Source organism: Cytobacillus sp. FSL R7-0696, assembly GCF_038006865.1.
GTDB lineage: Bacteria > Bacillota > Bacilli > Bacillales > Cytobacillaceae > Cytobacillus > Cytobacillus kochii.
Genome location: NZ_JBBOWA010000001.1, coordinates 461,372 through 519,042 on the forward strand (window position 1 = coordinate 461,372; position 57,671 = coordinate 519,042).

56 protein-coding genes and 1 riboswitch (1 of these 57 cut by a window edge) are annotated in these 57,671 nt (G+C 35.9%); of the genes, 7 read left to right on the plus strand and 49 right to left on the minus strand.

The annotated features are described in order from the left end of the window. Nucleotides 1-537 carry the 5' portion of a type I methionyl aminopeptidase gene (map, locus tag MKX29_RS02410; protein ID WP_224935339.1) on the minus strand. Its footprint begins 207 nt before the window's first position, so only the first 537 of its 744 coding nucleotides appear in the window; the start codon lies at nucleotides 535-537; its stop codon lies off the left edge, out of view. A 164-nt stretch (nucleotides 538-701) separates the two neighbouring features. Then, nucleotides 702-902 (minus strand): cold-shock protein, encoded by a 201-nt coding sequence (locus tag MKX29_RS02415; protein WP_224935336.1) that lies wholly within the window; start codon nucleotides 900-902, stop codon nucleotides 702-704. 240 nt (nucleotides 903-1,142) lie between these two features. Between MKX29_RS02415 and MKX29_RS02420 the strand changes: the two genes are divergently transcribed. The 3 genes from MKX29_RS02420 to MKX29_RS02430 all read left to right on the plus strand — a co-directional run bounded on the left by MKX29_RS02420 (nucleotide 1,143) and on the right by MKX29_RS02430 (nucleotide 5,232). Continuing rightward, a complete protein-coding gene (locus MKX29_RS02420) occupies nucleotides 1,143-2,891 on the plus strand; it encodes a sensor histidine kinase (protein WP_224935333.1) in 1,749 nt (582 codons plus the stop codon). After that, nucleotides 2,875-3,606, plus strand: coding sequence for a LytR/AlgR family response regulator transcription factor (locus tag MKX29_RS02425; protein ID WP_289433173.1), 732 nt, complete (start codon nucleotides 2,875-2,877; stop codon nucleotides 3,604-3,606). Before MKX29_RS02420 ends, MKX29_RS02425 begins: the two co-directional genes overlap by 17 nt. A gap of 171 nt (nucleotides 3,607-3,777) precedes the next feature. Beyond that, on the plus strand, nucleotides 3,778-5,232 hold the full coding sequence (locus tag MKX29_RS02430; protein WP_224935328.1) for a carbon starvation CstA family protein: 1,455 nt from the start codon (nucleotides 3,778-3,780) through the stop codon (nucleotides 5,230-5,232). 179 nt (nucleotides 5,233-5,411) lie between these two features. Here MKX29_RS02430 and MKX29_RS02435 read toward each other — a convergent pair whose 3' ends face one another. Next, on the minus strand, nucleotides 5,412-6,017 hold the full coding sequence (locus MKX29_RS02435) for an exonuclease domain-containing protein (protein WP_224935326.1): 606 nt from the start codon (nucleotides 6,015-6,017) through the stop codon (nucleotides 5,412-5,414). 226 nt (nucleotides 6,018-6,243) lie between these two features. Between MKX29_RS02435 and MKX29_RS02440 the strand changes: the two genes are divergently transcribed. After that, the gene (locus MKX29_RS02440) at nucleotides 6,244-7,497 is read left to right on the plus strand and encodes a sensor histidine kinase (RefSeq protein ID WP_251163128.1); all 1,254 of its coding nucleotides are present in this window, start codon (nucleotides 6,244-6,246) and stop codon (nucleotides 7,495-7,497) included. Between the two features lie 85 nt (nucleotides 7,498-7,582). Here the strand turns inward: MKX29_RS02440 and MKX29_RS02445 are convergent, their stop codons facing one another. The 14 genes from MKX29_RS02445 to MKX29_RS02510 form a co-directional block, all read right to left on the minus strand. Further along, nucleotides 7,583-8,152 (minus strand): TetR/AcrR family transcriptional regulator, encoded by a 570-nt coding sequence (locus MKX29_RS02445; protein WP_341103742.1) that lies wholly within the window; start codon nucleotides 8,150-8,152, stop codon nucleotides 7,583-7,585. Between the two features lie 71 nt (nucleotides 8,153-8,223). Further along, nucleotides 8,224-8,946: a DUF3888 domain-containing protein gene (locus MKX29_RS02450; protein ID WP_341103744.1), complete on the minus strand. Its 723-nt coding sequence runs from the start codon at nucleotides 8,944-8,946 to the stop codon at nucleotides 8,224-8,226. Between the two features lie 252 nt (nucleotides 8,947-9,198). Then, a complete protein-coding gene (lhgO, locus tag MKX29_RS02455; protein WP_289433169.1) occupies nucleotides 9,199-10,380 on the minus strand; it encodes an L-2-hydroxyglutarate oxidase in 1,182 nt (393 codons plus the stop codon). Between the two features lie 15 nt (nucleotides 10,381-10,395). Continuing rightward, a complete protein-coding gene (locus MKX29_RS02460) occupies nucleotides 10,396-11,658 on the minus strand; it encodes a (Fe-S)-binding protein (protein WP_341103747.1) in 1,263 nt (420 codons plus the stop codon). Beyond that, nucleotides 11,651-13,066 (minus strand): FAD-binding oxidoreductase, encoded by a 1,416-nt coding sequence (locus tag MKX29_RS02465; protein WP_224935308.1) that lies wholly within the window; start codon nucleotides 13,064-13,066, stop codon nucleotides 11,651-11,653. The genes MKX29_RS02460 and MKX29_RS02465 overlap by 8 nt, the downstream gene beginning before the upstream one ends. A 17-nt stretch (nucleotides 13,067-13,083) precedes the next feature. Next, entirely contained in the window at nucleotides 13,084-13,779 is a 696-nt protein-coding gene (locus MKX29_RS02470; RefSeq protein ID WP_251163133.1) for a FadR/GntR family transcriptional regulator, read from the minus strand. A gap of 13 nt (nucleotides 13,780-13,792) precedes the next feature. Further along, complete coding sequence (locus tag MKX29_RS02475; protein ID WP_251163134.1) at nucleotides 13,793-15,766, minus strand: TRAP transporter permease; 1,974 nt, start codon at nucleotides 15,764-15,766, stop codon at nucleotides 13,793-13,795. Nucleotides 15,767-15,778: 12 nt separating this feature from the next. Continuing rightward, a complete protein-coding gene (locus MKX29_RS02480) occupies nucleotides 15,779-16,795 on the minus strand; it encodes a TAXI family TRAP transporter solute-binding subunit (RefSeq protein WP_224935301.1) in 1,017 nt (338 codons plus the stop codon). Between the two features lie 175 nt (nucleotides 16,796-16,970). After that, entirely contained in the window at nucleotides 16,971-18,149 is a 1,179-nt protein-coding gene (locus MKX29_RS02485) for a class I SAM-dependent rRNA methyltransferase (protein WP_251163135.1), read from the minus strand. Between the two features lie 99 nt (nucleotides 18,150-18,248). Next, the gene (gene dctP, locus MKX29_RS02490) at nucleotides 18,249-19,535 is read right to left on the minus strand and encodes a C4-dicarboxylate transporter DctP (RefSeq protein ID WP_224935296.1); all 1,287 of its coding nucleotides are present in this window, start codon (nucleotides 19,533-19,535) and stop codon (nucleotides 18,249-18,251) included. A 305-nt stretch (nucleotides 19,536-19,840) separates the two neighbouring features. After that, the gene (locus MKX29_RS02495) at nucleotides 19,841-20,356 is read right to left on the minus strand and encodes a PadR family transcriptional regulator (protein WP_224935293.1); all 516 of its coding nucleotides are present in this window, start codon (nucleotides 20,354-20,356) and stop codon (nucleotides 19,841-19,843) included. A 237-nt stretch (nucleotides 20,357-20,593) separates the two neighbouring features. Further along, on the minus strand, nucleotides 20,594-21,820 hold the full coding sequence (locus tag MKX29_RS02500; RefSeq protein ID WP_341103756.1) for a cytochrome P450: 1,227 nt from the start codon (nucleotides 21,818-21,820) through the stop codon (nucleotides 20,594-20,596). Between the two features lie 214 nt (nucleotides 21,821-22,034). Further along, nucleotides 22,035-22,715, minus strand: a complete 681-nt coding sequence (locus MKX29_RS02505) for a response regulator (protein ID WP_341103758.1) — start codon at nucleotides 22,713-22,715, stop codon at nucleotides 22,035-22,037. Nucleotides 22,716-22,718: 3 nt separating this feature from the next. Then, nucleotides 22,719-24,305 (minus strand): sensor histidine kinase, encoded by a 1,587-nt coding sequence (locus tag MKX29_RS02510; RefSeq protein ID WP_341108175.1) that lies wholly within the window; start codon nucleotides 24,303-24,305, stop codon nucleotides 22,719-22,721. Nucleotides 24,306-24,378: 73 nt separating this feature from the next. Here MKX29_RS02510 and MKX29_RS02515 point away from each other — a divergent pair, with 73 nt between their 5' ends. Then, nucleotides 24,379-25,455, plus strand: a complete 1,077-nt coding sequence (locus tag MKX29_RS02515; RefSeq protein ID WP_341103760.1) for a DctP family TRAP transporter solute-binding subunit — start codon at nucleotides 24,379-24,381, stop codon at nucleotides 25,453-25,455. A gap of 182 nt (nucleotides 25,456-25,637) precedes the next feature. On the opposite strand, the gene MKX29_RS02520 is transcribed toward MKX29_RS02515, so the two are convergent. From MKX29_RS02520 to MKX29_RS02605, 18 genes are all read right to left on the minus strand, one after another. Further along, a complete protein-coding gene (locus tag MKX29_RS02520; protein ID WP_341103762.1) occupies nucleotides 25,638-25,892 on the minus strand; it encodes a hypothetical protein in 255 nt (84 codons plus the stop codon). A gap of 515 nt (nucleotides 25,893-26,407) precedes the next feature. After that, nucleotides 26,408-27,919: a succinate CoA transferase gene (locus tag MKX29_RS02525; protein ID WP_341103764.1), complete on the minus strand. Its 1,512-nt coding sequence runs from the start codon at nucleotides 27,917-27,919 to the stop codon at nucleotides 26,408-26,410. A gap of 191 nt (nucleotides 27,920-28,110) precedes the next feature. Next, nucleotides 28,111-28,755: a LytTR family DNA-binding domain-containing protein gene (locus MKX29_RS02530; protein WP_095370143.1), complete on the minus strand. Its 645-nt coding sequence runs from the start codon at nucleotides 28,753-28,755 to the stop codon at nucleotides 28,111-28,113. A gap of 110 nt (nucleotides 28,756-28,865) precedes the next feature. Then, nucleotides 28,866-30,176: a uracil/xanthine transporter gene (locus MKX29_RS02535; protein ID WP_224935279.1), complete on the minus strand. Its 1,311-nt coding sequence runs from the start codon at nucleotides 30,174-30,176 to the stop codon at nucleotides 28,866-28,868. A 207-nt stretch (nucleotides 30,177-30,383) separates the two neighbouring features. Next, complete coding sequence (locus MKX29_RS02540) at nucleotides 30,384-31,601, minus strand: acyl-CoA dehydrogenase family protein (protein ID WP_341103765.1); 1,218 nt, start codon at nucleotides 31,599-31,601, stop codon at nucleotides 30,384-30,386. 111 nt (nucleotides 31,602-31,712) lie between these two features. Continuing rightward, nucleotides 31,713-32,378 (minus strand): methionine ABC transporter permease, encoded by a 666-nt coding sequence (locus MKX29_RS02545; RefSeq protein ID WP_095370145.1) that lies wholly within the window; start codon nucleotides 32,376-32,378, stop codon nucleotides 31,713-31,715. Continuing rightward, nucleotides 32,368-33,381 (minus strand): methionine ABC transporter ATP-binding protein, encoded by a 1,014-nt coding sequence (locus tag MKX29_RS02550; protein ID WP_224935272.1) that lies wholly within the window; start codon nucleotides 33,379-33,381, stop codon nucleotides 32,368-32,370. Before MKX29_RS02550 ends, MKX29_RS02545 begins: the two co-directional genes overlap by 11 nt. Before the next feature lie 83 nt (nucleotides 33,382-33,464). After that, nucleotides 33,465-33,571, minus strand: a riboswitch (SAM riboswitch). A 92-nt stretch (nucleotides 33,572-33,663) separates the two neighbouring features. Then, nucleotides 33,664-35,403 (minus strand): CotH kinase family protein, encoded by a 1,740-nt coding sequence (locus MKX29_RS02555; protein WP_341103770.1) that lies wholly within the window; start codon nucleotides 35,401-35,403, stop codon nucleotides 33,664-33,666. 19 nt (nucleotides 35,404-35,422) lie between these two features. Next, complete coding sequence (locus MKX29_RS02560; RefSeq protein ID WP_289433158.1) at nucleotides 35,423-36,106, minus strand: DUF4956 domain-containing protein; 684 nt, start codon at nucleotides 36,104-36,106, stop codon at nucleotides 35,423-35,425. A 21-nt stretch (nucleotides 36,107-36,127) separates the two neighbouring features. After that, on the minus strand, nucleotides 36,128-36,808 hold the full coding sequence (locus MKX29_RS02565) for a polyphosphate polymerase domain-containing protein (protein WP_306470083.1): 681 nt from the start codon (nucleotides 36,806-36,808) through the stop codon (nucleotides 36,128-36,130). Between the two features lie 15 nt (nucleotides 36,809-36,823). Next, nucleotides 36,824-37,690 (minus strand): peptidylprolyl isomerase, encoded by an 867-nt coding sequence (locus tag MKX29_RS02570; RefSeq protein ID WP_341103777.1) that lies wholly within the window; start codon nucleotides 37,688-37,690, stop codon nucleotides 36,824-36,826. Next, nucleotides 37,677-38,915, minus strand: coding sequence for a S1C family serine protease (locus MKX29_RS02575; protein ID WP_289433156.1), 1,239 nt, complete (start codon nucleotides 38,913-38,915; stop codon nucleotides 37,677-37,679). Before MKX29_RS02575 ends, MKX29_RS02570 begins: the two co-directional genes overlap by 14 nt. A 119-nt stretch (nucleotides 38,916-39,034) precedes the next feature. After that, nucleotides 39,035-39,328, minus strand: coding sequence for a spore coat protein (locus MKX29_RS02580; RefSeq protein WP_251162928.1), 294 nt, complete (start codon nucleotides 39,326-39,328; stop codon nucleotides 39,035-39,037). 20 nt (nucleotides 39,329-39,348) lie between these two features. Next, the gene (locus MKX29_RS02585) at nucleotides 39,349-39,552 is read right to left on the minus strand and encodes a hypothetical protein (RefSeq protein ID WP_224935257.1); all 204 of its coding nucleotides are present in this window, start codon (nucleotides 39,550-39,552) and stop codon (nucleotides 39,349-39,351) included. A 75-nt stretch (nucleotides 39,553-39,627) separates the two neighbouring features. Further along, entirely contained in the window at nucleotides 39,628-39,867 is a 240-nt protein-coding gene (locus MKX29_RS02590; protein ID WP_341103779.1) for a hypothetical protein, read from the minus strand. Nucleotides 39,868-40,119: 252 nt separating this feature from the next. Continuing rightward, nucleotides 40,120-40,965: a class I SAM-dependent methyltransferase gene (locus MKX29_RS02595; RefSeq protein WP_341103781.1), complete on the minus strand. Its 846-nt coding sequence runs from the start codon at nucleotides 40,963-40,965 to the stop codon at nucleotides 40,120-40,122. Nucleotides 40,966-40,981: 16 nt separating this feature from the next. Further along, the gene (locus MKX29_RS02600; protein WP_341103782.1) at nucleotides 40,982-42,412 is read right to left on the minus strand and encodes a HAMP domain-containing sensor histidine kinase; all 1,431 of its coding nucleotides are present in this window, start codon (nucleotides 42,410-42,412) and stop codon (nucleotides 40,982-40,984) included. After that, nucleotides 42,405-43,076 carry a response regulator transcription factor gene (locus MKX29_RS02605; RefSeq protein WP_224935727.1) on the minus strand — a complete coding sequence of 224 codons (672 nt, stop codon included), beginning with the start codon at nucleotides 43,074-43,076 and terminating at the stop codon, nucleotides 42,405-42,407. The genes MKX29_RS02600 and MKX29_RS02605 overlap by 8 nt, the downstream gene beginning before the upstream one ends. Before the next feature lie 161 nt (nucleotides 43,077-43,237). On the opposite strand from MKX29_RS02605, the gene MKX29_RS02610 reads away from it, so the two are divergent. Then, complete coding sequence (locus MKX29_RS02610; RefSeq protein WP_224935246.1) at nucleotides 43,238-44,170, plus strand: aldo/keto reductase; 933 nt, start codon at nucleotides 43,238-43,240, stop codon at nucleotides 44,168-44,170. Between the two features lie 120 nt (nucleotides 44,171-44,290). Here MKX29_RS02610 and MKX29_RS02615 read toward each other — a convergent pair whose 3' ends face one another. The 4 genes from MKX29_RS02615 to MKX29_RS02630 form a co-directional block, all read right to left on the minus strand. Further along, nucleotides 44,291-44,677 carry a hypothetical protein gene (locus tag MKX29_RS02615; RefSeq protein WP_233435292.1) on the minus strand — a complete coding sequence of 129 codons (387 nt, stop codon included), beginning with the start codon at nucleotides 44,675-44,677 and terminating at the stop codon, nucleotides 44,291-44,293. A 126-nt stretch (nucleotides 44,678-44,803) separates the two neighbouring features. Continuing rightward, nucleotides 44,804-44,989 (minus strand): hypothetical protein, encoded by a 186-nt coding sequence (locus MKX29_RS02620; RefSeq protein ID WP_095370157.1) that lies wholly within the window; start codon nucleotides 44,987-44,989, stop codon nucleotides 44,804-44,806. A 44-nt stretch (nucleotides 44,990-45,033) separates the two neighbouring features. After that, entirely contained in the window at nucleotides 45,034-46,200 is a 1,167-nt protein-coding gene (locus MKX29_RS02625) for a TraB/GumN family protein (protein WP_341103785.1), read from the minus strand. A gap of 346 nt (nucleotides 46,201-46,546) precedes the next feature. Then, complete coding sequence (locus MKX29_RS02630) at nucleotides 46,547-47,524, minus strand: ring-cleaving dioxygenase (protein ID WP_289433151.1); 978 nt, start codon at nucleotides 47,522-47,524, stop codon at nucleotides 46,547-46,549. A 292-nt stretch (nucleotides 47,525-47,816) separates the two neighbouring features. Between MKX29_RS02630 and MKX29_RS02635 the strand changes: the two genes are divergently transcribed. After that, a complete protein-coding gene (locus MKX29_RS02635; RefSeq protein ID WP_095370159.1) occupies nucleotides 47,817-48,107 on the plus strand; it encodes an AbrB/MazE/SpoVT family DNA-binding domain-containing protein in 291 nt (96 codons plus the stop codon). A 46-nt stretch (nucleotides 48,108-48,153) separates the two neighbouring features. On the opposite strand, the gene MKX29_RS02640 is transcribed toward MKX29_RS02635, so the two are convergent. From MKX29_RS02640 to MKX29_RS02685, 10 genes are all read right to left on the minus strand, one after another. Then, complete coding sequence (locus tag MKX29_RS02640) at nucleotides 48,154-48,609, minus strand: NUDIX hydrolase (RefSeq protein WP_224935237.1); 456 nt, start codon at nucleotides 48,607-48,609, stop codon at nucleotides 48,154-48,156. A gap of 26 nt (nucleotides 48,610-48,635) precedes the next feature. Beyond that, on the minus strand, nucleotides 48,636-49,772 hold the full coding sequence (locus MKX29_RS02645; protein WP_341103789.1) for a Ger(x)C family spore germination protein: 1,137 nt from the start codon (nucleotides 49,770-49,772) through the stop codon (nucleotides 48,636-48,638). Next, the gene (locus tag MKX29_RS02650) at nucleotides 49,769-51,259 is read right to left on the minus strand and encodes a spore germination protein (RefSeq protein ID WP_251162920.1); all 1,491 of its coding nucleotides are present in this window, start codon (nucleotides 51,257-51,259) and stop codon (nucleotides 49,769-49,771) included. The genes MKX29_RS02645 and MKX29_RS02650 overlap by 4 nt, the downstream gene beginning before the upstream one ends. After that, a complete protein-coding gene (locus MKX29_RS02655; protein ID WP_289433147.1) occupies nucleotides 51,237-52,337 on the minus strand; it encodes an endospore germination permease in 1,101 nt (366 codons plus the stop codon). The genes MKX29_RS02650 and MKX29_RS02655 overlap by 23 nt, the downstream gene beginning before the upstream one ends. Nucleotides 52,338-52,468: 131 nt before the next feature. Further along, entirely contained in the window at nucleotides 52,469-53,245 is a 777-nt protein-coding gene (locus tag MKX29_RS02660; RefSeq protein WP_341103792.1) for an alpha/beta hydrolase, read from the minus strand. A gap of 17 nt (nucleotides 53,246-53,262) precedes the next feature. Then, entirely contained in the window at nucleotides 53,263-54,270 is a 1,008-nt protein-coding gene (locus MKX29_RS02665; RefSeq protein ID WP_289433146.1) for a FecCD family ABC transporter permease, read from the minus strand. After that, nucleotides 54,263-55,243 (minus strand): FecCD family ABC transporter permease, encoded by a 981-nt coding sequence (locus tag MKX29_RS02670; protein WP_224935726.1) that lies wholly within the window; start codon nucleotides 55,241-55,243, stop codon nucleotides 54,263-54,265. Before MKX29_RS02670 ends, MKX29_RS02665 begins: the two co-directional genes overlap by 8 nt. 380 nt (nucleotides 55,244-55,623) lie before the next feature. After that, complete coding sequence (locus MKX29_RS02675; RefSeq protein WP_341103795.1) at nucleotides 55,624-56,265, minus strand: FusB/FusC family EF-G-binding protein; 642 nt, start codon at nucleotides 56,263-56,265, stop codon at nucleotides 55,624-55,626. A 101-nt stretch (nucleotides 56,266-56,366) separates the two neighbouring features. After that, nucleotides 56,367-56,630, minus strand: a complete 264-nt coding sequence (locus MKX29_RS02680) for a CD3324 family protein (protein ID WP_341103797.1) — start codon at nucleotides 56,628-56,630, stop codon at nucleotides 56,367-56,369. A gap of 222 nt (nucleotides 56,631-56,852) precedes the next feature. Next, nucleotides 56,853-57,572 carry a YebC/PmpR family DNA-binding transcriptional regulator gene (locus tag MKX29_RS02685; protein ID WP_095370167.1) on the minus strand — a complete coding sequence of 240 codons (720 nt, stop codon included), beginning with the start codon at nucleotides 57,570-57,572 and terminating at the stop codon, nucleotides 56,853-56,855. Between the last annotated feature and the right edge of the window lie 99 nt (nucleotides 57,573-57,671).

A 57,671-nucleotide genomic window follows, 5' to 3' on the forward strand; every position in this document is an offset into this window, starting at 1 on the left:
ATGATCTGGCTTTTCATGTAAAGAACGACCAATTCCATGGCCAGTTAAATTCATAATAACATTAAAACCATTATTTTTTGCTGTTTGGTAGACAGATTTTCCGATACGATTAAGTTTCGCACCTGGTTTTATTTTTTTAAGGCCCTCATCGAAAGCTTTTTGCGCTGTTTCACATAAAGACTCTAGTTTCTCATCCGCATCACCTACAACGATTGATAAACCTGTATCAGCGAAATAACCATTTTTTGATCCAGATACGTCAATATTAACTAAATCTCCATCTTTAATGACTCTATTTCCAGGAATACCGTGTGCTACTTCCTCGTTTACACTAATACAAGTATACCCTGGAAAGTCATACTCACCCTTTGGACCAGATAATGCCCCATGCTCTTCAAACATCTTTCCAGCTATCTCATCCAATTCTTTAGTTGTGACGCCAGGCTTTGTTTGAGCAATCATTTCATCCCTAATTGAAGCAACAATTTTCCCAATTTCCTTTAAACCCGCTAAATCTTCTTCAGTTTTTACGATCATAACGATTCCTACCTTTATTTAGTCTCTATCTATATTATAGTCTATTTATCATTAAGAAAAAAAGGATTCCAGTAAGTTTGTAATTGTACTATTTTTTAGAAAACAACAGCTTGTTTTCACCAAAAAAAATACAAGCCCTTTATTAGGCTTGTATTTCAAGCATATTATAGTTTAACTACATTAGAAGCTTGTGGGCCACGTTGACCTTCTTCTACTTCAAATGTTACGCTTTGTCCTTCATCAAGCGTTTTGAAACCATCAGTTTGGATAGCTGAATAATGTACGAACACATCTTGTCCTTCTTGTGTTTCAATGAAACCAAAACCTTTTTCTGCATTAAACCATTTCACTTTTCCTTCTGCCATGAATAAATCCTCCTTATGTATAACACATAAATTATGACTATTCTTGTGGAACATACATGAAGCAAACGTATACAAACGCATCCTACTTACATTCCGAACAAAAATAATTTCTTTCATAATAGCAGAAAGTGGAAAAGAATGCAAAGGTAAAAGCGAGAATTTTTCGAAAATTTTTATGATACTTAGATATTTTACCCTTTTAATGTATGATAGATGTATATGTTACGAAGGAGTTTTCTTATGTTTGAATTGTTCATTACTATGTTAGAGAGGCTGGGTATTATTGTTACCATAGCCTTTATTTTAACACGGTTCCAATTTTTTCGAGATATGATTTATAAGGAAAATGTAAAAAAAGATCTACAATTAAAAGCGATCTTATTTTTTGGTTTTTTCGGAATAATCGGGACATACACAGGTTTATCTTTAAATGCTGAGACATTTAATATAAACAGATGGGCATCTAATTTAACAAGTGAAGAAGCAATTGCTAACTCACGGGTAATAGGTGTTGTTTTAGCTGGGCTTTTCGGTGGTTATAAAGTTGGTTTAGGAGCTGGGCTCATTGCCGGAATCCATCGTTTTACACTAGGTGGTTTTACTGCCTTCTCATGTGGATTAGCAACCATTATATCTGGACTAATAGCAGGCTATTTTCATAAGAAAAAAGACCATGTAAAGCTATCTTCTGCCTTTTTTATAGGAGCTACCGCAGAAGCCGTTCAAATGCTTCTTATTCTCCTTCTTTCGAGGCCGTTTGAAAAGGCCGTCTCTTTAGTTGAAGTAATTGGTGTTCCAATGATTATTGCAAACGGTGTAGGATCAGCCTTATTCCTCCTAATCATTAAAAATGTAGTGAATGAAGAAGAAAAGGCAGGAGCACTACAAGCGCAAAAGTCATTACGAATCGCTGATCAAACTTTATCACATCTTAGGAAGGGAATGACACAAGTCTCCACTAAGGCGGTGTGTACCATATTATTAAGGGAGATACATGCGAAGGCAGTAGCAATCACAAATAAACATGTGATTCTTGCCCATGTTGGATCAGGTGATGATCATCACCGAGTAGACCACCCCATCCAAACAGAAATCACAAAAGAAGTAATTAATAATGGTAAACTAATAGTAGTAGGTAATGAAGAAATACAATGTCAAAATGAGCATTGTCCACTTGGAGCCGCTGTCATTGCTCCCCTTAAGCAACGCGGGCAAATCATCGGTACTTTAAAGGTATATTTCACCTCTGAGAAAGAAGTGACTAATTTAGAAATTGAGTTGATCTCAGGGTTAAGTGTGTTACTAAGTAATCAGCTAGAAATAGCCGAAGCAGATAAAGCATTTCAATTGGCTAAAGAAGCAGAAATTAAAGCTTTGCAAGCGCAAATTAGTCCCCATTTCCTTTTTAACACATTAAATACCATTGTCTCTCTCGTCCGTATTGATGCCGATAAAGCAAGAAAACTGCTTATTACTTTGTCTCAATTTCTAAGGCAAAACTTAAATGCAACAACCGCAAACCGTATCACATTGGAACAAGATATTCTCCATATGAAAGCCTATTTAATGATAGAACAAACAAGATTTGAAAACAGAATACAAGTCGATTATTATATTGAAAATGAAGTTCTTAATAGTAAGATTCCACCGCTCACCTTACAGCCAATTGTAGAAAATGCAATTAAACATGCATTTAAGCAAATGAATAAAAATTGTATGATTAAAGTACAAATTAAACAAATGAACAATGAAGTTGCTATATCTATTAAAGATAATGGCCGTGGTATTGATCATGATCGATTAAAGCAAATTGGGAAAGAACCAATCGCATCAAAAATAGGCACAGGTCTTGGATTATACAATGTAAATAGAAGGTTAATCATGACATTTGGGGAGAACGCCCGATTACACATAAATAGTGAAGAAAACAATGGAACGGAAATAACTTTTAATATACCAGTGGGGGAAAAAAATGAAGACAAAGATTAAAGTGCTCGTTGTAGATGACGAACCGTACAGCCGGGAAGAATTAAAGCACTTGTTATCAATATTTGACTCTATTCATATTGTTGGCGAAGCTGATTCTGGAGAAGATGCCATCATACAAACGATTCAATTACAGCCAGATATCGTTTTTCTTGATATCGAAATGCCCAAAATGGATGGCATGCAAACAGCTAAAAGTTTAATGGAATTCAAAAATCCACCTAAAATCATATTCGCAACAGCTTACCCTCAGTTTGCTGTAGAAGCTTTTCGCTATGAAGCGATTGATTACTTACTAAAACCATATGATGAAGAGCAAATTTCTGAAACGGTCAGCCGGATCATCAAATATTTAAAGCCAATAAATCTGCCTAAGCAAAGTAAATTAGCTGGAAAGCTAGCAATCGAAGACAATGGAGAAATTATTTACATCGAACCTAAAGATATTATTTATGTTTATAAGGAAGATAAATTCTCACGAATCATAACTGTTGATAATGCTTACGAGACAAAAGCATCATTAAAAGAGCTAGAAAATCGACTATCTACGTATTCTTTCTGTAGAATACATAAAAGCTATTTTGTTAATTTAAGATATATTAATAAACTTTCTCCTTGGTTCAATGGGGCATTTCAGTTAGAGCTAAAAGGATCAAATGAAAAACTTTCTGTCAGCAGAAATTATGTAAAAGATTTAAGAACAAAACTAGAAATATAGGTCATGAAGCTCAATTAATTATCAGACTATTTACACTAAAAAATGCATCTTAATTTAATATAAGGACCTCTTACTCACGGATTTATACATGTTATGCTCAAAATACTCAACCTTGAATCATAGTCATTTATAATAAATGAAAACGTATACATGAACAAAGGGGGCAATGCTATGATTACATTTTTTTCTTGTATTATCTTATTAGTTATTGGGTATTTCACCTATGGTAAGTATGTTGAGAAAGTTTTTGGGGTGAAAGGAGCTAGAGCAACACCTGCATTCACACACAAAGATAATGTCGACTATTTACCTATGAGTACACCTAAAAACTCACTTATTCAATTACTTAATATTGCTGGTACAGGTCCAATTTTCGGTCCAATTTTAGGTGCATTATATGGACCAGTCGCGTTTGTTTGGATCGTTATCGGTTGTATCTTCGCAGGTGCTGTACATGACTACTTAACAGGTATGATTTCTATAAGAAATCGCGGAGCTCACTTACCTGAGTTAGCTAGCAAATTTTTAGGCAAAGTTATGAAGCATGTCGTAAATGCTTTTGCAATACTATTGTTATTATTAGTAGGTACAGTCTTTGTTTCTACTCCTGCTAGTTTATTACACCTTTTAATGGACGGAAAAGTCGCACTAGGTATTATTATCGGATTTATTTTTCTTTACTATATTTTAGCAACACTTTTGCCTGTTGATAAAATCATTGGTCGTCTGTATCCTTATTTTGGTGCGTTACTTATCATTAGTGCACTGGGAGTAGGAATTGGTCTTTTAGTGACAGGAGCACCTATTCCTGAGCTTTCGTTTCAGAATTTCCACCCTGATAATGCACCACTACTACCTTTACTATTCTTTACCATTTCTTGTGGGGCACTATCTGGATTTCACGCTACCCAAACACCCATCATCTCTAGAACGACTCAAAATGAGACGCAAGGCAGAAAGATTTTCTATGGAATGATGATTTCTGAAGGTATTATTGCCATGATTTGGGCCGCAGCTGCAATGAGCTTATTTAATGGTTATGGTGGCTTAAATGAAATGCTTGCTGCCGGTGGTCCTGGCGCAGTAGTTAGTGAAGTATCTACCACTTTACTTGGAGCAATCGGTGGTACATTAGCTGTTTTAGGGGTAGTCGTACTTCCTATCACTTCAGGCGATACAGCATTTAGAAGTGCTAGAATGATTATTGCCGACTATATTAAGTTTCCTCAAGTTAAGTTCTCTAGTCGATTATGGATTGCTGTACCGTTATTCGCAATTTCCATGGTACTTACCCAAGTCGATTTTAATGTGTTATGGAGGTACTTCAACTGGGCAAACCAATCAACAGCTGTAATCGCATTGTTTGTCGGTGCCATGTACTTGTATATTGCTAAAAAGAATTACTTTATCGCCTTAATACCAGGTAGTTTTATGTTAGTGATGGTAATCACGTATATCTTAAATGCACAAATCGGCTTTGGTCTCTCTATGACTACTTCTTGGATAGGTGGAGCTATAGGCGCTATCGTTTTAATTACAATATTCTTTATTGCTGCACGGAAAGCAAGAGCTAATAAAATACCATTGGAAGAAGACGTATCTAATTGGAATAATAGTGTAGCTTAATGTTCCATATCTTTATATGAGTCTCTGATTAGCAATCAGAGACTTTATCGTTAGTCATGTCAGTTATATACTATTACAATTTAAATGGACATAGGCTCATAGTAAAAAGGTGCTTTCACAACGATCATTTACAGTGAAAACACCTTTTTATACGATAGATTTGATACTATTAATGGAAATCAAATATACTTTTTGACTTTAGGTTGATACTTACGCATTGGACCTTTCCTTAATACATCCTTTAAATATGATTCTCCATTTGGATTTTTGTTTTTCAGTAATGCTAGTAAATATGTAATATCATCCATTGCTCTATGATTTTGATAGTTTGTGATTTGGTGTCCTTTTAAAAGGGTCAATAATTTACTGTTATAAAAACCATATTCTTTCCACGGAACCCCTCTCATCGTACAATACCATTTCAGTTCATTTACATCATTAGGGTACATTTGATAGAGAAAGCTTCTATCAAATGATGCATTATGAGCAAGTACGATATCCGCATAGGCGAACATCTTCTTTATTTCACGATCATCAAAGCTTTTCCCCACAACTTCTTCAAAAGGGATTCCGTGAACTTTATAAGCTTGATTATAATTTCTTAATGCACTGGTGGTTTCCGGCTCTCTTAAATAGCTTCGTTCGTCTTTTATGGTAAGAATATCACCTGTCTGTTGATCAAATGAAAATAACTTTAAGGCGATTTCAATTACTTCATCATTAATTGGCGACAAGCCCGTTGTCTCTACGTCAAGAACAAGCCCTAACCCCTCATGTATTTGCACACTAACCCTCCATTCTCTTTTTTTGTTTAGCATATAATAGAAAAATAAAAATTGCTAGGAGAAAAAGAAAGGAAATCTTTTATTCTTTATCTGATTCATATTCATTATGGTTTTGAGAAAATAGTAGGCATCACCTATTATATTTTTCTTAATTTTCCGCATTTTTATTGTCAGATGCAAGGAAAACATATAAAATTTTCCTATACACTAAAAGGGATGTGAAAAAATGGTCATTACCACTCATTTTTTCCTTAATCTATCACTGTTAATTGTCATCCTATTTTTTCTGCTTGTATGGACTGAAAAAAATCTTGGTTTTCATTTTTCAAAAACATCGGCAACTATTAGTCTGGCATTGATGATTGGTATTTGTTATATTTTTTCATTTGAACCAGAGCCTGGTTTAATGATGGACCTAAGGATTATACCTGTAATTTTAGGTGGATTGTATGTTGGTGTCGGCCCTTTACTCATAATTATCGTTATTGCTGTAAGATGGTTTTACGGAATTAATTTAGGATTCTATGTAACTATGTTTGAATATCTTTTGCTAGGATGTTTGTTTTTATATTTATACCCAAGATTTAAACAGATTTCTGCTAATAAAAGAATTATACTAGCTGTTCTTATTACTTTTATCTCTAGTATCGTTTCACTAATTTTATATGAATTATATGTACCACAATTAAACTCACTTGATTTATGGTTTGCCCTTCTTACCATTCCAGCTCTTGGTGTAGGAATGGCAGTATATATTATTGAATTTGTCTTCAAAACAATCGATATGCAGAAAAAGCTTATCATTGCAGAAAAATTAGAAGCCGTTGAGCAAATGGGAGCAGCGATTTCACATGAAATTAGGAATCCACTCACAGCTGCTGCAGGATTTGTTCAATTATTAAAAGAACAAACACTTTCCCCTTCAAAAAGAAATGAATACTTAGAAATCGTCCAACATGAACTGGCATCAGCAGAACGTGTCATTCAGAACTATCTTACATTTTCTAAACCTGGACTAGACAAAATTGAAACAATGAACGTAAAGAAAGAACTAGGTCATGTCATTAGTATACTACGTCCGATAGCTAATCAAAATTCGGTAGAAATAACAACTAATTTTTCTATCATAGGTGACATCGAAGGCGATCGACAAAAGTTTCAGCAATGCTTCTTAAATGTTATTAAAAACGCCATAGAATCGATGCCAAGAGGTGGCCAACTATACATAAGCTCTAATTATTCCTCTACGCACATTAGAATCGAAGTTCAAGATACAGGGCTTGGTATGACAGATGATCAAATTCGTCGTCTAGGAGAGCCTTATTATTCCACAAAAGGAGCAAAAGGGACTGGATTAGGAATGATGGTTGTTTTTAGCATCGCCAGAGCAATGAAAGGAACAATAAAAGTACAAAGTAAAATTAATGAAGGAACCGTATTCATCTTTACTTTTCCATCCGTCCATCCTCATTCTTCCTAACTTCAGTCTAATAATAAGAGCAGGGAATCCTAGCATAGCTAGTAAATCCCCTGCTCTTAGTGCTTCAATATTTGTTGACTTTTATTTATGATAAACCCTTTAGAACGAACCAAGCATGTGACTCTGCATAAGATCGAACTTCTTCAAAGTCTTTAACATAGCCTTTATGGTGTTGAATAAAACCATGTAGGGCAATGAAGGCAGAATAAATAAGTGATTCTTCAGTTTGTTGATCTTTTAATTGTAAAACAGCATATTCAAACCGGTAATAAGTTTTTTGGGCCATTTCTGTAATCGAATGCTTATCGTTGCTTGTATAAAAAGCAAATAACCCATCGTAACGGTGATGAAGGTTTATACCAAATTCCATGAAAGTAATTAAGATTTGTTTAAGCTTATCTATTTTATTATCATCACCATATTGAATAGTGACTAACATCTGCGTGAGATCATTAAAGTCTTCCTCAATTATTCGATATAATAAAACATCAATATGATTAAAATGAACCGTCAGCGCCTTCACTTGGCATCTCATTTTCACAGCAATATCTTCTAAAGTAATATTCTGAAATGCATTATCAGTGACAAGCTCTTTAGCAACAGCCACTATTTTATCCGCAGATATGTTTTGATCATGGAAATGATTTGATGGCATATGTACACCCCCAACCCTATCAAATAGTAATTAAATTTTAGCATCAGGGTTGGTAAGAAACAATCATTAATCTACATATAAGATAATATTTGCTCAGTCATTTTCTTTCCTTGTTTCTGTTCTCTTTCATCTACTACCCACCCATCGCCTAAATGTTTTAAAGTAATCATCTCATTCATTCCTATTTTATTTTTATAGAGAATTAAGATTTCCTCTTGATTAAAATAGATGAGTGGTTGAATGGTATTTTTATACTTTGATGTTGCTTCTTCATTAATATCCTTAACTAATTGCGTTACTGGTCCAAGACGATCATGCCAACCATTGTTGCTAGCTAGAAATTGAAACTGGTTAAATCGTGTTTGACGATAACTGCGCCATCTTTTTTTGAAGCTATGTTCAATGTCCTTTGCAGCTTTCCGATAGAAGTGATTAACCTTTTTCTCCTCCGCGTCTCCTTTATGTTTATAGGTAATGACCTCTGCTCCTAAAGGTGTTAAGTCCAGTACAAGAGAATCTTGCCCATAAGGAGGTAAATACTCTTTTTCATAGGTAGTTACTTCAAGTTTGACAATAATATGATACCCTTTTCGATTACGTTTGAGTTTCTTTATCTCCGTGTCATACAAATTGTATTGTTTTTCATACCCATAAAATTGATAAATTTCTTCGGTAAGCACAGGAGCGAGAGATGTTAAAAGTGCTTCGGATACGATGGAAGAATCTTCATTAGCTAATATGCTATTAGGAAAAAGAATGAAAATAAGTAATAAAATCATGACTGTTTTCTTCATGTGCAAACACACTCCTTTATCTTTTATCCTCTCCCGCATTTGTATAAGTAACGGCTGTAATTTCTTCCTATTTACTGTTTGACATTAATCTCCTTCGGCTACTTATTTTCCGGGAAATTTTTAAAAATAAAATAGAAAAAAGGCGATTAATGTCAATCCCCTAAGCTCTTTTTGTCTTATTCACCTTAAAACAAAAAGAAAAAAGCTATAGAAAAAAGTCTATAGCTCTCGATCCCCAAAAAAATTTAGGTTTTATATCAGTTTTCTGACAATTTCCTTGCCAATCTCAATTGACGCCGTTGCAGCAGGAGATGGTGCATTTAATACATGAATCGCACGCTTGCTCGGCAGTATGTAAAAATCATCCACTAATGAGCCGTCATCCTTCAATGCTTGTGCTCTTACTCCTGCTGGTCCAGTTTTCAAGTCTGAAGCTTGTATTTCTGGCATAAGTTTTTGTACATTCTTTAAGAAAAGCTGTTTAGAGGCTGAACGGATCATTTCCTCAATCCCTTCCTTCATATAACCACTTGCCAGCTTCCAAAAGCCCTTATATGCTAACACTTCAAATAAATCCGGTAAATGAATATCTGTCTTCCGGTAACCTTCGCGTTTGAAGCCCAATACTGCATTTGGACCGACATCGATCGCACCGCCAATCATTCTCGTAAAATGAACGCCAAGGAATGGGAACTTTGGATTGGGAACAGGATAAATTAAATGCTTCACTAGATGACGTTTTTCCTCAACCAGCTGATAGTATTCACCACGAAAGGGGACAATTTTCATATCAGTTAATAATTTTGCCTTTTTCGCAATCCGATCGGAGTGTAGACCACCACAGTTGATATAAAATTGACCTTTTATATCTCCTTGATCAGTGATAACAACGACTTCATTATTATCCTCTTGAATGGCCACAACTTCATGATTAAGGAGAATATCTCCACCTTTATGGCGAATGATATCCGCCATTTTTTCAGACACTTGTCTATAGTTAACAATTCCTGCCATTGGTACATGGATGGCTCTTTTCCCATTTACATGTGGTTCTCTTTCCAATAGTTCTTCTTTTTCCATTAAATGAATATCAAGTCCGTTCTGTAGCCCTCTTTTATAAAGATTATCTAATAGTGGCAACTCTTCTTCTTCACTAGCGACAATTACTTTACCGCAAATATCATATTCGATATCATTACTTTCACAAAAATCCTTCATGGATTGTCCGCCGATTTTAGCTAATCTCGCTTTTTCACTACCTGGCTTATAATATATACCAGAATGAATAACACCACTATTATGCCCTGTCTGATGTGCCGCTACATGGCTTTCTTTTTCAACGATAGCAATCTTTAGTGCCGGTTTTTGTTCTAGTAGTTCTAACCCAACGGACAGACCAACAATTCCTCCACCAATAATAATATAATCATACATCCTATTCACCTTCTATCAGTTCTTTAAACCACATGCTTCTGCTAGTATCTCGACAATATGAACGACTTCAACCTTACTTTCTAATCCTTCACGCTTCACACCCATGCACATCTGCAAATGACAACCAGGATTGGAAGTGACAATTACTTCTGGAATCGTTTCTTTTACATAAGACATTTTTTCATCTAATATTTCCATTGATTCTTGATAATGAAATACATTGTACGTACCTGCTGAGCCACAACACATATCCATTTCCGGAAGGGGAATATACGTTGTTCCTGGTATACGATAAATTAACTCTAATGGCGATTTTTTTACTTTTTGCACATTTGATAAATGGCATGAGGGTTGATATGTAATTCTCTTTTCAACCTTCTTCGTAAATTCAATATCCAACTCTGCTAAAATCACACTAATGTCTTTACTTTTTTCAGCAAATCCTTTTGCTCGTTCAACCCATTCTGGTTCAGACTGAAGCAGTTGATCATATTCAACTAACATCGCACCACATCCACCAATACTATTAACAATATAATCATAGTGCTCTTTTTCAAATGCAACGATGTTTTCTTTTGCTAATTGTTTGGTGGTCTCGCTATCACCCTCATGATGCTGTAACGCTCCACAACAAGTTGGGTTTTTTATTACGGTTACTTCACATCCAGCATGCTGAAGCAACTTTATACTTAGATCATTGATTTTAGCAAAAAACACATCCATGATACATCCAGTAAAAAAGGCGACTTTTAGTTTTGTTTCAGTATCTGGGATAAGTGTCCCTTTTCTAAGTTCCTTATTAGGCTTTGTTATATTAGGTATAATGGCTTCAAATGCACGCAAATTCTCAGGTAGTACCTGAATCCCTTTTGTGACTTTGCCTAATTTTTCAATGCCGGATTGTTGATAAAACCTCAAGGAAAGATTCATTGTATTCAACATGCTTTTATTCGCAAGACCTTTTTTCATCGCCAAGCGATTAATAAGTGAACTACCTTCCTGCTCCATTTTCACTTCTTTATAAGAAGATAAAATTTTTCCGTATTGAACATTGGTCGGACAAGCAGTCTCACATGCTCTGCAGCCAAGGCATAATTCCATCGAATCTTCTATTTCTTGAATCGAAATTTTACCCTCAGAAGCCATCTGTACTAAATTAATTCTTCCTCTAGGCGAATGCCTTTCTTTTCCCATTGTCGTATAAGTCGGGCAGGCAGGTAAGCAATACCCACATTGGACACAATCAAATGTTTCTTCGTATGCTAATTGATTATTCATCGACTAATACGAGCCTTTGATTTTCATTTTCGGGAAAAACCTTACCAGGATTCATGATATTTTTAGGATCCCATGCGCTCTTCATTCTTTTCATCATATCTAATCCAGCCTCCCCTAGCTCCATTTTCATAAACGGTGTCTTCATTGTGCCGATGCCATGTTCCCCTGATAAAGTTCCACCTAATTGTATAGCTGTTTCGAATATCTCAGCTACAGCAAGTTCGACTCTCTTCATTTCCTCTTTATCCCGTTTATCAGTAATAATATTTGGATGGAGATTACCATCACCTGCATGCCCGAATACTACTAAATCTATATTGTATTTTTCTTTAATTTGTTTTAGCCGTTTAAACATTTCTGGGATTTTACTTCTTGGGATTGTCGCATCCTCAGAAATTTTCGTTGGTTTTTTTCTCACAATCGCTGGGGAGACAAGTTTCCTCGCTTTCCAGAGTTTCGCTGCAGCCACATCATTCGCTGCTATCTGAACTTCTCGTGCTCCTACCATTAAGCAAACTTGCTCTACTTGTTTACACTCATCAGCAATCGCCACTGGATGACCATCTAATTCTATAAGAATAATGGCATCAACATCGGTCGGAAGTCCGACTGATTCATATTCTTCAACAGCTATAATAGAAGCTTGATCCATAATCTCCATCTTAGAAGGTAATATCCCAGAAGTGAGAACTTTTGATATGGCTCTTCCTGCATCGACAATATCATCGAAAATAACCATCATCGTTCCAGTTGCTTGTGGCCGTGGAACTAGTTGTAGTGTTGCTTCAGTAATAATTCCTAAAGTACCTTCAGATCCGACTATCAGCTTAGTTAAGTCATAGCCAGTAACATTTTTAATTGTACGACCACCTGTTTTAATGACCTCTCCCTCAGGTGTAACGACTTCTAACCCCAACACATAATCCTTTGTTACCCCATACTTTAAACCTCTTGGTCCACCAGCATTTTCAGCTAAGTTACCACCTATCGTTGACACATGCGCACTACTCGGATCAGGAGGATACATCAGCCCATATTTTTTCGCTGCTTTGTCTATTTCAGCTGTCAATACTCCTGGCGAAACAACAGCAATTGTATCATCACTATCTATTTCTAATTTTTGATTCCACTGTGAAAAGTCCAGGACCACTCCGCCATGAACAGGCAACGGCCCACCACTTAGACTAGTTCCTCGACCTCTTGGGTATAAAGGGACTCTATATTGATTGGCCACCTTTACGATAGACACAACTTCCTGTGTTGACATTGGCTGTATGACTAATTCAGGTAAATAAGTACCGAACGACCCATCATATGAATAAGAGACTAAATCCGCTTTTTCTTTTAACATTCTCGTTGGAGATTTTATGGCATTTTGAAATTGTTCGACCATCTCATCTGTCAACATGATGGCACCTTCTTCCTTTACTTTTCTTCCCTTAATTTCTTCCGTACATTTTGTAGATGATTCTTCATTGCCTTTCTTGCATTTTCTTCATCTTGACTTTCAATCGCTTTATATATCGCTTCATGCTCAAGATAAACGCTTTCTCTTTTTCTTTGTAATCCTAAGTTCTTCTTTAATGAAAAAGCGACAGCCTTACGGTAAAGGTCACCGATATTATCCATGACCCCTACCATAAAGCTATTCTTAGTTGCTTCAATCATATATTTATGAAAATCTAAATCAGCTTGAAGGCCCACTTCATCAGGGTTTGTAAGTGTCTCCTCTAGCCCTTTTAACGCGTTCTTTATTTTCTCTAAGTCGGAAGAATTACGACGATTAGCAGCTAGAGCAGCGGCCTCTGTTTCCATTATCATCCTTAATTCCAATAACTCAAAAACCTCTTCTAATGAAATATATTGCAATGTTAAACGGTCCATCATATCGACAAGATGTAATTCTTTAACATAACTTCGGCCACCTTGTCTTGATTCAATGATCCCACTTGCTGATAAGACACTGAGTGCCTCCCTAACAGGAGCGCGGCTTACACCAAATAATTTCGCCAATTCATTCTCAGAAGGTAATGGTTGGTTGGGCGGAAACTCTTTACTTTTAATTTTTTCATTTAATTGCTCTAATACTTGTGCCGATATCTTCTTCCGTTCAATTTTCATTTATTAATCTCCTTTACATATTCACCTCTACACCCTTACTTGTCGCCTTTCTTGTACGAATTAAATGAATACTGAATACAAGTGCACATAAAGCCAGACCAGAAACATCAGTAATAATACCTGGTTTAATAAGCATCAATGCACCGAAAAATAATAAAATTCTTTCAATTACATGTAAGTAAGTATTCAAGTAATTCCCCATAGAAACAGCTAGCGCATAGACTCCTAGAGTACTAGTAATTAATACTAGTATAACAGAAAGAATTTCCACACTACCGCCATCAGGTGATTGGAGTAATAGTATTGGATTGTATGCAATCATAAACGGAATAATAAATCCTGCTAATGAAAGTCTTAAAGCTTCCCATGACGTTTTCATTGCATTTGCTCCGGCAATCCCTGCTGCCGTATAAGATGCAAGCGCTACTGGTGGTGTAATATTTGAAAGAGCACCGAACCAGAATACAAAGAAATGAGCTGCAATTGGTTGTACACCAGCCTCTACTAATGCAGGTGCAGCAGTTACAGCAACAACAATGTATAGTGCGGTAGATGGTAATCCCATACTTAGCACAATACAAGTTAGCATAACGACAATAAGGATTAACCAAAGCTGTCCACCGGTTAAATCAACAATATTAAAAGCTAGTGTTGAACCTATACCTGTCATAGTAACAACACAAATAATAATACCGATTGCGGCACAAGCGATACCTACTTGTATTGTCCCTTTCCCTCCATCGATAAATGCTTCAATCATTTTCTTAATTGTGATTCTATTAGACTTATCTTTCGTTAACCAACTGGCAACAATAACAGAACCAATACCTGCAAAACCTGCAAATAATGCTGTTTTACCAATCAGTAATGTTCCTATAACCACTATAATAGGAACAATCAGTACGCCTCTTTCCTTTAACACTTGTAAAACATTTGGTATATTCTCCTTACTGATCCCTTTTAACCCTTGTTTTTTCGCTTCTATATCAATCGCAAAGATGAGAGCGATATAATATAAGAAACTTGGGATAATTGCTGCGAGAATAACAGTAGTATAGGAAACACCTAAGAATCCAGCCATGATAAAAGCTGCTGCACCCATGATTGGTGGCATAATCATTCCACCAGTAGATGCTGCTGCTTCAACTGCGCCAGCAAATTTTGGTTTTAAACCAATTGATTTCATTAACGGGATCGTAAAAGCTCCTGTTGTGGCAACATTTGCTACAGCACTCCCACTTAATGACCCTGTTAAAGCACTAGATATAACAGCTACCTGTGCAGGCCCACCTCTTTTTCTACCTGCAATAGCTAACGCTAAATCGTTAAATAGTTGTGTTGCACCACTTGCAGATAAAAAGGCACCGAATAAGATAAACATAACGATAAAGGTTGATGCAGTTGATAATGTAAGACCTAAGACGCCTTCAGTGGTCATATATAAACGGTATAGCAAACGTTCTAAAGAGAACCCAGCATGGCCAAATATCCACGGAAAAATCGTCCCAAATAAGGCATAGATAACAGAAATACCACAAAGGATCGGGATAAATAGACCTACAGCTCTTCTTGCTGCTTCAAACAATACAATAATAGTAATAGCACCGAAAATATAATCAATTAAAATTGGCTGTGAGCCGCGATCAACATGAATGGTTGTATAATTGATAATTAAATAACCTACACCCAAGATTGCTAATGCAACAAACAAATAATCAGCTAATGTAAAACGCCCACTTTTTGATGAAGACCTTGCGGGATATAATAAAAATGTTAAAACGAGAATAAAACCTAGAAATATTAAATTTCTATAAATCTCCTGAATATTTGAAAGCCCATTTGAATAAATGGAAAATATAGATAATAAAATAGCTAATATCGCTACAACCTTGGCATACGAACCATGCAATACGCGCATACCTCCGCCAGCCTCTTTATCTAAGCCTTGTTGATTTGCTGTTACGGCATCCCCTTTTACATTCGACATTTTCTAACCTCCTTATTTTGCCTCTGGCGGAATTAATTCTTCAGGAATCTCTAAACCAACTTCTTTAAAGTATTTGTAAGCACCTGCATGTAAAGGTACAGTCACCCCATCAAGTGCTGTCTCTAAAGTAATTTCTTTTGCAGAATTATGCACTTCATACATTTTGTCTAGATTCTCATAAAGCGTTTTTGTTAACGTATAAATTGTCTCTTCGTCAATATCTTTTGTTGTAGATAAAAGGTTAGGCTGTGCAATGGTTTGGATATCCTCCTCTACACGAGGATAAGTTCCTCCAGGAATCGTATAAGGGTACCAAGTGTTTGAAACAGCGTTAATTTTATCTAACTGTTCATCTGTTACTTCAAGAATACTAGCTTTGACATTACTAGCAAACATATCCGTAATTGCTGAGATTGGGATGCCGGCTGGTAAGGATCCACCGTCTAATCTACCATCTCTCATTGCAGAAACCGTATCGTTATAACCAAGATACTCTGGTGATATATTAGCTTTAGTTAATTCCAACCCTTCCATCATTACAACAGTTGATTGTTCAGTTCCGCTTGCTTGGGGACCAACGGAAAAACGAGTGCCATCAATGTCTGAAATGTTACCGGTTTCAATAGCATTATCCATTAACACAAAATGTTCTACATTGGGCCATAACATAGCCACAGTACGTAAGTCTTTATAAGGCTTACCTGCAAAACCATCATCTCCAGCATAAGCTTGGGATGAAATTAACCCTTGAAGAATAGCTAAATGGGCTTCTCCCTCTCTTAAAAGCTCGATATTTTCAATCGAACCAGCAGAAGATTGTCCACTTGCTTGAATTTTCTTATCCTTTAATTCATAACTCCATATATTGGCCATACCCACTCCAATCGGATAATAGGTACCACCTGTTGAAGCTGTCGCTACGGATAAAAAGGTTTTATCTTCATTATCAGCAGCCGTCTTAATACCAAAAATGGTAAGAAAAATAATGGCAGCGATCGAGATTGTAATTTTTATTCTTTTACCTTTCATAATTCTCCCCCTTTCAACAAATGAAAACGTTTTAATTTCAATCTTGTATTACAAGTATACAAGAAAAAATTAAAAAAACAACAATTATTCTAAAAATTTATTCTACAAAAATAATTAACAATTATTTGCAAAAAAAGCTACAGGATACTGTAGTGCTGTACCCTGTAGCTTTTTATTAATCTTTCTTTATAAATAAAACTTTAAGATAGTCTCCTTCGGGAAAAGAAGAAATCGTTTTAAAATCAATAGGTAATGAATATTCTTCAAGAATCTTATACTTTTCATTGCTTGTTGCAAATGCTTTTGAGACAAATGTTTTAAACTTTTTCATCGGCACATTACTTGCATTAGATGAAGCAACAATAATCCCTCCTTGATTAGTAATCGCGATAGCTTCTTCTAATAAAGCAGCATAATCTTTTGCAACACTAAAAGTATGTTTTTTTGATCGTGCAAAACTAGGTGGATCTAAAATGACAAGATCGAATGATAAATTTTTTCTCACCGCATATTTAAAGTATTTGAATACATCTTCAACAATGATATCCTGTTCTTCATAATCAATCCCATTTACACTAAACATTTCGATTGTCTTCGCTTTACTCCGATTAGCCAAATCGACACTCGTTGTTTTCACTGCACCGCCCAATGCAGCTGCTGCCGAAAAAGCTCCCGTATATGAGAATGTATTCAAGATTGTTTTACCATCAGCATATTGATCTCTTATTTTTTTCCTTACTTCTCTTTGATCTAGGAAAACCCCAACCATAGCGCCATCATTAAGATAGATTGGATAGTTTATCCCGTTTTCCTTAACGATAATAGGAAATGTCGGCTTTTCTCCACAAACAAAATCATCATCCTCTACATACTGCCCTTTATGATTAAATCTTTTCTTTTCATAAATGGCCTTCACTGGCATACATTGCTCTAATGCCCTAATAATCTCCTGTTTGAATTGATAGATACCTTCACTATACCAACTAATGCAATAATACGTATCATAGTAATCTATTGTAACGCCTCCAACACCATCGCCTTCTCCATTAAATATTCTAAAAGCAGTCGTTTCTGGGTCGTTAAAAAGTTTTTGTCTATGATTTACTGCTGCCTTCAGCTTTTCCATAAAAAAGGCTTGGTCTATTCGTTCATGCTGGTTTTTCGTTAATACCCAACCTCTACCTTTATTTTGAATTCCATAGTAACCTTTACAGAGAAACTGCCCCTTTTCATTCACTAGCTCAACAATCGTTCCTTCTGCCATTTGAGGAATTCGTTCAACAGATTGTTCATTTATTAATGGAAAACCTTCCTTATACTTCTTTATGTATGACGGTTTTACTGTTAACTTCATATACGCTCCACCTTACCAATCAATGATTTATTTATCGTACCACAAATAGCATCTTACAGACAAAGCCCTCTCAGGTTTATCTTGAGAGGGCTTTACCGTTTAACTTGCTTTATTCACTTCTTGAGAAATTTCTTTCATATTCGAAATTGCATGTTGATATTTTTCTTCATCAAATTCATTCTCACTTTTCGCCACGGCGATTGTCGCGATTCCGTTACCAATCATATTCGTAATGGCACGACCTTCACTCATAAAGCGGTCAACACCGAGTAAGAGTGCTAAACCTTCTAACGGAATAACTTGAATAGCTGCTAATGTCGAAGCCAACACGATAAATCCACTTCCCGTTACCCCAGCAGCTCCCTTTGAAGTAAGCATGAGAATTAAGATTATCGTAATTTGTTGACCAATAGATAAATCGACACCAAATACTTGAGCTAAGAATACGGTGGCCATAGAAAGATAGATTGAAGTTCCATCAAGGTTAAAAGAATATCCTGTTGGAATGACTAGACCAACGACAGATTTGGAAGCGCCGAATCTTTCCATTTTGTCCATCATTCTTGGTAGAACAGATTCAGAAGAACTCGTTCCTAAAACGATAAGTAACTCATCTTTTATAAACCGTAAATATTTAAACAGACTAAAACCATAATATTTACAGATTAAGTTTAGAACAATAAAGATGAATAAAAACATGGTAATATACACACTCATCATTAACTTAGCGAGCGGTGCTAAAGAACCTAAGCCGAAATGTCCAATCGTATATGCCATTGCACCAAATGCACCGATTGGCGCAGCTTTCATGACATAACCGATAATCTTAAAGAACACATGGGATAACCGGTCAAGAAAATCAGTAATAACTTCTCCCCTTTTACCTAAAGAAGCAAGAGCAACACCAAATAGAATGGAAAAGAATAAAACTTGAAGGATATCTCCCTCCGCAAAAGCATTCACCATATTTGATGGTACGATATGTGTAACGAATTCGATCCAATCAATGCCTTCTTCAGCATTGGTTGTATATTGAGATACGTCACCTTGTTCAAGCTCATTAAAATTTAAGCCGTCACCTGGTTTTACAATATTAACGACTAATAATCCAATAACGAGAGCAAGCGTGGTAACAACTTCAAAATAGATAAAAGCTTTCCCACCAACCTTACCAACTTTTTTCATATCTCCCATTTTTGCGATTCCTAAAACAATTGTTAAGAAAATAATTGGGGCAATAACCATCTTCACTGCATTAATGAAAGTAGTTCCTAACGGCTGTAATTCTTTACCTATATCTGGCCAAATTAAACCTACTAACACACCAAGTGCGATCGCTGTTAACACTTGAACGGTTAAGTTCTTAAAAATTCTTAAAAATCCCACATTAATCATCTCCTGTCACACTATCTATCTGACTATTCTTTGTAATTAGAATGATAGCGTTTTCAGAAAATGAAAAGAAGTTTATGGTCATAGTGAACATTTTGTTCATTTTGGTCTTATTAGTTGAGACAGTAAAAACGATTGACATGTATGGACTACTGCCAAGTTACATAATTTTAACCAGTAAGGAGGAGAGTCCCCGATTACTCTTACCATAAGCATCTAAGTGAAATTTAAGGTCAAATTAGGCATAAATTAGACGAAAGAGAGCCACAATTTATTTAAGCTCTCTTTCGTCTAGTTATTTATTTTATGAATTCTAGTACTCTCTCTAACCATTTAATATTAAATTCAGCTTTATCAAATGCATGAGAAGCTATTAATTGACTTGAGTCAGAGACTGTGTCATATTTTTCCTTTTCTTCTTTTTTCGTTTTTAATGTATCCCACTTTTCTTTTTCTTTTTGAATGGTTTGTTTCAAAATAGAAGCGGCTTCTTCTTTATTAATATAATTTAAGAAATGAATGGCAATATACAAATCTGCCACTTCCGTATATTTTTGAAAACAAAGATAGAGTTCTTCTACCAGATGGCCACGTCCCTCATTAGTTATCCGATAAAGTGTTTTTTCTGGGCGACTTCCTTCTTGTAGCTTTTGTACAGGCTCTATCCAATTCTTCTTATGTAATGCTTCAAAATCATAATAAAACTTTCCCTCACTAATCTTTATGAAAGGCTGTGCATTCATTAGTTTTTTGCGGATATTATAAGGATAGTCTACTGAATGTGCTAACATACCTAAAATATATATTCTAATCATTCACCCGTTCACCTCCAAAAACGTATATAGCTATCTTAACTTATACTGGGAGATAAACGCATCTGATTCTTTCATTATGGTTTCAAATAATAAGAGCGTGTTCGTCAATTAATCGGTAAAATCGGTATACTTATAAATAAAAATACGAACCTATTCATTAGAATTTGTTCGTATTTTCCGAGAAACTATTCATTGTTCATTCTTTTAATTTTACCTTGAATTTTCACTCTATTTATTTCAAGAAAGTTTAAGAGGCAATGAGGTTAACGTTTGACCCGTCGCAGAATCAGTTAAGTTGGGCTCTAGTTCAAATGATTCGATAGGTTCGATTTTGGAAAAACGCTTAACTAAGTTTTCTAAAATGAGCTTCAACTCAAGTCTTGCTAATGGTGCACCTAAACAAAAATGAGGTCCATTTCCAAATGTAAGATGTTTCTTATTATTTTTTCTATGAATATTTAATTGAAATGGCTCTTCAAACATTTCCTCATCCATATTAGCCGCACTCATCCAGGCAACAACAACATCTCCCTTTTTCAAATCTACCCCTAAAATATTGTTATCCTTCTTCACCGTACGATCTCTTCGACTCATATGAAAACGATATCGTAACATCTCTTCGACCGTTCGATCAATATATTCTGGGTGAGCTTTTAATTCTGAAAATAACTCGTTGTCATCATATAAAAGGGCATAAAAGCTTGTTGAAATCATATGACTCGTTGTTTCTACGCCTGCACCTAATATAGCCATTGTCATTTCAATAATTTCAAAGTCCGTTAGTCTTTCCCCATCTACCTCTGCCCTAATGAGATCAGAAATGATATCATCTTGTAACTGCTGTCGCTTTTCAATGATGACTGGTTGCAAATAAGTAAAGAACTCTTTAATTGCCTGATTTTTTTGGTTATCGATTACATCCTTTTTGCTCTTATCATATGGAAGAAATAATATATCGACCCATTTCTTAAATTTAATTACATCGGGCTTCGGAATCCCTAATAAGTCTGACATCACCATTGCAGGCATAGGGTTGGCTAATGCCGCTACGATATCTTCCGTCTTGCCCTTTTCTATTTGTGTAATTAAATTTTCAGCAATTTGATTAATTCGCGGTTTCCAATTTTCTAAACTTCTTGGTGTAAATGCTGATGCTAATAGGGATCTTCCTTTTCTGTTATGCGGAGGATCCATTTTCAAGAAGTTTACTTTACTATTCATTTGCTTATCATCTTCACTAAACTTTACAGAAATCGTTGTTCGGTCTCCTTCACTGGAGAAATGTTCATAGTCGCTTAAAACGGTCTTTACGGCATCATACTTAAATGCATTCCAAGTATCAGAATTCTCATTATAACTAATAGACCCACTTCCAAGCATCGATTTGTACCATTCTAACGGTTGGAATTGTTCCGATCTTGAATCAAAATGTTTAATGTCTTGTAATGAGATAATCTCTTTCATCTAACATTTCCTCCTCTTTGATCATTTGGAGATAGAATATATACTTTAATTAAAGTATATATTCTATCGTAAATTTTCTCCCTTTCATCGTCAATGCATGGAAAGTAGTAGTTTTACTATAGGGGCAAATGAACTAAAAAGAACTGTTGAATAGCTTTTACTCAACAGTTCTTTTTAGTTCACGATTATGTGATTATTATTCTATATTTCATCACTACGCTTTAATCATATACCGATTCACAGGCCTCCCTACCCCACCATATTGTATATCCAGTACAATTACACCTTTTTTCTCTAAATAATCAAGATATCTCCGAGCTGTCACCCTTGCAATCCCAATACCGCTAGCCACTTCTCCAGCTGCTTGCGGTTGTTGTTGAATGGTTAGATAATTAATGACTTCTTTCAATGTAAATCCATTTAGCCCTTTAGGTAAATCTGCCTCTACTTTCGTTACTTGTTCTGCATAAAGCAATTGATCCAGTTGCTCTTGTGACATTGTTCCTTCATTTCTTAAGCTTTCGCGATACTGACGAAACTTCTCAAGTGCCTGCTTCATCCTATCAAATTTAAACGGCTTCATTATATAATCGATTGCTCCATTTTGTAGCATCATTTTAATGGTATCCTTATCTTTGGCTGCCGAGATTACAATTACTTCTGCATTAAGCTTTTGTTTCCTCAATTCGTATATAACTTTTAATCCATCTTTTTTCGGCATAAACACATCAAGCAATATTAAATCTGGTGAGAAATCTTTAGCAAGTCTAATGCCCTCTTCTCCGTTATTGGCAATGGCTTTTACATGAAACCCCTTTACCTTAGATATAAAACCTTTATTAACTTCTTGTACCATTGGATCATCTTCAATTAATAGTACTTGAATATCATTCATAAGTTAAACCTCCCCAAAGGTAATTAGAAAAGAAGTACCTTCATTTACCTTAGAAGTGACAGTTATTTGCCCTTCACCTTTATCCACAATTTGTTTGACCAAATATAATCCGTAACCAGTCCCATTTTCTTTTCCTTCCGTGAATCCTTTTGTAAAAACTTTTTCTAAATTAGATTCTTCTATACCTATCCCATTATCTTCTACAAGGATGGAACAAATGTAGTCATCTTGTTCGATACTTATATCTATCATTTTCTCTTCCTGATCGAGTTGTTCGAAGGAGCCGAAAGCATTCTCAACCAAATTACCTAATAATAGAACAAAATCATGATGATCTAAATGAGGGGGGAAATGATCCAAATTACTATTAGTATCAACTGTCACGATAATATCCAATTCCTTCCCTCTTCTGATTTTGCTAATTAGGAGTCCAGCTACCGCATCGTCCTTAATTATTTCATGAAGAAATAAAGAAATACTTTCTTGTTCTTCTGAAGCAGCAAATGCAAGTTGAAATGCCTTTTCTGGCTTTCCTAATTGGATAAGCCCAGCAATTGTATGCAATTTATTCATATGCTCATGATTTTGCACACGCAGTGCCTCAACAAAACTCCTTACACCAGTAAGTTCCTCTGCTAATTTTGCTACCTCCGTTCTATCTTGGAAAATAGCAACGGCACCAATTAATTGGCCATCTTTATTAATAGGAATTCTCGTACTCAAGATGCTTTTTCCACTCACCATAATTTGTTCATTATAAACCGGTTCATTTCTCTCAACAATTTCTGGTAAACGTGTATCTTCTAAAACGGAACGAATCGATAATCCCGTTACTTCTCCATTCACATTAAATATTTTTTTTGCTTTTTCATTAAAGATCGTAATTTTCTCATGATAATCGATCGCAATTACCCCTTCATTGATGGAATGAAAGGTTGCTGTTCTCTCTTCAAACATTCGTTTAATTTCGAACGGTTCTAAATCAAACATTTGCTTCTTAATATGATTGGCTAATATATATGAGGCAATAAACCCTACAATTAAAGTGAGGAACACAATAAATAGGATCTCTTTAGAAAAGCCAGAGACGATTTCCTTGAAAGTTGGAATTTTATTACCAACCATTACGACACCTATTTGGTTTAGTTGTTGATCTTTTAATACTGGAATAAACGCTCTTAAATATGTACCATCTTCTCCCCTGGCCTTAGAAAAATAAATATGTTCGGCAAATGCAGGATCCTCATCACTACCAGTTGATACATTACCTATCATACTTCTAACTGGGTGTGAGAAACGGACTCTATCCATATTCATTACTACAATATAATCCGTATTATTAATGACCCTTATTTCTTCAACAATGGGGTTAATAATCTTCCAGCCTTCATCTTCCTCAAGTCCATCTTTTATATCTGCAAGCTCTGCTACAGTCCTAGCCGTACTCATTGATTCGCCTCTTAAGTCCAATTCTTCTTGTTGTTGCATATTTGCGATAACAACAAGCCCGCAAATAAGTAGTAAAAAGATAACAACCCCATATGATAGCAACGTTATTTTCCAACGAATAGGTATTTCCTTCAAACAAATCTTCCTTTCATTGCCACCTACACTTGACCTTTAATCTGAAAATAATGATACTATTTAGTATGAGGTGAAGGTGATGAAAAGTAAATATAGCATCATACTATTAACCATTATTATAACGCTTGCACTTTTTTTTAGTTTTAAACAATATATTCTCACAGAAGACCTTCCTTATGATGATGAGCAAGAAGGGCTCAATGATCAAATCGTTTTAACTTTTAGTCATGTTGTCTCCAATAATACGCCAAAGGGAATGGCCGCTGATAAATTCGCTGAAATTGTTGCTGAAAAATCAGGTGGAAATATTAAAATTGTTGTCTTCTCTAACGGCTCTCTCTACTCTGATATAGAAGAAATACGAGCGGTTCAAGAAGGCAATGTTGATATTATTGCTCCCTCCACATCAAAACTTGGCATGTTAAACCCTGCATGGGGGGTACTCGATTTGCCGTTTATTTTCCCTTCCTATGAAGCCATTAACGAAGGGTTAGACGGGTTTATCGGGCAAACACTATTATCTAGTGTAAAGGGGGATGGACTCATCGGTTTAGCTCATTGGAGTAATGGATTTAAACAATTCACATCCAATGATGGTCCAATTATTTATCCGCAAGATATAGCTGGACAAACATTCCGAATCATGCAAAGTGATGTCCTCTCATCACAATTTCTTGAATTGAATGCAAATTCAGTGAAAGAATCTTTTAATTCTACATACGACTTGTTAGATAGTGGGAAAGTAGACGGCGAAGAGAACACTATCTCTAATATTTATTCGAAAAAGTTTTATAACTTACAAAAGTATATGACAATAAGCAATCATGGCTATCTCGGTTATGCCGTCTTAATGAATGGAAATGTTTGGAATAAGCAATCAAGTGAAACAAAAAGAATCTTAACTGAGGCTATGTCTGAAGTCACGCAATGGAATCGAAAACAAGCTGTCCAGATGAATGAAAACCAACTCGAAGAAATAAGAAAAGTGAGTTCAATCCACATTCACGAACTTACCAATGAAGAAAAAAACAGTTGGAAAAAAGTCCTAGATCCAGTCTACACTCAATTTAAAAATGAAATTGGCAGTACGCTGATTGACAAAGCTTTAAAGCTCAGAGATAAATACGAAAACGAAACAACTGATGAAAGGGACTGAGTGAGGCAATTACCCTTGAATATTTAATCAAATTTTTGCCCGGGCTCCCTTTTTTTGACTCGTTTCCGCTTGAATCCAATCAAATTCTTGCGCGGGCTCGCTTTTTTGACTCATTTCCGCTTGAATCCAACCAAATTTTTCCCCGGGCTCGCTTTTTTTGACTCGTTCCCGTTTGTATCCAATCAAATTTTTACTCGGGCTCCCTTTTTTTGACTCGTTTCCGCTTGAATCCAATCAAATTCTTGCGCGGGCTCGATTTTTTGACTCATTTCCGCTTGAATCCAACCAAATTTTTGCCCGGGCTCCCTTTTTTGACTCGTTTCTGCTTGAATCCAATCAAATTTTTGCCCGGGCTCCCTTTTTTGACTCGTTTCTGCTTGAATCCAATCAAATTTTGCCGCGGACTCGCTTTTTTGACTCGTTTCCGTTGAATCCAATCAAATTTTGCCGCGGACTCGCTTTTTTGACTCGTTCCCGCTTGAATCCAATCAAATTTTGCCGCGGACTCGCTTTTTTGACTCGTTTCCGTTTGAATCCAATCAAATTTTTGCCCGGGCTCCCTTTTTTGACTCGTTTCTGCTTAAATCCAATCAAACTTTTGCCCGGGCCCGCTTTTTTGACTCGTTTCTGCTTGAATCCAATCAAATTTTGCCGCGGACTCGCTTTTTTGACTCGTTTCCGTTTGAATCCAATCAAATTTTGCCGCGGGCTTGATTTTTTGACTCGTTTCCGTTGAATCCAATCAAATTTTGCCGCGGACTCGCTTTTTTGACTCGTTCCCGTTTGTATCCAATCAAATTTTTACTCGGGCTCGCTTTTTTGACTCGTTTCCGACTCAGTCTCTTTCCTTTCCAGTATATATAGACAAAGACGATGGTGAGACACGACAAAAAGTAACCTGAGTATTAACTTAGGTTACTTTTCTAACTCGTCTATAATTTGTATTTGTCCTTTATACATCCACTTTCTCGGAAGCTAACATTGTGCCATTCTCCACATAGTTAATGTGCCAAGAAAAAGCTTTTGCTAGAATATGTGGGGTTTGGCCACCTGCTGATAATGCTTCATAATAGTAATCTCTCAGTTGATCCTTGTATAACGGATGCGCACAATTTTCAATGATTAGCTCAACTCGTTCACGAGGAGCCAATCCCCTTAAATCTGCGTAGCCTTGTTCTGTGACAATAACGTCAACATCATGTTCTGTATGATCAATATGTGAAGCAAAAGGTACAATACTTGAAACTTTACCATCTTTAGCAATTGATTTTGTCACGAATATAGCTAACCTTGCGTTTCTTGCAAAATCCCCTGATCCACCAATACCATTCATCATCTTAGTTCCTTGAACATGAGTAGAATTCACATTACCATAGATATCGAGTTCTAATGCAGTATTGATAGAGATTAATCCTAAACGGCGAATTAATTCCGGATGATTAGTGATCTCTTGTGGTCTTAACAATAACTTATCGCGATATTGATCGAAATGAGCAAACACTTCTTTCATCTTTTCTTCTGAAAGTGTAATGGAACAACCTGACGCAAACTTTACTTTCCCAGCATCAATTAAATCAAATACTGCATCTTGAAGTACTTCTGAATACACTTCTAAGTCTGTGAATTCAGAGTCAATCATGCCATGCAAAACAGCATTTGCTACCGAACCAATGCCTGATTGTAATGGGGCAAGTTTTTCATCTAATCTACCTTCTGCAATTTCATTGCGAAGAAAATTGGTTAAATGTTGCGCCATCATAACTGTTTCCTCATCTGGCTGAACAATAGTTGATGGTGAATCGCCTTGTTCAGTAAACACAATCGCTTTAATTTTCTCCGGATTCACTTTAATACCTATCTCACCCACACGATCGGCTACATTTGTAATGGGAATTGGACCACGCTCACCTTGTTTATCTGGACTATAAATATCATGTAATCCTTTTAGCGATGGTAATTGGGTCATATTAATTTCAACAATTACACTTTGGGCATGTTCGGCAAAAGACAGTGAGTTACCAACTGATGTTGTAGGTACAATTGTTCCGTCTTCTTCAATCGAAACCGCTTCCAAAATAGCTACATCTACATGTAATACCCCTGAACGGATGAGTTCTGCTGTGTGAGATAAATGTTGATCAACAAATAAGAAGTCCCCTTTATTAATGCCTTTTCTCATTGTTGAGTCAGCTTGAAATGGTAATCTCTTATTTAAAATACCAGCTTCCGCAAACAACTTATCAACATCCGAACCAAGAGATGCACCTGTATACACATTGACTTTAAAATCTTCTGTTTTTGCTCTGTCTGCTAATGCTACAGGAACCGCTTTCACATCTCCCGCACGAGTAAATCCACTTAACCCCAATGTCATGCCATCTTTAATCATTTCTGCAGCCCCTTCTGCAGTCATGATATTGTTCTGAAGTGTCTGAATTTTAACTCTCCCAAGTTTATTATCCATATTCCCATCCCTCTTTCTGTAAAGAATACTTAATAACTATTTTACTAATAAATCAGAATGGGATTATTTTTTTAGTATAATTAATGAAAAATTTTGATAAAACAGCAAAATCTGCCGATAAGCCAGCAGATTTTTTCAGATAATCAGAAAATATTGAGTTAAATGGTTATTCATCCATTTATGCCTTTTATTTAGAAGCCGAGCAACTTACGAAAATAACTAGAATAGGATTGACTTACAGGCACTTTTGCACCATTTCTCATTAATAATAAAAAAGTAGAATGAGAGTCAGGAAATATCTCTTGTATTTGATTAACATTCACCAAGAATGACCTGTGACAGCGAATAAAGTTTTCCTTTGGTAAAATATACTCAAACTCCTGTAGCGTATTTTTATGCGTACCAGAAGAGTAAATAGCATGAACATGAGTTTTACGATCTTTAGCTTCCAAGAAATATACTTCATTAAATGGAACTGGTACCCAACCATCGCTTGTCTTTAATGTAACGACAGATTTCCCCTCTGTCAATGTTGGAAAAATAGCAGTCACACAACCTTCAATTTTCCCATTATTTTTAAATGGAACAGCCATCCCGTGATAAGGTACACCAAATACATCCCTATTAATAAACTCTGACACCTTTTGTTCAGCCTTAAGCGCTTTATCAGCAATACTTCCTTCTTTTACAATATCCCCTGGCCGAATTTTCAAGTCAACACGTTTACTTGGACGATAGTAAATATACTCTGTTGTATTTGAAACTACAATTGACACTTCATCTGAAAATAATTCCCCAATTACATCTAGCAATGAACTCAGTGTAATTCCTTCCATCACAAAAATCCCCTTTTTTTGATTCGCTACTATTCTATCTTACGTGTTTTATTTTCATTTGCCTAGTTAAGAAACGTGCAAGAATATGTCTTATACCAAAGAAGGAAACATCAACTGGCTTTTCCTCTTTTAATAGGTTGATCTTCGTATTTAACCCAGTTCACTGCTTTTTCTAATATAATTGAGATAATAACACCCATTATTAACCCATTTGCAAAAAATGGTTGAATGAGTACAGGTAATTCAGAAAAGATAGCAGGTGAAATATTCATAATACTAATACCAATTAATACAGGTGCTGCTAACCTAAATATCGTATTGGAATTAAACGTCTTTCCATTTAAACTACTGAATGCAGTACCAAATAATTGCATATACGCAACAAACAAGACTGCGTTTCCAACGGTAACAGGTAACATTGAAAGAAATGAGCCTAAAATTGGAACAATACCAATGATCGTAAGTAAAGCACCACCGATAAAGAATGGCTTTCTTTCATAAATTCTCGTACTTTGCAAGAAACCAATCGTTGATGTAAATGGTGTATAGGGAACCAGTCCGAAACCGGATCCAATAATGGTAGAAATTGAAGTAATGATCATTGAGCCTTTAAACTCTTTTTTGGCTGCTCTCCTTTGTAGAAGTTTTTCTGCAGCGTTAATAGAAGCAAATGTATTACTTAAGTTTAATAATACGGCAACAAACGTGACTACGACAATTCCCATTTCAAGATTAGGAGCCCCTAACGGAAAAAGTTGGAAAGGCGCAGATGTTGTCATACCAGCCCCATCATTACCAAACAATAGGACATAACCGAGCCAGCCCCCTAAAAGGCCAATTAAAATAGAAAAATTGCTAATAAGTTGATTACCTTTCATTTTTAATGTAGCGACGATCAGCGCGAGTACTACAGAATAAAGACTTATACCTATGTCAATGACGCCAGTCGAAGTCATCTTTAACATACCTTCAAAGAAGATAAACATTAATTGAAAAGTAAGCAAAAATAAATATACAGTCATTACCATCGGACTAAAGATGGATTGCAATAATGAAAAACCCCCACAAGCAATCAGCAAAATGGTCACTAGACTAGCTAAAACAATACCAGTAACAATCCCACCACCAATACGTTCTAATCCAATATTAAGCGCTTGTGCTGAAAGCCCAAGATTAAGGATAATTCCCCATAATAACCCTGAATGCCCTTCCATAATCGGGAAACGATGACCTTTCCATCCTTGTAGTATACAAGTAATACCCGTAAGTATGAGTGATGCTCTAATCATCATTGCCATCGTTTCACTTGATAGCTCAAATACATTGGCAATGGAAATCGGAATGACAACAGTATTGGCAAAGATAAAAAAGACCCATTGTACGGAAGAAACCATTGTCATTGATGAAATAAACTTTTTCAATCTGTACACCACTTTCTACGTTATTCATTTTCACATCTACTAGTATAATTCATTTTTAAAAGGAAAGAAGCCTTTAAAAAAAGAATTATGAAAAACGAAATATTTTGAAGCCTGATAAATAAATAAAAATTGGAGCTAATCTATATGCCTATACAAATAATAACCCTCTCCAAATAGGAAGAGGGGCATGTGATTTAAATAGTTCTATTAATCATTGTTATTTTGAAATGATAGTGCTTTTTTCGCTAAATTTGTGATTACTACATCATCCATAGGCGGATTATGGAGCGCAGCTCGCACATCACGGTAATAACGCTGCAAAGGATTTCTTTGTTGCAAGCTTTGTGCACCAACTATTCTCATTGCCCAATCGACCACTTTATTAGCACTGTTAGAGACAAGGTGTTTGATGGCTCCAAGTTCAGCTCCTAATTCTCCTCGTTTATTCGGTTCATTATCCCAGCGATCCGCTATAGAATAGAGTGCTGTTCGCGCTTTTAGTAGCTCGAGTTCCATTTCCCCAATTTTACGTTGTACTTCTGGTACTTCACTAATTGGACCAGGCAGGCTATTAGGTTGATATTCAGAAGCAAAAATAATGGCATAGTTCCGAGCTGCAATAGCAACGCCAATAAAGCAAGCAGCTGAATGTAGTAACCATGCATTAGGAATCGCATAAAAATGAACACCTTCTATTTCAACTAATGCTGTTTCTTCTACAATTACATTCTCTAACACTAGATCGTCACTACGTGTGCCCCGCATCCCTAGCATATTCCAATTTGATTCCACTTTTAAACCAGGGTTCTCATGCGGTACAAGGAATATACCAATTTCTCCTGAAGCTTCTATCGTTGCTGTAATAAGAGAAAAATCTAAGCCTGGTGCCATCGAGGCAAAAGATTTTCTTCCATTCAAGATCCATTGTGTTCCTTTTTTCACCGCAGTAGTCGCTGGTAGTCCACCACGGGTTGGACTGCCGGTTGCTGCCTCTGTTGCACAGCGGTTAATCAATTTATTATCTTTGATAACCGTTTCGCATAACTTGGCAAACTGTTCTTCCTTCCATTTCCGCTTAACCCTTAAATCATAGATAACACCTAAGTGCCAACCAATACATAAAGCCGTAGATGCATCACCTTGGGCAATCCTTTCTTGTATTAAGAAATATTCATATAAGGAAATCTCTTTACCACCATATTCTTTCGGAATCGTCAAACTTAAATAATTTGATTGTTTTAATTCTTCAAAATTATCAAAAGGGAACTCTGCATTTTCATCAATCTTTTGCGCCCTCTTACTAAATCCTTCTGCTAATATCGTAGCTTTATGAAATAATTCTTCTTGTTGAGCCGTCTTAATAAATGGTCGAGCGAGTTGTTCAGCTAAATACGCTTCCTTAGATGAAGCTGTTATCGTGCTCATAGAATCCTTCCTCCCCGTCTGTTTCCATCTTCTCTTTAATACTCATTCATTAGGATAAATAAATATAGTAAAGGCTCCATTCCCCTTTACTATATCTATTATTTGAATTTATTATCTCTTATCTACATATTTAGTTAATTTATCCCCACCAATTTGAATAATTTGCACCAATACAACGAGGACAATGACTGTCGTAATCATAATGACATTATCATAGCGATAGTAACCGAAACGTATCGCTAAATCACCAATACCCCCGCCGCCAATAATACCTGCCATTGCGGAATAACCGATTAAACTAATAGTCGTAATCGTTAAACCTTGAACAATTCCAGGTTTCGCTTCTGGGACAAGGATTTCCTTAATTATCATCCAAGGGGAAGCGCCTACTGCTACTGCAGATTCAATGACTCCTTTATCTATTTCTCTTAAGGATGTTTCAACCAATCTTGCAAAAAATGGAATCGCTGCTACAGATAATGAAACAGAAGCCGCTGTAGGACCAATAGTTGAACCTGCAATTAATTTTGTTAACGGCAATAGAGCTACTAACAAAATAATATAAGGAATAGAGCGGATCAAATTGACAATCCAACCAGTAACGGCATTTACAAATCGATTCTTTAAGAACAATCCTTCGTCTGTAACGAATAATAAGATGCCTAGTGGAAGACCTAGTATAAGTGCCGCAACTAAAGAAATGGCGACCATATAAATCGTTTGTAATACAGCTGTATTTAGTTCAGGAAGTAACGCCTGAATGGACTCAAGCAACATGTTCAACTACCTCCAAATTCTGTGTTCTATCTTGAATATATTGTATAGCTCTTTCTATTTCAGGTATTTCACCAGTTAACTCCATAATAAAAATACCAAGAGGTACTTCTTGAATATATTCAATCTTGCCGTGAAGAATATTTCCTTTTACTTTGAATGTTTGGAACAGTTCAGAAACAACAGATTCTTCTGCTATTGCACCTTTAAATTGGATTTTAATGATTGTTCCCTTCCTGTTTTCAATCAATTGTTGTGGTAAGTCAAATTGAAGAATACTCTGAATAAAATCTCTTGTAAGTGGTTCAATTGGATTCGCAAATATATCATACACCGGTCCCTCTTCTATGACCTTTCCATCTTGCATAACAGCTAACCTATGACAAATCTCTTTGACTACTTCCATCTCATGAGTGATAAGTACGATGGTTAATCCTAGCTTTTTATTAATTGATTTTAATAAGTTCAGGATTGATTTTGTTGTTTTAGGGTCTAGGGCTGAAGTGGCTTCATCGCAAAGTAAAACCTTTGGATCATTAGCAAGTGCTCTGGCTATTCCTACCCTTTGCTTTTGACCACCACTTAATTGCGTGGGATACTGATGAATTTTATCTGCTAAACCCACTAATTCTAATAGTTCTTTCACCCTGATATCTATTTCTTTCGGGCTTTTACCTGCCGCTTTTAAAGCAAAGGCAATATTCTCATATACTGTCTTCGAACTTGCTAAATAAAAATGCTGAAAAATCATACCTATCTTCTGCCTTGCTTTTCTTAATTCTTTACTTGTTAAAGTCGTTAAATCAACGCCATCAATTTTCACTTCACCAGATGTCGGTCTCTCCAATAAATTTAGACAGCGTAATAAAGAACTTTTCCCTGCTCCACTATAGCCAATAATCCCGTATATTTCTCCTTCTTTAATAGAAAGAGATACATTGTCAACGCCTATCACTTGCTTCTTTTTGCTTTTATAAATTTTCACTAAATGATTGACTTCAATCATTTACCTCACCCTCCCTAAATCCTCTACAACATAAAATGAGCCTCTTTCACTTTGAAAGAGGCTCAACAAATGATTGTTATTAAACCTTATCTTTCAGAATGAAATCATTCTGCAGGATTTAGCACCTTCCCTTTAAAAGGAGGTTGCCGGACATCTTCGGGCCTGGTCCCTCAGTCTCTCTCGATAAGAATCATATTCAATTTATTGTGTTGCTTTGATAAAGGAAATTTTATCGGGTATTGAATTAATTGTCAATAGTATTTTGATTATTTATGCATTTACTTATCTTCCTCTTCGTTTAAACAGGAAGATAAAAAAAGTTGTTCCTAATAAAGCTGTGATTAGGCCCACATACAAGATGATTGCTGACGTTTTGAACTTTACTGTACTAGGTTGCTCTCCTTGTCCTTGTCCATGTCCCTCACCGCCAGGCATACCTTCAAACCCTTCAGGTGGCTCAAAATCTCCTCCCTGCGGAAAATCTCCGTTGCCTTGCGGACGTTCAGGCATTTCACCATCAGCGTTTCCTTTATTTCCATTTGGTGGTTGAAATCCTTCTCCTCCTTCTTGACCTTCCTGGTCATCACCACTCGCTCGGCCAGGGAACATGTTATTAACTTCAGAAGCTTGTGATTCTACTTCTAATTCACCTGAGAGCTGAGCAAGTATCGATTCTGATCTCGCCTCAGCAAATGCTGGTAAACTCTCATCACCCTGCACCGCTTCGAGAAATGCTTCTGTTGTATAAAACTTGGTAGGATCCTGTTCGACATAAGGAAGAATCAATGCACTAATTTGTGTAGTTGTATTTTGGTAAGACTCTTTTGTCATATATTCTTCGGCTATCTGTTTAAGATACGCTTCATATAGTTTTTTATATTCTTCATTAGATAATAGTGCATTAAGTAACGGTCTTTCTTCTAAGGTAGTACCAGCTATAGGTTCAGATATACTGAAATTAATCGTATCTTCACTCAATAAATCACTATTTCCGATGCCACCGGTGAAGTTGTCCATTCCGCCTTGTGGTGCTTGGTCTTGTTTGTCTTCACCTTGGTTTTCTTCAGCAGCTGAGAAATCTCCATTCATTTGTCCACCAAATGCCATACCAACTCCAAAGCCACCAAATGCCATATTATAGTCCCACGGAATAACTGAGAACTTACCATCATTTTCATATAAATAATAGTTATGCTTCATTTGTCCTTGGTAACTATCCATGCTAACAACAGCCGTATTTACTGCAAAATATCGTAATACTTGATCCACATCTAAGGTTTCTTCTAAATCGCCACCATTATTGATACTATCTAACATATCTATTAACGCTTGTTCATCTTGCTCCTCTGATTTCAAGTTTAAACCTGAGTAATCATCAATATCATCACTTACCCATTTCAAGTCACTATTTGTACCATCTGGCTTGTACAATGATCCATATGGATTTTCAAAATATCTTCCAAGCATCACTTCGTCTACTTGTTCAACACCTAAATATAATCCCCATTCCTGACCATTAATGGTCACATACATATAAGAATAAGCAGGTGTGGGTAACCCCATATTCTCCATTAATTGATACGATAAATATTCTCGCATTTGCGTAGCATCACTAAATTGGTTATTTAGATTCAACTTTTTCAATCCATATAAAGTTTGATCAGTATAGTAATCAAAATCTATTTTGAAGCTATAACGATCAGAATCTTCCATTCTAGCAACGGAAGAAAGGGAAGAATTCCCCTTTGTCCGAACAGCTACTTGGTTCAATTTAGTTCCATTTATCGTCACATTTGCCATCTTATATTCTTCTTCCGTCGGATTCTCTAATACATCTTCCCAATCATCTTCTGCAAGGGTTAACTCAACTTGAGTCACTTTATTTTTATTGAATACTTTTGAAACGTAAGAGTGATCAACTACTTCCCCTTTTGGAAGTAAATAAGGTAGAAAGAATAGAATACCAACAAATAAAACAGCCAACATTAGAAAAACGAGAACGACATATTTGCGTTTAATCATATTCCTTTCTCCTGTTCATTTACGCTGTGAAATTACCGTCATAGCTTAACATTACAGCCGATTCTACCCCGCTAAGGTTCGTTACATTATTTACCACTTGAGATTGATCTTTTTTCATTCTTACTTCATAAGTAATTTCTACTTGATTACCATTCATGATAGATTTGGATTTCATCATATGTTTATTAGTGACCTTTGATAATAGCGATTCAAGTTGAGATTCCACACCTTCACCCCCATATTTTACAATGAGTAAGTAAGGGTTCTGAATCGTAATTTTGTTAACGAACAATACAAGTACGAGACCGATCAATAAACTACCAATAATCACTAATGGAATAAAGCCTGCTCCGCAAAGAATACCGGCAACAATCGCCCAAAAAAGATAAACAAGATCCATTGGGTCTTTAATTGGTGTACGAAAACGGACAATGGACAAAGCACCAACCATACCTAGTGATAACAGGACATTTGAGGAAATTCCCATAATAATTAATGCTGTAGCCATGGTCATTATGATGAGGGATATATTAAAAGTATGTGAATAAATCACACCTGAAAATGTCTTCTTATAAACTGCATAAATAAATAGTCCAATCGCAAAGGCCATGAATAAACCAATCAGAGAGTCTATAATTGAAAAACTCTCCGTTTTTTCTAAAAAGCTTGATTTAAATATATCTGAAAAATTCACACTTTCCATTCTTCTCTTCTCCTATTCTCACTATAATCCATACATTCTACTTAATTGATATTTTGAATACGTACCCTTCCTGCGATCAAGCATTTGTAGAAGCATCTTAATGACATCGGGAATGTATTCATCATACTTGACTTCAAGTATCATCAATTGATGATCAAGGGATGGTACCATAGGCATTGTTGTATTTAAAAAGTCAGGATTCCTTAAGCTTGTACGAATATTGCTATCAAAAGTTAAACGGACATTACCATATGGATAGATATAAACATCCCTCTCATAATCGACAACTGTTACTGGCTTCAATTGATAACGAACCATGTTATGGAAAAGTTCCCTCATTAATGGTCTGGTATCATTCTCCATCCATAAAATATCGCCAGCTCTAATAAGCTCATATTCTTCTGCTGTCATCCTACATTTCTCTTTATAGGTCAGATTATTCTTCTTACTTTTCTTTTCTAGATTAATTGTGTCAAAATCATCATTATATGTGCGAACCCTATATTTTGCACGGTTCATATAGCCTTCTTTTTTTTCTATTAAAGCTTTGTTTTCAAAGTTATCAAAGTATACGCTACGAACATTATATCCCCCACTCCCATTTGAATGAGGGTCCGTATTCATAAAGTAACTTAAGCGTTTTTTAAGTAAAACCCCATCCATTTTTGAGATTTCATGTTTAAGCTCTTTCCTTCCTTTCAAAATCGAACACATCCTTTAGATATACGTTTTAATCTCATATTCTTCGTACTTCTCATTTAGCCATTCCGTATATTCACTTGAAAGCTTAGACTCTATTAAAGTCTCTTTTATTTCTTCTTTCACTTCTTCGTAATTGGCTTCTTTCGCTTCTTTATGATCTGTTACTTTAATAATGTGATAACCATAATCTGTTTTAACTGGATCACTCACTTCGTCCACTTCCATAGCAAAAGCCACTTCTTCAAATGCTTCTACCATTTCACCTTCTCCAAAATACCCCAATTCACCGCCATTATCTTTATTTGAATCATCGGTTGAATAAGAAGCTGCTAATTCTGAGAAATCGTCACCATCATCGAGTTTTTGTTTTACTTCTTTGGCAGTATCCTCATCTTCCACTAGGATATGACTTGCTTCTATCTCTTCTGCCTGAGCATAACTTTCTTTATTTTCTTCAAAGTATGTTTCCATCTCATCATCAGTAATTTCAATTCCTGGTGTGATCAATTTCTTTGAGCCTAAATAGATTTCGATATTATGTTCTATAGAGTCATAGGATACCCCGTTTTCATCTAACACTTCTTTAAATGCCTCTTCTCCCCCATATTGCTCCATATAGGCATCCATTTCTTCAGCCACTTCTTCTTCAGTTACAGTTACCTTCTCCTTATCCATTTCTTGAAGAACAATTTGATCAGATATTAATGTATCTAGAACAGAAGTGCCATATTGAGACATTAACGCTTCATACAAATCATCTTTGCTTATATTTTCTCCATTGACTGTCGCTGCTTTTGAATGACTATTGTATAAAACAACAGCAACTACGACAGCAGCAACAAACATACAACCAGTGGCAATCAATAATTTATTCTGTTTCAACTTGCTTTTCCCCATTTCCTTGTAACGTTACTTCTACTGTTTTCTTTTCCCCATCACGATAAAAACCTATTTTAACCTTATCGCCAATCGAAAGATCTTTATAAAGAGATTCTTTTAAGTCATTAGCGGTTGTAATGGTTTGATCACCAATTGAAACTAAAATATCCTCAGCTTGCAACCCCGCCTTTTCTGCTGTCGAACCTTCCTCTACTTGGGTAATAATGGCACCTTCTTCTACATTTTTCGGTAATTGTTCTTGATAAAACTGCGGTACTTGATTTAAGTCCATCAAACCAACACCTAGATAAGGTCGAATGATTTTACCATCCTTCATTAACTGATCAATAATGCTCTCGACATCATTACTTGGAATGGCAAAGCCTAACCCTTCTACGCCACTATCAGCTATTTTCAAACTATTAATACCAACCAAATTCCCATTTGAGTCAATAAGTGCTCCACCACTATTCCCAGGGTTTATTGCTGCATCTGTTTGAATGACATTTAAATCCCATTCTCCGGCTGAGGTAGAGACTTCAATTGATCGATCCACTGCACTTACAATTCCTTGAGTTACTGTTCTGGATAAATCTAAGCCTAGTGGATTGCCTATCGCTAACACTTGATCGCCGGCACGAAGGTTTGAAGAATCAGTAAAGGAAAGGACTTCAGCGTCTACTTTTTCATTCACTTTTAACACGGCAATATCTGTTAATGAATCTGTTCCGACAAGTTCAGCTTGAAGCTTTTCACCATTATGCAGTGAAACCTGAATATTAGATGCTCCTTCAATGACGTGATTGTTTGTCACAATATACGTTTCGTTGTCTGTTTGCTTGAAAATAACACCAGAGCCAGTACCACTTTCAACTGCTTCCCCACTTTGTGTGTTGCCTGTGGAATGACTAAAAGGGTTTGCTTGTTGCTCTTGCATGTTGACAACGCCCACTATTGCTTTAGAGGCTTTTTCTACTATATCTGCAATCGACCCATCACTCGTAGTTGATACCGTTTCAGCATTAACTTTGGAAACATTAGTTTCTGATTGCTCCTGTACAACCTCCGTAGACTGTTTTGTTTCATTAGGAAAATAATTGATTGCACCCAAAGTTAGGGCTGAGCCCATTACTCCACTTGCTACAGTCATTGTTACACTTTTAAACCAAGTATTTTTTCGCTTCGCTTGATACTCGCGATTATCTTCAAAATGATTGAATTCATTCATTAAAAATCCCTTCTTTCATTTGATTGGCTTGCCTATGTTTTATAATTTAATCAGTGAATGTGTCAGGCATATGTCAAAAGAATTTTTTATGTAAAAAAAGAAATAAAAACCTCCGAATATTATTCGGAGGGAGATGGGTTTAAATTATTTTGCATGAAGTTTTGTACATTTTCGATTTCTTCTACTGTAGCGAGTTGCGTTTCATACCATCCCTTCTTTTCCATTAATTGAAAGATTTCCCTTTGGGCTTCTGCACTTGTTTTTAAGCACCCCTCATAAATATCTCTCAATTCATCATGAGTCGTTTCCATTAATGTGTGGCTAATAGCGGGAACTCTTCCTTTTGCTAATTCTAAACATAATTGCATCATTTCTCGTTCTGTTAATCCACGACCATTGATATTATTCGGCAATGAAACCACCTCCATTAAAATTAATGTAATTTCCTCGCTCGGTTGAAATAGGTTGATAATTCAGCAATCCTTAACTGATGTTCCTCTGCTAATTTTTCCAATGATACCCTTACTTCTTCGTCCTCACAAAGAGAAGCACACCAGTTAAACGTCTTCGCTGTTATTTCCTCCGCCCGAATTTCATCTTCAATTGCCGACAATTCTTTCGTCGTTAACTGATACATTACGCCACCTCCCATACTCCTTTTTGTTAGTATGAAACATAAATGTATGTTTATTCCATAAGACGGTTATTTCTTTTATCTCCGCGGTTGGTTCCACCTTGGGTTAATTCTCGTTTTCGGTTTTGGTAACGTACTCTCTAACACCTTTTGCGAAGCGTTCATTTCCGCTTTTCCTTCTGAATGACTTGCAAACAGCTTTTGCGAAGCGTTCATTTCCGCTTTTCCTTTTGAATGGTGTACAAATACCTTTTGCGAAGCGTTCATTTCCGCTTTTCCTTTTGAATGATGTACAAATACCTTTTGCGAAGCGTTCATTTCCGCTTTTCCTTTTGAATGGTGTACAAATACCTTTTGCGAAGCGTTCGATTCCGCTTTTCCTTCTTAATGACGCGCTAACGTCTTATCCTCGGCTTTCAGTTCTATCTCGTTTTGACATAATACTCTTCCAAAAGCACACAGCTCAATCACCGAGTATCCAAGAACGAAAAAACCCGCAAACTTTCAGGTATAATCTGAAATTGCGGGTTAAATGTGAATAGATTTCTTATAATAAGTAGGAGGAATCTTCTAAATCGTTGCTACAATAAAATCTTCTCCGCTTTGCAGCATCAATTGATCTGTACGTTCACGAAAATACTTCTCTTTTAAGTCTATAGATGATAGATGAATTACATCTTTTAGCCCTGCCTCTCCAGCTAGTGCTAGCATTTCTGAAGGGGTGAAAAAACTGATAAAGGGCGTTCCACCTGCTTTTGCTCCTTTTTCTGCTTCATCCACTTCTTTCCGTTCATCTTGTTTTTTTATTTTTTCAAATGGGAGCAGGAAAGTCAGCGCCAACTTTGAGCCCTCTGCTAACTTACTAAACATTTTCAATGTATCCATAATCGCATCTATAGTTAAATATTGAGTCACGCCTGTTGAGACAACAACGGCAGGCTTTGTATCATCAAACCCCTTCTTCTTTAATTGATCTAACCACCCTTGTTTCTCTTCAAAATTTACGGACACAAATTTTAAACAATCAGGAATGGGGTACCCTGTTTCTTCCAGTCTTCTTTTCTTCCATAACTGTGTATCAACTTGATCGATTTCATAAATGGTCAACTGAGGGCATAATTCTTGATGCCTTTGTGCAAAAGTGTCAAGCCCCGCACCAAGAATCACATATTGATCTACCCCTTTTTCACATTGTTCAACAACTAAATCATCAACAAAACGAGAGCGAGCAACAATTGATGCTCTAAAAGCACTTGTATTTGTTACATCCATATCGGGGCGTTTCTGCCAATCATCGTTTGGAGAAATAAGTTTTAAACCGATATTATCCTGAAAAATATAAGGTTTTTCATCAACAATTAAGTGTAATGCTCGCCATAAAGACACTCTTACAGCTGTATGATCAGGTTCTTTCACTTTGGTCAATCCTTCCTTAACTGCGTTTTTGATAAGGTAATTCGATCATAAATTCAGTACCACACTCAGATGTCTTAACTAAAATTAAATCACCATTCATTGATTGTGCTATCAATTTACTGAACGGTAGGCCAAGACCTAATCCTCTTACACGAAGCTTCTTTTCTTGTCCACGAAAGAAACGCTCAAAAATGTATGGTACTTCTTCGTCAGGTATTCCCTTTCCACTATCCTTAACTTTTATAGAGATATTCTTCGGTCCCTCGTCTATTTTAACCTCGATTTTCCCTTTTCCATCCATTGCCTGGAAGGCATTATTAAGTAAATTAATTAGAATTTGTTGTAATCTTATCTGATCAATTTGCACAAATAAAGGCGTGCTCGCTTGGTACACAACAAGTTGAAAATCCTGACTTACTTCATGCGTAATTTCCCATTGATAGACTGATTCTTTAATTAATTGATTGATTTCATATTCTTGTAGTTGAACTGGCATCACATTCGTCGCATAAGTGTTAAAAGCTAATAGATCCTCCACCATTTTTTTCATTTTTTCAGTTTCTAATATGGACAGTTTGATAAACTCTTTTGCCTCTTCACCTTCCACCACTCCTTCATGAACAGCCTGCAATAACCCGTCAATAGACGTTACCGGCGTCTTTAATTCATGAGTCACACCTGCTAACAGCTCCGTACGTAAGGTTTCTAATTTCTCTAACCGTTTAGACATTTCTTTAAAAGAATGAACAAGCTCATATAATTCCTGTTCTTGGTATGAATCCTTTAAATCAATTTGATAATTCCCCGCTTGAATTTCCCTAGCTGCCTCTGCTACTTCTTGAATAGGTTTAGACAATCTCTTCGACAAGAAGTAAATCGCTGTCCATCCAATTAATGCCAAACCAATAATCATCATAGCTAATAATCGATATTCTTGGTTTACTTCTGCTAAATTTGCTTTCGATTCTAGCATAACTACCCAGCCTACAGTCGCATCTTGATAAGTAATCGGTACTTTTACAACATAAAAAGCTTCTTTCGTTGCATCATTATTTAATTCTTGAACAGTCTTCTCCTCATTCAAGAGAACTTCGGAAAATTGTAACATTCGATCTTGAGGCCGATTGGTTGTTAAAGTATTTCCATACGTATCAACAATTGAAATAAGTGGATCACTTTCTAAATCCATAAAACGTCCTCTATCATTTAAATACCCTGGGACATCTCCTTTGGGAATTGGCTGTCCTTCACTCATTTCCACAAAACGGTCAGCAATTTCTTCCGCCATTAGCTCCATAATATTGAGGCGGTTTTCTACTGTGGTATGTCTAATCCATAAGACAGAAAAAAAAGCGATAATCAGGAGTCCGACACAAAGTGCAAGTAAATAGCGAGTCGTCCAATAACGAAGTAGAGAGTCTCTAGGTTTACTTTGTTGATTAGACACTTAATTGATACCCCAATCCACGTAAAGTTTTGATTTCGCCTTCTTCTGTAGACCATGAATGCAATGCTTTTCTAATTCGTTTAATCGCTAAGTCAACCGCTCGATCACTTCCCTCATATTCCCAACCCCAAACATGTTCAATTAATTGTTCTCTAGTAAATGTTTGATTCGGATGCTCTGCTAAAAAAATGAGCAAAGCAAGATCTCTAGGCGTTAGCTCAATGACAACACTATTTAATGTAATTTTATGAGACCTAATATCAATTATCAGACCACCGTACTTCTTGATTTTTTCATCACTTTTACCAGTCCTTCTTAAGACCGCTTGCACTCTAGCTACAACTTCTTCTGCATTAAATGGTTTAGCGATATAATCATCTGCTCCTTCATTTAATCCATTTAAGCGATATTGGACGTCTCCTAGAGCGGTTAACATAATAATAGGCGTACTCATTTGCGCTCTGATTTCCTTTAGAATTGACCATCCATCCCGATCTGGCAACATAACATCCAATAAAACAAGTGATGGATGATATTCATTTAATTTTTGGATTGCTTCTGTTCCATTAAATGCTTGGACAGTTTGAAAGTTTGCCTTTTGTAAATAAACTTTTAACACTTGGCTAATGGGTAATTCATCTTCCACTATTAAAACAGTTCTCATTTCACTCACCATACTCTCCTCACGTATGTTTTACTATTCATTATCGTTCTGTTTCATGTCAAGTAAATGTCAACTTAAAAGAAAGAATGACAAACGTATTTCTTTGTTATCTTAACATTATTTGTTATGATCAGATTAACTTAAAAGAAGGAGTGAAGTAAATGAAGTCGCAACAACAATTAGGTAAATCTGGACTTTTTGTTAATCCTATTGGTCTTGGAACAAATGCAGTGGGTGGACATAATTTATACTCCAACCTTGATGAAGCACAAGGAAAAAAACTGGTTCATGAAGCATTGAATAATGGCGTAAACCTTCTAGACACTGCCTTTATTTATGGGCCCGAGCGGTCAGAGGAACTCATTGGGGAAGTTTTACAAGAAAGAGGCAAACGTGAAGAAGCTGTAATCGCGACCAAGGGCGCACATAAATTCGTTAAAGAAGATGTGGTGATGGATAATAGCCCCAGTTTCTTAAAACAATCTGTAGACGATAGCTTACGTAGACTCCAAACTGACTATATTGACCTTTATTACATCCATTTTCCTGATGAATCCACACCAAAAGACGAAGCAGTTGGAGCATTGAAAGAACTGAAAGACGCGGGAAAAATAAGAGCTATTGGCGTATCTAATTTTTCTATTGATCAATTAAAAGAAGCCAATAAAGATGGTTATGTAGATGTATACCAAGGGGAATATAATTTATTACAGAGAAACGCCGAAGCAGACCTACTTCCTTATACAAAAGAAAACAATATTTCATTCATACCTTATTTTCCACTAGCATCTGGCTTATTAGCAGGGAAATACGATAAAAATACAACATTCAGTGACTTGCGTGCTAACTCCCCACATTTTCAAAAAGAGGTTTTTGAAGATAACTTAGCAAAAGTAGATGAATTAAGAGGTATTGCCCAAGCGAAAAATGTGGAAGTCGCCCATATAGTTTTAGCCTGGTATTTAACAAAAGACAGCATCGACGCCATTATCCCAGGTGCTAAAAGAGCCGAGCAAGTGTTGAATAATTTAAAAACATTAGAAGTGCAACTTTCTGGAGAAGAAATAGAGCAAATTTCTACCATCTTCAAATAAGACAAGCCGGTTCAAAAAATAGTCAGAACAATACCAAATACACGAACAAATTCAAAAAATGGATTTGTTCGTGTAAAATACATACTTTCAACTATCCTAAATCCCATCTATTTTTTCTCCTCATTCCTTTGCTTTAACGACAATCACCTTCGTATATTGTGTTGTTTTACAGCCAGATAAATCTTTATCATCGATAATTTCTAAATCTAGTGCAGACTGAATTTTTTTCTCATCTGGTATTTTTTGAATAAGTTGATGCTGATTAATAGATTCTAATTTGTTTACTGTCTTCTCTCTATCGTACTGCTCTTTCACTCTAATTTGACGCTGTAATTTATATTGGGAGAGGATGAGTTCACCTTTTTCGTTTCTCCCTACCGATTGATCAAAGTATTCATTGAATACTTTTTTCATAGCACCTAACTCTTCATCAATTTGTTTTTTTAATCTGCTGAGCTCCGCATAGCGTACAAGTACTTCATTGGTAATCACCCTATTCGTATTCATGCTGTCCCCTCTTTCATTCGTTGTTATTTCATTGTATTGACCAACCTCAACTGTTATGACAAAAAGAGAACATCACAACTAAAGCCCATATAAAAAAACGCCTTTCATAAGAAAGGCGCTCTTACATTACTTTTTATCTTTTTTATCAAGTGTTAAAAGAATCCACATAATGGTTCCGGACAATACACCTGCACCAGCTGAAATCAACGTTCGATCACGTAATACTAATTCTGCTGAATCAGCTTCCAGCATATTAAACGCTATTATCGCAACTACAATAGCAACAATAATAATTGTTGGAAATTTCTTCAAACGTCATACTTCCTTTCAATAAACATAACTAATTCTAGTATAACTTATAAATGATCAATAAATAAACGAATGACATCTGCTCCACCAATAAAAGTTCCTAATGAGCTACCCAGGTTGGATAGTACAATAATGAGGAGAATCCTAGTTACTTTATTATTCCAAAACCCTTTCAATGTAAATACATCTTCCGAGAGGTTTTCGAAATCGCGAACGTTCGGACGCTTAATAAATGCTTGGACAAATCCGGCGATCCAACCTACAGCTAACAACGGACTTAATGAGGTAAACGGCGCGGCAATGAATGCTGTTAATATTGTAAGAGGATGTCCAAATGCAATAGCAGCCCCTAAAGCAGCGAGTCCTCCATTCCAAAGGGCCCAACTAATTGTTTGTTGTACTCCAGCAGTTGGATTCATTAGAAAAGTAAGAACAATAAGGACTAAAATTGCTACTGGAATCATCCAGCCAATGACTTTTGGCGCTTTTGATTTTGGTGGTACTTCCGTTAATTTCTTGAGATCATGTTTTTTTTCAAATTCTCTTTTGATACCTGGAACATGAGCTGCTCCTAATACAGCAACAACCTTTTCACCTGGCGCATTCTTTATTTTCTCTGTCAAATATTGATCACGTTCATCAATTAAAGGGACTTTTAATTGTGGGAATACCTCAGTAAAATCATTTAAAATGGAATCAATTGAGTCTTGATTTTTCATTTTTTCTAATTCTTCTTCTGTAATCGTTTCATTGCTAAATATACCGGCAAATACTTGCGAAAGTAACATTGCTTTTCCCTTAAAACCCAGTCCTCTCCAGATACGAGAAAACGTAATTTGGATATTTCTATCAGCTAACACAAGCTTTGCTCCGGTTTCCTTAGCAGATTCAATGCCTTGGATCATCTCTTGTCCTGCTTTAATTCCAAATTGTTTAGCCATACGATTTTGAAAAGAGGAGATAGCAAGATTCATTAATAAAAGTGTTGCTTTCTTTTCTTTAATCACCTTAAAAATATCCGTATCTTTCCATTTGTTACCTTCTGTGATAGACTCATATCTACCTTTATCTAATTCAATACATACGGAGTCAGGCTGCTCTTTTTCAATCACTTCTTTTACTTGCTCCGCACTATTTTTGGATATATGTGCTGTACCAATAAGGATATATTCTTTATCATACATATGTATTCTCGTGATATTTTCTTCTGACATGCAACGATCTTCCCCTTCATCTAACCTAGCCGTACTTTTTTATACATATAACCATACTAAACTAGAAAATGCAAAATGAAAATTGATTTCTCTTATTTCTTTGAAAAAATACTGCTCCAAGTTATTCCCTTATTCCTTTCTGTTATACATATTGTATTTCACACAAATTAGATAAAGCATATAGAATAGTATCCCTATTAATTGGTGGGTGTTATGTATCATCTTGAAAAATAATCAACTCAGATAAGTATGTATTGTTTTAAGCATAATTAATTTTAACGAAATTAAAAAACGCGATCAAATGAGATCGCGTTTGTTTAATCCTAATTAATACGCATAGAGTTCTTCATTCTTTTTTAAAATCAATTGTGCTTCGAACTGTATCGATTGGTCTGACTAGGCCCTCAATTTGTTCTCTTTTAGATTCAAAGAATGGTGGCAGTGATAACGATTCACCTAGTGTCTCATATGGTTCATCTCCCATAAACCCTGGACCGTCTGTAGCCAGCTCAAATAGAATTTGCGGTGCCACTCTTGTATACAAAGAGCCGAAGAAGAAACGGTCAATAAAACCTGATGATTGATAGCCAAATTGCGCCATTCTCCCAGTCCAATGATCAATTGCTTCCCTATCTTCCACTCTAAAAGCAGCATGATGAACGGTACCGTATCCTTGGCGTGCCATCGGTAAAACGGTATTATACTCAACAATTACTTGTGCACCATTACCACCTTCGCCAACTTCAAATAAGTACAAGTCATCTTCTTGGGCAATTTCTCTAAACTCTAATACTTTCATCAGCATTTCTTTAAAATAATCAATATTAGATACACGGACAAAGACCGGACCAAGGCCAGTAATCGCATACTCTAAAGGAATGGGGCCATTTTGCCACGGTGTCCCAGCTTCGACACCTTTATTATTTTCATCGGAAATAAGCTGATACTGCTGATCATCAAAATCAACAAACGGCAAAACTCTTTTGCCAAATTGCTCTTGGATACCGCTATGGGCAACATTTAACCGATCAAACCTTTTCACCCAATAATCCAATGCCTGATCACTAGGTACACGGAAAGATGTTTGATAAATTTCATTGGTACCATGAACACCTTTGGGTATATTAGGGAAATCGAAGAAAGTCATATCTGTTCCAGGACTTCCTTTATCATCTGCGAAAAACAAATGATATGTTTGAATATCATCTTGATTGACAGTCTTTTTGACTAATCTCATCCCTAAAGTATAGGTGAAAAATTGATAATTCTTTTCTGCACTACTAGTAATCGCAGTTACATGATGAACGCCTTTTATACCGAACATCGAATCATTCCCTTCTCAAATTAATATCTACATAATTATTTAAAAGTATTTAAATATCTTGAATTAAAATATCTTTAACTTGAGATAAAATTATCACGAATTCGATTTTCTGTCAACCTATTATCATCATTGCTCTATGCCATTTTACAGAAAAAAACTTTTATGACAAAAACGATAAAAATAGTAATATAAATGTAACCAGTTTAATAAAGGATTTTTGCTAACATTGTATAATATTTAACTATTAAAAAAAATAAGTGGAATCCACAACCATTAATAGGAGGTAGTCATTTTGAAAAGCACAGGCATTGTTCGTAAAGTTGATGAATTAGGGAGAATAGTCATTCCAAAGGAACTAAGAAATACTTTAGAAATTTATGAGAAGGATCCACTTGAAATATTCGTTGAAAACGATCGAATTATATTACAAAAGTATAATGCCAGTAAAGCTTGTCAAATAACGGGTGAAATCGAGAATGATAATTTAGTGCTAGCTGACGGGAAAATTGTACTTAGTAGAAAAGCCGCAGAGTCACTCATAACAGAAATTAGAAACAAACAATCACTGTTACATTTTAAATAGGCGATTAAGAAACTAGGCTCCTCAAGTATAATGAGAGCCTTGTTTTTTATGGTTGCTTTAATAATTGTTTAACTGGTTCTATATACTTTTGATAATTCTCGATTAATTCACTTGGAAGCTGATCAATAGGAAAGAATTGTGCAGACAAGGTTTCATCACTATTTGTAGTTAATTCCCCACTATAGTCATTTGTCATATAAACCGCAGTAATGGCATAAAACTGATCACCGTTTTTTGTACGTACAAAGAATTCCTTACCTGAAAACAACTGAACAAACGAAAGATTCTCGACAACAAGCCCCGTTTCCTCTCTTACTTCCCTTTTCGCTACTTCCTCCATACTTTCACCTAAGTCCATTAATCCTCCGGGTAAGCCCCAAAGAGACTCCGGCCTTTGTTGTAGTAAAATCTCATTTCGGTCATTCACGATAACAACAACAGCTCCAGGTAAAAGTAATGGCTCCTTACCTACAAACTCTCTTATCTTTTTATAGTATTCCATTTCTTCTTGCTTCCCCTCTCCCAATCTTAATAAGAAAATTGATAATCGTACTCTCCTGTTTTCGTAATAGTAATATCTATATTTATATTCGCAATAGAATTTTCTGTTAGGGTAAACCTTCCTTTGTAATCATGCTTCCAACGGTCATAATCTTTTCTATACACAAGTTCTTCAAGATTATATATATCCGCCTTTATATTTAAAGCATTCTCATAGGTCTCTCTAATTTCCTTCTCCATTTTTTCGATAATTTTTTCCTTCAGAATGGGTAACGAAATTTCTTTTTGAACCTCAATGATCCCTCCATTTGCATTAATATCGATATCAAATGTATCTTTGTCTAACTTATTTATTTTCAAATGCGGGTCTAATTGGGTAATAATGATATTTACTTCATCATTATTTTCCAATTTGATTCTTAACGGAGACCTTTTTGTTGTCTTTGTTACCCAACGTAAGCCTCTAAATTGACTTATGGGTAAACTACCTAAATATTTCTTCTCCTTTAAAAGGAAGACTCCAGAGCTTTTAGCTGAATCATTTGTTGCTCCCTTAGTTTTCCAAACATCCTCTTTTACTGATATCATCGGTAGTTTTGTGGTGGTAGCTTTCTCAGTAAAATCTGAATAGAACCGATGCATTCTGATAGGTGAAATGATAGAGTGTACATGATAAGCTTCCTCTGGATTAAAAAGTGTTGTTTGAACCGCGGAGCTAAAGAGACTTATTACTAGTAGGATATCCTCAATCGAATCTTTCGTGCCATACATCCAGTTAGTTTCCCGTATCTGTTGAAAACGAGCCAAACTATCACTTATTTGATCAATCCCATGTTGCAGTAATCGTTCATGAAAAATAATGATTCCTATATGTGCCCAGTATACTATTTGATTGGATTTATCGTAAATCATATTTATAGCAGCTTCCATTGATTTTCCTTGACCTTTAGCAACCCAGACCTTCGACGGCACTGTTTCTGCTTGCTCCGACTTTGCTACACCTGCAAAAGATACTACCTGTGCGTACAATATATAATCGTCTTTTTCCTTATCATAATCAATGCCAATGGCGGTTATATATTGCATTTCCACAATGTCCTTTTCATCCCAACAACCACTTAATAGAAGAGCACATACGATAATAGGTATAAGGATTTTTTTCATTTTAGCCTACCCTTCGTGTCATCCTTAGGTCGCATAGTACTTGACCTTTTTTTTCGTAAAAGATAAGGTTTTTCTAAAATACTTGCAAATGTATCTTTAAATGACAAAGGAGAAAGTGGAGCTAAATAAGGCAAACCAAACATCTCTAGTCTAGATAAATATAATATCACTGAAAAAATACTGATAAAAAAGCCAAATAAACCGAGCACCGCTGAGAAAAGCAAGATAAAGAAACGTACAAGGCTTAAGGAGGCACCGAGTGACTGGTTAACAAGGGTATATGCAGCAACAGAAGTGACACCAGCAATAACAAGCATGGTGGGAGCTGTTAAACCACCCCTTATTGCTGCATCACCAATGATTAGCCCCCCTACGACCGTTAATGTTTGTCCGATAGCCCTAGGAAGAGTATTACCTGCTTCCTTAAATAACTCAAATAAAGCTAAGACTAAAAATGCCTCTAACGGTGGTGATAATGGTAATCCCATTCGCGAAACTGTGATAGTCGCCAAAAATGGGAAAGGCAATTGATCCATATGAAAGGAAATCATAGCAACATAAAATCCTGGCAAAATACTTGATATGACAAGACCAGTTAACCTAAAAAACATTTGCATATTCGTATAATAATATTCTGTGAAGCGATCTTCCGGTGTTTTTAATACTGAAAATAATGTAGTTGGACCAACCATTACAGTAGGACAACCATCCACAATAATGACAAATCTACCTAAATCTAGATTAGCAACTACGTTATCAGGGCGTCCGGTATAATTAAACAAGGGAAAAAGAGTATAGTACTTACCTGACAATACCTCTTCTAAATCGGTCGTACTAATGATCACATCTGTTTCTATTTTTGCTAGCTGACTTTTTAAATCAATAACATATTGCTCCTTTATTATATCTTTCACATATAATAAACTAATTTTTGTTTTCCCTCGTACCCCTATCTCAATGGCTTCATTTACTAAGGTTGAGGTTTTATACCGTTTTCTTATTAACGCAAGGTTAATATGCAAGTCTTCCACAAATCCATCTCTTGGTCCACGAAAAGATAATTCCGAATTGGACTCTTCTGGTGAACGATTAGGAATTTGAGGCAGTTCAAATTTGAACATTTTATCTAATTCTTCTACTAGGACAAAAACCATGCCAGAATAAATATCTTCTGCTATTGATTCTTTATCTTCTTCCTCAACATTCACTTGATACATAAGTAATTGCTCATTCTCTTCCCTTTTTTCTTCTAGGCGCTTGTCTTCTAAAAAACTTTCTTCTAACCTACCTAAAGCCTCACTTAATTTACCTTTATCGATCATTACTTCAGAAAAGAGCACAACCACTTTCCCTGGTTGTGGATAATATTGAAACGAATAATTAACAAATTGCACGTCGCCATTGATTGCGAATTGCTGCCTTAAGTATTGCTCATCCAATTTATCAGTTTTCGGCAGTCTTTTCTTATTGTTTAATCGCGTTTTCATTTTTTTCCACTCTTCCTTTAATGAATAGGATTAGATGAATACTGAGCGTCACAAGTAGAATCCCAATAACTGTAATAGAAAAAAAGTAATGATCAATCATGATTTTATAAGTCGGTCCATCAATTGGTAAAGATAGGCCGATTATTAAAAAAAGACACACACTAATTAATAAAATCACTTTCCTTTTTTGCGTCTTAAAATGAAATAAATCCCCAATGATAAAGATAGACAAGCTAATACGAATAAACGCACCAGAAAGCCATTGATAAATAGAAAGGAAATCTAACTTATTCAAAAATTTCCCTAAAGTAATTAAACGCCATTGTGCATAAGCAGGGTGCACTAATTCTGATGCTTGTGCTGGACCAAATTCAGTAATTGCACCAATTAAAGGGCCAAAATTAACAAAGACGAAGAAAATACATATCGGAATGAAAAATTTTAAAGAGATGTTATCACGAATATGATGCTGTAATAAAACTAACAAAAAAATCTCCAAAAGCCCTCCTGATAAAATAACAACACCTATTAGAATAGGAGCCCATCCCTCTTCAAAAATGGGAAAAAGTAACGAATAATCTTTAAACTTAAAATTGGCTATCATAATAAAGAAACCAAGAAAACAAACGATAGGAAATAGAATTCCACTAGCAATCGTAATAGCTTTTATACCTGAGAGTGCAGCTAATAAACAAAGAATGATTAAAATGATAAATAAAACATACTTTGGTGTTTGTATCATATAATTGGTATTCACCCACGAAAAAGTTGTATATAATGTAACAAATACATTGATGAATAAAAGAAATAAAATCAGTGCTCGAATGGCATTATACACAATTGGAGGACTGTTAGATTGTAACCAGTTCATCAGGTTTTGTTGTCCTGTTTTCTTTATTATTATGTAGATGAGAGGAATCCAAATAATATAAAGACTTCCAGCTATCATCAAACTAATCCAAGCGCTACGTCCTGCCACGCTTAAGACAGAGGGCAATACAATTACATGGGTCATCAAACCAATGGCAAGGCCCAAAACAGGAAATGAATTTAAAGCGGTAATACTTCGAACCATCATCTCTTACCTCCCTTTTTCTTAATATGAGGGAAGAAGTTGGTTTTTATTCCAAAACATATTTGACTTTACAACCGTAACAATTTAAAAAGGGGTTTTGTGATAAAGACATCACAAAACCCCTTTTTATAGAATTACCGAAGAAATCTCAAACCCGTACTCAATACTGTTGGTATAATAGAAGCGTGATTTTCTCCTTCTATTTCCTTATATATAACTGACAGTTGTTCCATTTCCTTGATTTTCTCATAATACTTTCTAACAGCTATCAATAAATGTTCCTTCTCGTCCCCACCTGCTGCTAGAAAAAGGCGGATATCGCGATTCTCCTGCCTTTGTTCAAATTCTTCCATCAAAGCTGGCACTTCTTGCATGAGAGCTTCACCATTCCACCAAATCGAAGGGCTACAAGCGAAATACGCGTGATAAGAAGTTGGATTATTCATCATCGTCATTAATGTGAATAACCCACCTAAAGAATGACCAAATAAGGATTGATTCTCTTGATTAACCGGAAACTCTTTATTAATAGCTGGTTTTAACTCATTTTCTATAAAGTCATTAAACTGTTCGGCTCCGCCAGTATCTCCCCAAGCACTACCATCTGGTCGTAGTGGTAAATGATCACTTTCTGCAGGTGGGGTAAAATCAAAGACCCTCCTTGAATGAAAATCTTTAGCTCCATATCCTATACCTACAATAATCACTTCAGATACGCCTGTTTTAGCAGACCGTTTCGCCTGCAGCCGAATAACTTCCTTTATCAACTGAAAATAGGCATCGCCATCAAGTACATAAAGAACACCATAGCCTTCAGATGGGGGTGGATTCTCTGGCATATGAATTGATATGACATAGTCTTGCTTTGTTTTAGAATGTACTGTCCATTGTTGTATTTCTCCATGTAACACTTTCCCATCCCCTATCATTATCTTTTTTGCTTGACTAATAAATATAAGAAATATGGTACACCAATCATTGATATGACAATTCCTACCGGCAATTCGACTGGCGTGAACACATTTTTGGCAACAAAATCAGCAATGACCACAAGAAGCATACCAATCAAGCCCGAAATCGGTAAAATAAATTGATGCTTCATCCCTACCAATTGTCGTGCAATATGTGGTGCCATTAAACCAATGAAACTAATATTTCCTGAAACAGATACACAAGCACTAATTAACCCAATGCTTAAAATAATGAGTTTAATCTTTTCACGTTCAACAGGTACTCCTACACCCTTCGAACTAATGTCAGATAGTCGAAAAAGATCTAATAAATAACTTTTCCGGATGATTAATGGAATAAGAATAACTAGCCAAGGTATCATTGAAATAATATAAATCCAATTCGCATTATAAATACTCCCAGATACCCAAACAGCAGCCATTTCATAATCAGAAGAATTCATTTTTAAAGAGATATACATAGAAAGCGCACCAAAACCAGAACTAATGGCAATACCAGTTAGAATTAACCGACCTGTATCAAATGTCCCCTTTTGCCAAGAGAAGAAAAAGATAATAACCGCTGCAAGTAGTCCACCAATCAATCCAAAAATCGGCATAATCATGATCGATAGCCAACCAGTTAAATCCAGCTGCCCTTGGAAAAACAACATAAATATAACAATTGCAGCCCCTGCTCCAGCATTGATTCCTAGAATTCCGGAATCAGCCAATCCATTCCTTGTTACACCTTGAATGACCGTACCTGCTATACCTAAACCAAATCCAACAAGTGCTCCAATGACAATTCGAGGCAAGCGAAAATCAAAAATAACTAAATCAAGCTGATCAGACGGATCAATACGGAATAAAGTATGGATGACATCAGTAAAATTTACATTTATAACTCCATAAACTAAGCTGACATAAGCACTCACTAAAATAAGAATAGATAAAACAATCGCAATAAGAACGGTTTTACGCATGCTTTTCTCCCCCTCTCTTATAAATCAGGTAGAGGAAGAATGGCACTCCTATGAGTGCTGTCACAACACCAATTGGTGTCTCGAACGGATGATTGACAAACCGGCTAATGATATCACATACTGCTAGAAATATCGCCCCAATTATTGCGGAAGATGGAATGAGCCATCTATAATCCACACCAACTAAAAATCTTGCAATATGAGGAATAATTAACCCTACAAAACCAACCTTACCAACGAGGGCTACTGCTGTCCCAGTCAGACAAATGACTGCCAATAAAGCAAGTGCTTTCACCCATTTCGTCTTTTGCCCCAAAGTAACAGCAATTTCTTCTCCTAGAGAAAGAATGGTAATATGTCCAGACGTGATGAGAGCGATAATCAAACCAATGACACCAAATGGAATGGCCAAAAGAAATGTATCTACATCTACTTGATGAAGTTTGGCATTATACCAAAAACTAACATCTTGTGAAATTTGAAAATAAGATGCTAATGCAGCAGAAGTACTTGATAAAAAGGTACCTATGACGGTTCCAATAATCGCTAATCGAACGGGTGTTAAACCTTTTGGTATTAAAGAACCAAACCCATAGACAATTCCTGCACCTAATGCGGAGCCAACCATTGAAAACAGTATCATTTCAATAGAAGTCATATTCGGCAATACAATCATGCAAATAGTAATAACAAAAGCAGAACCATCTGTTACACCCATAATGGAAGGAGAAGCTAAATAATTCCTTGTCATTCCTTGCATAATCGCACCTGACACAGCTAAAAATGCACCAACTAACATGGCAGTTAATACCCTTGGCAACCTTGAGGTAATAATAATCGCATGATCCGTATTACCTTCATCGTATGCAGTAAAAGCTTCCCAAATCGTTGAAAAAGATATCCCTTTAGTTCCGTAAATAACAGATAAAATAGTTGTTATTATCATAAGTATAGGTGATATCAATATAATCATTTTTGCTAATCTTGTTTTATTCTTCACAATCCCCACAACTCTTTTTATTTATTTTTCTATTAAAATGTATAGAAATAGTCAAGATACTACCGTCTTTGTTTCTATGTAAAAAATCCACCTCAACTCTTAACGAAAATGATAATCGTTATCATTTACTATAATAAAACATCTCACGATTGACAAGAGAAAAAGAGAAAAAATTGAATCTTCTCATACCTTAAAGTAACAAACACATACTGTTAGCCTATACAAGCCTTCAGCATGTGCGCTTATTACTAGACAATTATATTTTCTCAACCAAAAGAAAAACGGCAACTTCATCGCTGAAGTGCCGCTTAAAAATCAAATCAATATCCACTTAAGTATTTCGCTACATTTATCTATTTTCCTGTTATATGTCGAATAAATTTTGACAAATGAAGCAAAGTTTCTACATGATGATTACAATCTTTCATATCTTTACACACCGTATTACCTCTTTTGGTAAAGGTACCAACGACTTCACCCTTTGTCTCGACTATGAACATGCCTATATCTGTAAAACGGTGACAAATATGACAAAGCCCTTTTTGTTCAGAAGGTTGGAAAGTTCCTCTTAAACCAATATAGCTTTGTTCGTATGGGGCAACAATCATTCGGTACTGACTACCCTTTTCATCCCAAGATAGATAGGTCATTGTTTGATAATCTTCTGCATCAATTAATGGGAACTTCAGCTTCTTCACCTTTGGAAATAACTTCCTTATTTTCGTTTCTGACAGAGCTGGGAAGGGGATAACATAGGGCTTTAATTCATGAAAGAATTTATCTGCAGTTAATCGATCGTCAACCAATCGCATTTGTCCCAGTAAGGAAGCCTCCTCCTCCGCCATATCAGGTAATGATTGCTGAACCGCTTCCCATGCCAATGTTTTTACTGTTTTTAAGATCGTTGGATCATTGACAGAGGACTTGGCATTTATTATTTTATTCACCTGTTTTTTCACAAGATTATACTGTTCATTGGTCATAAAGGCTATCATTATTTTCACTCCTGCCTTAGTTTCTTCCTTCTTAATTTACCCTATATGTAAACATAAAAAAATGCCGAATTTAAATAAAAATTAAAGTCGGCATAAATCATTTATTTTGTGTAAATAATTTTCCTTATTGTCTCGTGAGCTAAAAAGTATTCATCGCTTAGCTCATCCATTGTTTTTCCCATACTATAGGAAGCTCTAATCTCTTCATTTCTTTGATTGATTTTGAGTCTTGCACCTGATTTCATTCCCCAACCATCTTTATTGTGAGGGGGTTTAGGGATATAAATCGATTCACCTTGAATATATTTTTGTATCTCTTTTAATAATTCAGGTGGCAACACATTCTTTGCTTTTTGATATCTCATCTTACGCTCGCTCCTTATTGTTTGTAGATAATAAGGACGCAAAGCCTAATGAAGAGACATGGCGATTGCATTTATTCTACCTCACACAAAGTATCGCCTTCTCTATAGGCTTTGCGTGAGCTGTTTCATTATTTAGCAAAAAGGTGATTTGCATGTTGTGACCACCTCCTAAAAATAGAATAAAATGGATGCGAAACAAAAAATCGCATCCATCATTTATATTTATTCACTCATGTCTACATTATGGTAAACACGTTGTACATCATCTAAATCTTCTAGGGCATCAATTAATTTGTCAAATTGCGCAAGTTGTTCTTCCTCTAAGTTCACTTCTGTTTGTGGTAACATTGTTTGTTCTGCAACTGTAAACTCTTCAATGCCAGCACCTTTTAGCGCCTCTTGCACAGCATGGAATTGGTCAGGTTCTGCATAAACAATCACTGATTCTTCTTCTTCAAGAAGGTCACGCACATCAATATCCGCTTCCATCAATATTTCTAACACTTCATCCGCTGTTTTTCCTTCTAAACCAAAAACAGCTGTTGCATCAAACATATAAGAAACAGAGCCACTTACACCCATATTTCCACCATTCTTACCAAATGCAGCGCGCACATTTGATGCTGTGCGATTGACATTATTGGTAAGGGCATCAACAATAATCATACTACCTCCAGGACCAAATCCTTCGTAACGAAGCTCATCATACTTTTCTTCCCCGCCACCCTTCGCTTTATCAATCGCGCGGTCGATAATATTTCTCGGTACATTATATGTTTTTGCACGTTCCAATACTTGTTTTAATGCCTGATTCGATTCAGGATCAGGTTCCCCTTGTCTTGCCACTACATAGATTTCAAGGGCAAATTTCGTATAAATACGGCTATTATTGGCGTCCTTTGCCGCTTTCTTATCTTTTATATTATTCCATTTACGGCCCATATGTCCCACTCTCTTTCAACTTTTATCTACTCATCATTTTTTTAGATGCACTAAATATTCATTGATTATTATAACGCAAACCGCTAAGAGAAAAAAGCT

Coding starts and splice junctions, on each gene's coding strand:
- MKX29_RS02415 (WP_224935336.1), bottom strand. CDS start 902: ATGGCAGAAGGAAAAGTGAAATGGTTTAATGCAGAAAAAGGTTTTGGT.
- MKX29_RS02420 (WP_224935333.1), top strand. CDS start 1,143: ATGTTTGAATTGTTCATTACTATGTTAGAGAGGCTGGGTATTATTGTT.
- MKX29_RS02425 (WP_289433173.1), top strand. CDS start 2,875: ATGAAGACAAAGATTAAAGTGCTCGTTGTAGATGACGAACCGTACAGC.
- MKX29_RS02430 (WP_224935328.1), top strand. CDS start 3,778: ATGATTACATTTTTTTCTTGTATTATCTTATTAGTTATTGGGTATTTC.
- MKX29_RS02440 (WP_251163128.1), top strand. CDS start 6,244: ATGGTCATTACCACTCATTTTTTCCTTAATCTATCACTGTTAATTGTC.
- MKX29_RS02445 (WP_341103742.1), bottom strand. CDS start 8,152: ATGCCATCAAATCATTTCCATGATCAAAACATATCTGCGGATAAAATA.
- MKX29_RS02450 (WP_341103744.1), bottom strand. CDS start 8,946: ATGAAGAAAACAGTCATGATTTTATTACTTATTTTCATTCTTTTTCCT.
- lhgO (WP_289433169.1), bottom strand. CDS start 10,380: ATGTATGATTATATTATTATTGGTGGAGGAATTGTTGGTCTGTCCGTT.
- MKX29_RS02460 (WP_341103747.1), bottom strand. CDS start 11,658: ATGAATAATCAATTAGCATACGAAGAAACATTTGATTGTGTCCAATGT.
- MKX29_RS02465 (WP_224935308.1), bottom strand. CDS start 13,066: ATGTTGACAGATGAGATGGTCGAACAATTTCAAAATGCCATAAAATCT.
- MKX29_RS02470 (WP_251163133.1), bottom strand. CDS start 13,779: ATGAAAATTGAACGGAAGAAGATATCGGCACAAGTATTAGAGCAATTA.
- MKX29_RS02475 (WP_251163134.1), bottom strand. CDS start 15,766: ATGTCGAATGTAAAAGGGGATGCCGTAACAGCAAATCAACAAGGCTTA.
- MKX29_RS02480 (WP_224935301.1), bottom strand. CDS start 16,795: ATGAAAGGTAAAAGAATAAAAATTACAATCTCGATCGCTGCCATTATT.
- MKX29_RS02485 (WP_251163135.1), bottom strand. CDS start 18,149: ATGAAGTTAACAGTAAAACCGTCATACATAAAGAAGTATAAGGAAGGT.
- MKX29_RS02495 (WP_224935293.1), bottom strand. CDS start 20,356: ATGATTAGAATATATATTTTAGGTATGTTAGCACATTCAGTAGACTAT.
- MKX29_RS02500 (WP_341103756.1), bottom strand. CDS start 21,820: ATGAAAGAGATTATCTCATTACAAGACATTAAACATTTTGATTCAAGA.
- MKX29_RS02505 (WP_341103758.1), bottom strand. CDS start 22,715: ATGAATGATATTCAAGTACTATTAATTGAAGATGATCCAATGGTACAA.
- MKX29_RS02515 (WP_341103760.1), top strand. CDS start 24,379: ATGAAAAGTAAATATAGCATCATACTATTAACCATTATTATAACGCTT.
- MKX29_RS02525 (WP_341103764.1), bottom strand. CDS start 27,919: ATGGATAATAAACTTGGGAGAGTTAAAATTCAGACACTTCAGAACAAT.
- MKX29_RS02530 (WP_095370143.1), bottom strand. CDS start 28,755: ATGGAAGGAATTACACTGAGTTCATTGCTAGATGTAATTGGGGAATTA.
- MKX29_RS02540 (WP_341103765.1), bottom strand. CDS start 31,601: ATGAGCACGATAACAGCTTCATCTAAGGAAGCGTATTTAGCTGAACAA.
- MKX29_RS02545 (WP_095370145.1), bottom strand. CDS start 32,378: ATGTTGCTTGAGTCCATTCAGGCGTTACTTCCTGAACTAAATACAGCT.
- MKX29_RS02550 (WP_224935272.1), bottom strand. CDS start 33,381: ATGATTGAAGTCAATCATTTAGTGAAAATTTATAAAAGCAAAAAGAAG.
- MKX29_RS02555 (WP_341103770.1), bottom strand. CDS start 35,403: ATGATTAAACGCAAATATGTCGTTCTCGTTTTTCTAATGTTGGCTGTT.
- MKX29_RS02560 (WP_289433158.1), bottom strand. CDS start 36,106: ATGGAAAGTGTGAATTTTTCAGATATATTTAAATCAAGCTTTTTAGAA.
- MKX29_RS02575 (WP_289433156.1), bottom strand. CDS start 38,915: ATGAATGAATTCAATCATTTTGAAGATAATCGCGAGTATCAAGCGAAG.
- MKX29_RS02585 (WP_224935257.1), bottom strand. CDS start 39,552: ATGTATCAGTTAACGACGAAAGAATTGTCGGCAATTGAAGATGAAATT.
- MKX29_RS02590 (WP_341103779.1), bottom strand. CDS start 39,867: ATGAACGCTTCGCAAAAGGTATTTGTACATCATTCAAAAGGAAAAGCG.
- MKX29_RS02605 (WP_224935727.1), bottom strand. CDS start 43,076: ATGAGAACTGTTTTAATAGTGGAAGATGAATTACCCATTAGCCAAGTG.
- MKX29_RS02610 (WP_224935246.1), top strand. CDS start 43,238: ATGAAGTCGCAACAACAATTAGGTAAATCTGGACTTTTTGTTAATCCT.
- MKX29_RS02615 (WP_233435292.1), bottom strand. CDS start 44,677: ATGAATACGAATAGGGTGATTACCAATGAAGTACTTGTACGCTATGCG.
- MKX29_RS02625 (WP_341103785.1), bottom strand. CDS start 46,200: ATGTCAGAAGAAAATATCACGAGAATACATATGTATGATAAAGAATAT.
- MKX29_RS02630 (WP_289433151.1), bottom strand. CDS start 47,524: ATGTTCGGTATAAAAGGCGTTCATCATGTAACTGCGATTACTAGTAGT.
- MKX29_RS02640 (WP_224935237.1), bottom strand. CDS start 48,609: ATGGAATACTATAAAAAGATAAGAGAGTTTGTAGGTAAGGAGCCATTA.
- MKX29_RS02645 (WP_341103789.1), bottom strand. CDS start 49,772: ATGAAAAAAATCCTTATACCTATTATCGTATGTGCTCTTCTATTAAGT.
- MKX29_RS02650 (WP_251162920.1), bottom strand. CDS start 51,259: ATGAAAACGCGATTAAACAATAAGAAAAGACTGCCGAAAACTGATAAA.
- MKX29_RS02655 (WP_289433147.1), bottom strand. CDS start 52,337: ATGATGGTTCGAAGTATTACCGCTTTAAATTCATTTCCTGTTTTGGGC.
- MKX29_RS02665 (WP_289433146.1), bottom strand. CDS start 54,270: ATGCGTAAAACCGTTCTTATTGCGATTGTTTTATCTATTCTTATTTTA.
- MKX29_RS02670 (WP_224935726.1), bottom strand. CDS start 55,243: ATGATTATATTGATATCACCTATACTTATGATAATAACAACTATTTTA.
- MKX29_RS02675 (WP_341103795.1), bottom strand. CDS start 56,265: ATGATAGCCTTTATGACCAATGAACAGTATAATCTTGTGAAAAAACAG.
- MKX29_RS02680 (WP_341103797.1), bottom strand. CDS start 56,630: ATGAGATATCAAAAAGCAAAGAATGTGTTGCCACCTGAATTATTAAAA.
- MKX29_RS02685 (WP_095370167.1), bottom strand. CDS start 57,572: ATGGGCCGTAAATGGAATAATATAAAAGATAAGAAAGCGGCAAAGGAC.